The 56,743-nt window shown below is 71.6% G+C and carries 51 protein-coding genes (2 of these 51 cut by a window edge); 29 read left to right on the top strand and 22 right to left on the bottom strand.

Going from position 1 to position 56,743, the window contains the following annotated elements:
• Nucleotides 1-288 carry the 5' end (the start) of an ROK family protein gene (locus ACFWY5_RS30700; RefSeq protein WP_379636109.1) on the bottom strand. The gene continues 903 nt to the left of window position 1, outside the view, so 288 of the gene's 1,191 nt are visible here — the first part of the coding sequence; it begins with the start codon at nt 286-288; its stop codon lies off the left edge, out of view.
• 80 nt (nt 289-368) lie between these two features.
• Between ACFWY5_RS30700 and nagA the strand changes: the two genes are divergently transcribed.
• From nagA to ACFWY5_RS30665, 7 genes are all read left to right on the top strand, one after another.
• Nucleotides 369-1,583, top strand: coding sequence for an N-acetylglucosamine-6-phosphate deacetylase (gene nagA, locus ACFWY5_RS30695; protein ID WP_379636081.1), 1,215 nt, complete (start codon nt 369-371; stop codon nt 1,581-1,583).
• A gap of 269 nt (nt 1,584-1,852) precedes the next feature.
• Nucleotides 1,853-2,722 carry a helix-turn-helix domain-containing protein gene (locus ACFWY5_RS30690; RefSeq protein ID WP_379636079.1) on the top strand — a complete coding sequence of 290 codons (870 nt, stop codon included), beginning with the start codon at nt 1,853-1,855 and terminating at the stop codon, nt 2,720-2,722.
• A gap of 324 nt (nt 2,723-3,046) precedes the next feature.
• Nucleotides 3,047-3,907: a TauD/TfdA dioxygenase family protein gene (locus ACFWY5_RS30685; RefSeq protein ID WP_379636077.1), complete on the top strand. Its 861-nt coding sequence runs from the start codon at nt 3,047-3,049 to the stop codon at nt 3,905-3,907.
• A 139-nt stretch (nt 3,908-4,046) separates the two neighbouring features.
• Nucleotides 4,047-4,853 (top strand): TauD/TfdA dioxygenase family protein, encoded by an 807-nt coding sequence (locus ACFWY5_RS30680; protein WP_379636075.1) that lies wholly within the window; start codon nt 4,047-4,049, stop codon nt 4,851-4,853.
• Between the two features lie 44 nt (nt 4,854-4,897).
• A complete protein-coding gene (locus ACFWY5_RS30675; RefSeq protein WP_379636073.1) occupies nt 4,898-7,075 on the top strand; it encodes a carbamoyltransferase in 2,178 nt (725 codons plus the stop codon).
• Nucleotides 7,072-8,043: an amidohydrolase family protein gene (locus ACFWY5_RS30670; RefSeq protein ID WP_379636071.1), complete on the top strand. Its 972-nt coding sequence runs from the start codon at nt 7,072-7,074 to the stop codon at nt 8,041-8,043. Before ACFWY5_RS30675 ends, ACFWY5_RS30670 begins: the two co-directional genes overlap by 4 nt.
• A gap of 89 nt (nt 8,044-8,132) precedes the next feature.
• On the top strand, nt 8,133-9,365 hold the full coding sequence (locus ACFWY5_RS30665; protein ID WP_379620925.1) for a serine hydrolase domain-containing protein: 1,233 nt from the start codon (nt 8,133-8,135) through the stop codon (nt 9,363-9,365).
• 260 nt (nt 9,366-9,625) lie between these two features.
• Here ACFWY5_RS30665 and ACFWY5_RS30660 read toward each other — a convergent pair whose 3' ends face one another.
• Nucleotides 9,626-10,273 carry a TetR/AcrR family transcriptional regulator gene (locus tag ACFWY5_RS30660; protein WP_379620927.1) on the bottom strand — a complete coding sequence of 216 codons (648 nt, stop codon included), beginning with the start codon at nt 10,271-10,273 and terminating at the stop codon, nt 9,626-9,628.
• An 80-nt stretch (nt 10,274-10,353) separates the two neighbouring features.
• Between ACFWY5_RS30660 and ACFWY5_RS30655 the strand changes: the two genes are divergently transcribed.
• Together ACFWY5_RS30655 and ACFWY5_RS30650 are read left to right on the top strand one after the other, a co-directional pair.
• Nucleotides 10,354-11,304: a zinc-binding dehydrogenase gene (locus ACFWY5_RS30655; RefSeq protein WP_379636069.1), complete on the top strand. Its 951-nt coding sequence runs from the start codon at nt 10,354-10,356 to the stop codon at nt 11,302-11,304.
• Entirely contained in the window at nt 11,301-12,824 is a 1,524-nt protein-coding gene (locus tag ACFWY5_RS30650; RefSeq protein WP_379636067.1) for an MFS transporter, read from the top strand. The genes ACFWY5_RS30655 and ACFWY5_RS30650 overlap by 4 nt, the downstream gene beginning before the upstream one ends.
• On the opposite strand, the gene ACFWY5_RS30645 is transcribed toward ACFWY5_RS30650, so the two are convergent.
• The 3 genes from ACFWY5_RS30645 to ACFWY5_RS30635 form a co-directional block, all read right to left on the bottom strand.
• A complete protein-coding gene (locus tag ACFWY5_RS30645; RefSeq protein WP_379636065.1) occupies nt 12,797-13,159 on the bottom strand; it encodes a barstar family protein in 363 nt (120 codons plus the stop codon). The genes ACFWY5_RS30650 and ACFWY5_RS30645 overlap by 28 nt on opposite strands.
• Nucleotides 13,160-13,167: 8 nt before the next feature.
• Nucleotides 13,168-13,581 (bottom strand): ribonuclease domain-containing protein, encoded by a 414-nt coding sequence (locus tag ACFWY5_RS30640; RefSeq protein ID WP_379636063.1) that lies wholly within the window; start codon nt 13,579-13,581, stop codon nt 13,168-13,170.
• A 105-nt stretch (nt 13,582-13,686) separates the two neighbouring features.
• Nucleotides 13,687-14,637, bottom strand: coding sequence for a TerC/Alx family metal homeostasis membrane protein (locus ACFWY5_RS30635; protein WP_379636061.1), 951 nt, complete (start codon nt 14,635-14,637; stop codon nt 13,687-13,689).
• Between the two features lie 393 nt (nt 14,638-15,030).
• On the opposite strand from ACFWY5_RS30635, the gene sigJ reads away from it, so the two are divergent.
• Together sigJ and ACFWY5_RS30625 are read left to right on the top strand one after the other, a co-directional pair.
• Entirely contained in the window at nt 15,031-15,915 is an 885-nt protein-coding gene (sigJ, locus tag ACFWY5_RS30630) for an RNA polymerase sigma factor SigJ (RefSeq protein WP_379636058.1), read from the top strand.
• Between the two features lie 15 nt (nt 15,916-15,930).
• Nucleotides 15,931-17,127 carry a cytochrome P450 gene (locus ACFWY5_RS30625; protein ID WP_379636056.1) on the top strand — a complete coding sequence of 399 codons (1,197 nt, stop codon included), beginning with the start codon at nt 15,931-15,933 and terminating at the stop codon, nt 17,125-17,127.
• A 5-nt stretch (nt 17,128-17,132) separates the two neighbouring features.
• Here ACFWY5_RS30625 and ACFWY5_RS30620 read toward each other — a convergent pair whose 3' ends face one another.
• From ACFWY5_RS30620 to ACFWY5_RS30610, 3 genes are all read right to left on the bottom strand, one after another.
• The gene (locus ACFWY5_RS30620; protein WP_379636054.1) at nt 17,133-18,254 is read right to left on the bottom strand and encodes a hypothetical protein; all 1,122 of its coding nucleotides are present in this window, start codon (nt 18,252-18,254) and stop codon (nt 17,133-17,135) included.
• The gene (locus ACFWY5_RS30615) at nt 18,251-18,736 is read right to left on the bottom strand and encodes a SigE family RNA polymerase sigma factor (protein ID WP_379636052.1); all 486 of its coding nucleotides are present in this window, start codon (nt 18,734-18,736) and stop codon (nt 18,251-18,253) included. Before ACFWY5_RS30615 ends, ACFWY5_RS30620 begins: the two co-directional genes overlap by 4 nt.
• An 83-nt stretch (nt 18,737-18,819) precedes the next feature.
• On the bottom strand, nt 18,820-19,542 hold the full coding sequence (locus ACFWY5_RS30610; RefSeq protein WP_379636050.1) for a sulfite exporter TauE/SafE family protein: 723 nt from the start codon (nt 19,540-19,542) through the stop codon (nt 18,820-18,822).
• 165 nt (nt 19,543-19,707) lie between these two features.
• Between ACFWY5_RS30610 and ACFWY5_RS30605 the strand changes: the two genes are divergently transcribed.
• A complete protein-coding gene (locus ACFWY5_RS30605; RefSeq protein WP_379636048.1) occupies nt 19,708-20,403 on the top strand; it encodes a thioesterase II family protein in 696 nt (231 codons plus the stop codon).
• Between the two features lie 2 nt (nt 20,404-20,405).
• Here ACFWY5_RS30605 and ACFWY5_RS30600 read toward each other — a convergent pair whose 3' ends face one another.
• The 5 genes from ACFWY5_RS30600 to ACFWY5_RS30580 form a co-directional block, all read right to left on the bottom strand.
• Nucleotides 20,406-25,220, bottom strand: coding sequence for an SDR family NAD(P)-dependent oxidoreductase (locus tag ACFWY5_RS30600; protein WP_379636046.1), 4,815 nt, complete (start codon nt 25,218-25,220; stop codon nt 20,406-20,408).
• Nucleotides 25,198-26,793: a non-ribosomal peptide synthetase gene (locus ACFWY5_RS30595; RefSeq protein WP_379636043.1), complete on the bottom strand. Its 1,596-nt coding sequence runs from the start codon at nt 26,791-26,793 to the stop codon at nt 25,198-25,200. Before ACFWY5_RS30595 ends, ACFWY5_RS30600 begins: the two co-directional genes overlap by 23 nt.
• 22 nt (nt 26,794-26,815) lie before the next feature.
• On the bottom strand, nt 26,816-28,021 hold the full coding sequence (locus ACFWY5_RS30590) for a peptidogalycan biosysnthesis protein (RefSeq protein WP_379636041.1): 1,206 nt from the start codon (nt 28,019-28,021) through the stop codon (nt 26,816-26,818).
• Nucleotides 28,018-28,956 carry a sulfotransferase domain-containing protein gene (locus ACFWY5_RS30585; protein ID WP_379636039.1) on the bottom strand — a complete coding sequence of 313 codons (939 nt, stop codon included), beginning with the start codon at nt 28,954-28,956 and terminating at the stop codon, nt 28,018-28,020. The genes ACFWY5_RS30590 and ACFWY5_RS30585 overlap by 4 nt, the downstream gene beginning before the upstream one ends.
• A gap of 148 nt (nt 28,957-29,104) precedes the next feature.
• A complete protein-coding gene (locus tag ACFWY5_RS30580) occupies nt 29,105-29,692 on the bottom strand; it encodes a helix-turn-helix domain-containing protein (RefSeq protein WP_379636037.1) in 588 nt (195 codons plus the stop codon).
• Between the two features lie 87 nt (nt 29,693-29,779).
• Between ACFWY5_RS30580 and ACFWY5_RS30575 the strand changes: the two genes are divergently transcribed.
• From ACFWY5_RS30575 to ACFWY5_RS30565, 3 genes are all read left to right on the top strand, one after another.
• Nucleotides 29,780-30,409, top strand: coding sequence for a class I SAM-dependent methyltransferase (locus ACFWY5_RS30575; RefSeq protein WP_379636035.1), 630 nt, complete (start codon nt 29,780-29,782; stop codon nt 30,407-30,409).
• A 10-nt stretch (nt 30,410-30,419) separates the two neighbouring features.
• On the top strand, nt 30,420-30,860 hold the full coding sequence (locus ACFWY5_RS30570) for a DinB family protein (RefSeq protein ID WP_379636033.1): 441 nt from the start codon (nt 30,420-30,422) through the stop codon (nt 30,858-30,860).
• Nucleotides 30,861-30,928: 68 nt separating this feature from the next.
• A complete protein-coding gene (locus ACFWY5_RS30565; protein WP_379636031.1) occupies nt 30,929-31,918 on the top strand; it encodes an alpha/beta fold hydrolase in 990 nt (329 codons plus the stop codon).
• Between the two features lie 7 nt (nt 31,919-31,925).
• Here the strand turns inward: ACFWY5_RS30565 and ACFWY5_RS30560 are convergent, their stop codons facing one another.
• Nucleotides 31,926-32,606: a TetR/AcrR family transcriptional regulator gene (locus tag ACFWY5_RS30560; protein ID WP_379636029.1), complete on the bottom strand. Its 681-nt coding sequence runs from the start codon at nt 32,604-32,606 to the stop codon at nt 31,926-31,928.
• A gap of 103 nt (nt 32,607-32,709) precedes the next feature.
• Here ACFWY5_RS30560 and ACFWY5_RS30555 point away from each other — a divergent pair, with 103 nt between their 5' ends.
• Nucleotides 32,710-33,420, top strand: a complete 711-nt coding sequence (locus ACFWY5_RS30555; RefSeq protein ID WP_379620971.1) for an NAD(P)-dependent oxidoreductase — start codon at nt 32,710-32,712, stop codon at nt 33,418-33,420.
• A 25-nt stretch (nt 33,421-33,445) separates the two neighbouring features.
• Here the strand turns inward: ACFWY5_RS30555 and ACFWY5_RS30550 are convergent, their stop codons facing one another.
• Nucleotides 33,446-34,261 (bottom strand): class I SAM-dependent methyltransferase, encoded by an 816-nt coding sequence (locus tag ACFWY5_RS30550; protein ID WP_379636028.1) that lies wholly within the window; start codon nt 34,259-34,261, stop codon nt 33,446-33,448.
• A gap of 193 nt (nt 34,262-34,454) precedes the next feature.
• On the opposite strand from ACFWY5_RS30550, the gene ACFWY5_RS30545 reads away from it, so the two are divergent.
• The 3 genes from ACFWY5_RS30545 to ACFWY5_RS30535 all read left to right on the top strand — a co-directional run bounded on the left by ACFWY5_RS30545 (nt 34,455) and on the right by ACFWY5_RS30535 (nt 37,641).
• A complete protein-coding gene (locus ACFWY5_RS30545) occupies nt 34,455-35,156 on the top strand; it encodes a VOC family protein (protein ID WP_379620975.1) in 702 nt (233 codons plus the stop codon).
• 106 nt (nt 35,157-35,262) lie between these two features.
• Nucleotides 35,263-36,510: an MFS transporter gene (locus ACFWY5_RS30540; RefSeq protein ID WP_379636026.1), complete on the top strand. Its 1,248-nt coding sequence runs from the start codon at nt 35,263-35,265 to the stop codon at nt 36,508-36,510.
• A gap of 6 nt (nt 36,511-36,516) precedes the next feature.
• Entirely contained in the window at nt 36,517-37,641 is a 1,125-nt protein-coding gene (locus tag ACFWY5_RS30535) for a M20/M25/M40 family metallo-hydrolase (protein WP_379636024.1), read from the top strand.
• Nucleotides 37,642-37,653: 12 nt separating this feature from the next.
• On the opposite strand, the gene ACFWY5_RS30530 is transcribed toward ACFWY5_RS30535, so the two are convergent.
• Nucleotides 37,654-38,442, bottom strand: a complete 789-nt coding sequence (locus tag ACFWY5_RS30530; RefSeq protein WP_379620981.1) for an alpha/beta fold hydrolase — start codon at nt 38,440-38,442, stop codon at nt 37,654-37,656.
• Between the two features lie 95 nt (nt 38,443-38,537).
• On the opposite strand from ACFWY5_RS30530, the gene proS reads away from it, so the two are divergent.
• On the top strand, nt 38,538-39,971 hold the full coding sequence (gene proS, locus ACFWY5_RS30525) for a proline--tRNA ligase (protein ID WP_379636022.1): 1,434 nt from the start codon (nt 38,538-38,540) through the stop codon (nt 39,969-39,971).
• Between the two features lie 64 nt (nt 39,972-40,035).
• Nucleotides 40,036-43,284, top strand: a complete 3,249-nt coding sequence (locus ACFWY5_RS30520; protein ID WP_379636020.1) for a BTAD domain-containing putative transcriptional regulator — start codon at nt 40,036-40,038, stop codon at nt 43,282-43,284.
• Here the strand turns inward: ACFWY5_RS30520 and ACFWY5_RS30515 are convergent.
• Nucleotides 43,277-44,491 (bottom strand): serine hydrolase domain-containing protein, encoded by a 1,215-nt coding sequence (locus ACFWY5_RS30515; protein WP_379636018.1) that lies wholly within the window; start codon nt 44,489-44,491, stop codon nt 43,277-43,279. The two genes, ACFWY5_RS30520 and ACFWY5_RS30515, sit on opposite strands and share 8 nt — an antisense overlap.
• A 135-nt stretch (nt 44,492-44,626) precedes the next feature.
• On the opposite strand from ACFWY5_RS30515, the gene ACFWY5_RS30510 reads away from it, so the two are divergent.
• From ACFWY5_RS30510 to ACFWY5_RS30475, 8 genes are all read left to right on the top strand, one after another.
• Nucleotides 44,627-45,643: a hypothetical protein gene (locus ACFWY5_RS30510; protein WP_379636016.1), complete on the top strand. Its 1,017-nt coding sequence runs from the start codon at nt 44,627-44,629 to the stop codon at nt 45,641-45,643.
• 66 nt (nt 45,644-45,709) lie between these two features.
• A complete protein-coding gene (locus ACFWY5_RS30505; RefSeq protein WP_379636014.1) occupies nt 45,710-46,090 on the top strand; it encodes a hypothetical protein in 381 nt (126 codons plus the stop codon).
• Between the two features lie 66 nt (nt 46,091-46,156).
• A complete protein-coding gene (locus ACFWY5_RS30500) occupies nt 46,157-47,401 on the top strand; it encodes an alpha/beta fold hydrolase (protein WP_379636012.1) in 1,245 nt (414 codons plus the stop codon).
• Nucleotides 47,398-47,970 carry an RNA polymerase sigma factor gene (locus ACFWY5_RS30495; RefSeq protein WP_379620995.1) on the top strand — a complete coding sequence of 191 codons (573 nt, stop codon included), beginning with the start codon at nt 47,398-47,400 and terminating at the stop codon, nt 47,968-47,970. Before ACFWY5_RS30500 ends, ACFWY5_RS30495 begins: the two co-directional genes overlap by 4 nt.
• Complete coding sequence (locus ACFWY5_RS30490) at nt 47,967-48,752, top strand: zf-HC2 domain-containing protein (protein ID WP_379620997.1); 786 nt, start codon at nt 47,967-47,969, stop codon at nt 48,750-48,752. The genes ACFWY5_RS30495 and ACFWY5_RS30490 overlap by 4 nt, the downstream gene beginning before the upstream one ends.
• Nucleotides 48,749-49,585 carry an ABC transporter ATP-binding protein gene (locus ACFWY5_RS30485; RefSeq protein WP_379636010.1) on the top strand — a complete coding sequence of 279 codons (837 nt, stop codon included), beginning with the start codon at nt 48,749-48,751 and terminating at the stop codon, nt 49,583-49,585. Before ACFWY5_RS30490 ends, ACFWY5_RS30485 begins: the two co-directional genes overlap by 4 nt.
• Nucleotides 49,582-51,009 carry a hypothetical protein gene (locus tag ACFWY5_RS30480; RefSeq protein ID WP_379636008.1) on the top strand — a complete coding sequence of 476 codons (1,428 nt, stop codon included), beginning with the start codon at nt 49,582-49,584 and terminating at the stop codon, nt 51,007-51,009. Before ACFWY5_RS30485 ends, ACFWY5_RS30480 begins: the two co-directional genes overlap by 4 nt.
• The gene (locus ACFWY5_RS30475) at nt 51,000-51,683 is read left to right on the top strand and encodes a hypothetical protein (RefSeq protein ID WP_379636006.1); all 684 of its coding nucleotides are present in this window, start codon (nt 51,000-51,002) and stop codon (nt 51,681-51,683) included. The genes ACFWY5_RS30480 and ACFWY5_RS30475 overlap by 10 nt, the downstream gene beginning before the upstream one ends.
• A 4-nt stretch (nt 51,684-51,687) precedes the next feature.
• On the opposite strand, the gene ACFWY5_RS30470 is transcribed toward ACFWY5_RS30475, so the two are convergent.
• The 5 genes from ACFWY5_RS30470 to cydB all read right to left on the bottom strand — a co-directional run.
• Nucleotides 51,688-53,346, bottom strand: a complete 1,659-nt coding sequence (locus ACFWY5_RS30470) for an alpha/beta fold hydrolase (RefSeq protein ID WP_379636004.1) — start codon at nt 53,344-53,346, stop codon at nt 51,688-51,690.
• Nucleotides 53,347-53,421: 75 nt separating this feature from the next.
• Nucleotides 53,422-53,979, bottom strand: a complete 558-nt coding sequence (locus ACFWY5_RS30465) for a TetR/AcrR family transcriptional regulator (RefSeq protein WP_379636002.1) — start codon at nt 53,977-53,979, stop codon at nt 53,422-53,424.
• Between the two features lie 37 nt (nt 53,980-54,016).
• Complete coding sequence (locus ACFWY5_RS30460) at nt 54,017-54,445, bottom strand: pyridoxamine 5'-phosphate oxidase family protein (protein ID WP_379636000.1); 429 nt, start codon at nt 54,443-54,445, stop codon at nt 54,017-54,019.
• Nucleotides 54,446-54,562: 117 nt separating this feature from the next.
• Nucleotides 54,563-56,017, bottom strand: a complete 1,455-nt coding sequence (locus tag ACFWY5_RS30455) for an amidase (RefSeq protein ID WP_379635998.1) — start codon at nt 56,015-56,017, stop codon at nt 54,563-54,565.
• A gap of 297 nt (nt 56,018-56,314) precedes the next feature.
• Nucleotides 56,315-56,743, bottom strand: partial view of a cytochrome d ubiquinol oxidase subunit II gene (gene cydB, locus ACFWY5_RS30450; RefSeq protein WP_379635996.1) — the 3' portion only. 570 nt of this gene lie beyond the right edge of the window; the window shows 429 of its 999 coding nt (coding positions 571-999); its start codon lies beyond the right edge, outside the window; it ends in the stop codon at nt 56,315-56,317.

The raw sequence follows: 56,743 nt of genomic DNA, 5'->3' as shown, positions 1-56,743 counted from the left end.
GCCGACCGTTACTCGGTCCGCACTGAGCTGGACGGCGACGGCCACGGGCCCGTCGGGATGCACCTCGACGACAGGAGACGGCCTGCCCCGTCCGGTCGGGGACCCGCGTGGCGGTTCACTGATGCGGACCAGATCCAGCGCGGTCAGGTCCCCCAGGGCGGTCCCCACCGCACTTGCGGCCAGGCCGAGTTCGGCCGTGACCGCGGCGCGGGTCAGCGGGCCACGTCTGTGCAACAGCGTCAGGACGCGTCCTGCCGCCGACCCGCCGTCGCCACCCGGCACACCCATCACAGCCAAGAGTCCTCCGTGTTAGATTATTTTCTCCTTGAGAAAATAATAGGCGATGCGCACACCAGAAAGAGAGCCCGATGGTCATGATCCTCGTCAACGCCCGAGTAGTGACGCCCGACCGGCTGCTGAATTCCGGCTGGATCGCGCTGGACGGTCGCCGGATCTCGGCCGTGGGAGCTGGGGAGCCGCCCCGATCGGCCGACGCCGAGATTCATGATCTCGGGTTGGACTACGTGCTGCCCGGGTTCGTGGATCTGCACATGCACGGCGGCGACGGAGCGCAGGTCACCACGGAGAATCCGCAGGAGATCCTGCGCGCGATCGCGTTCCACCGCCGCCACGGAACCACACGGACGCTGGCAAGCCTCGTCACCTCACCGGTCGAGGAGATGGCGGCCGCGGCCCGCACGGTGGCCGCCCTCATGCGCTCACCCGACCCGCTGCACCGGTCGATCGCCGGAATCCACCTCGAAGGGCCGTTCCTCAACCCGAACCACCGGGGCGCCCATCACAATGACTACGTCCTCGCCCCGGACGTCAAAGCATTGCGGCACCTGCTCGCCAGCGGCGACGGCGCCGTCCGCACCGTCACCCTCGCCCCCGAGCTGGACGGCGGAATGGACCTCGTCCGCGAGGTCGTCGCCTCCGGGGCGGTCGTGGCGGTAGGGCACACCGACGCAAGCTACGACGAAGCACACCAGGCGTTCGAGGCCGGCGCCAGCATGGCCACCCACCTGTTCAACGCCATGCGACCGTTCCACCATCGAGAGCCAGGTCCGGCCGGCGCCGCACTCACCCACGACAATGTCACCTGCGAGCTCATCAACGACGGCGTCCACTTGCACAGCGCGACCACACGTCTCGCGTTCGCCGCCGCCGGCGCGGAACGTATCGCGCTGGTCACCGACGCCACTCCGGCAGCCGGGGTGAACGAGGGGCGGTTCGACCTGGGCCCGTTGCCCGTACTCGCCCGCGACGGCAAGGTCACGCTGCTCGACGGGATCACCAACGCGGGCAGCACCCTCACCATGGACCGCGCGGTACGGCACGCCGTGCAGTGCGTCGGAATCCCCATCACCCAAGCCGCGATCGCCGCCGCCACCACGCCGGCGCGCCTGCTCGGGCTGGGAGAACAAACCGGGAGCATCGCGCCCGGCAAGGACGCCGACCTCGTCGTCCTCACGGACGACCTGCGTGTTCGCACGGTCATCGCGCACGGCACGGTCGTTCACGGAACACTCGCGACGGGCGGCGTGTCGCCTCTGCGTCGCGATCTCGATGTCCGGATCTGACCAGCCACCGGGACTCCACCTCCCAGGCGGCTTACGGGGGCATGGATACCAATCGCCCGATGATGTATGCGAGATGGTTCGGCACTCGAGATGGTGCCGCGGCCGACCGATCGCTCGATGGGGTGAATCCTATGGACTCCCGAACGATTTTCATGTTCTCCTGTTGGGAGCGCACTGAAATGCCCGGCTCGACGCGCTATTTCGCCTAGGCGACGAACCCTCAGAGAGGCAACCAGGTGGTCAGGGAAATAGAAAGCCCGTACGCTTGGATGAGTCCGCGCGACGGTGATCTAATCAAGAGAATCCTCCTCAATTCGGCCGAAAACTCAGCGCGGCGGATGCGCGTTCTAGAATGGGGTTCAGGGCAAAGCACGTTGTCCTACCCCCAAATTCTGGCCGCGCACAACCTGCCATTTCAGTGGCTCGCCCTCGAATACGACCGCGAGTACTTCGACACCTTCCTGGCCCCCGTCCTGCTTTATCGGGCCGACACGGTCCTGCGATATGTCGAGGACGACAGGAGCCTGCACGGACCAGCCGGAGACGGACGTGCGCATATCGAAGCGGTGTGCTGGAATCGCACCGCACTGCGCCCATCAGAGCGTTCGACGGACCGCGATGCAGATCTCGACCACTACGTGTCCTATCCCGCCGCTACTGGCCATGGTTTCGACGCAATCATTGTGGACGGGCGCAAGCGACGCCGCTGCCTCATGGCGGCGGCAGATTTCATGGAACCCAGCACCGTTGTCATGCTGCACGATGCCCGGCACCCGCACTATCATTGCGCGCTGGACAGATACCCGGCCTCCCGGTTCATCGGCGACGACCTATGGGTTGGAGCGCAGAGCACCGCTCGACTCAATGATGTGCTCGCCGAGAGAACCACGATGACCGACTCTCTCGGGTATCGGTGGCATTTGCGTGGCGTGATGGCCGAGCGGGAGATGTTCACGACCACCGAACTGGGGCCGCTGCTGGCCGAGCGGGGTGTCATGTTGTCCCGTGAGCAGGTCCACCGGCTTTTCACCGGCGTTCCGGAACGGCTCAACCCCAACCTCCTGGTGGCGCTGTGCGACATCCTGGACTGCCAGGTCAGCGACCTGATCGAGCCGGCGCGGCAGGCGTATTCACACTGACCGGGATATGCGATTCTGCTTCGCCGTTTGAAGGTCGCGCCACGGATTTCTCGTTCCTCGGCAATGTTGCCGCACGGCACCGAAGCGTGAATCCGCATGAACAGTGCGTGGTGCCCGGCGAGCACAGCGTAGCGTGCGCCCGACCATAAATCCGGTCTCGTCGAACCGGGCGATCCGCGCCGCCCGGATGGCCTGGGAAGCGACGTCGGCGCTCCGGCGACCGTTGACATAGATCCCACAGTAGGCTTCTCTTACTTTTACCAGTGTGCCACGTTAACTGGTCTCGCTACGACATTGGTTCCACCAACGGCGTAAGGAGAGAACGTGTCGCTGGACTTCTCAGCCCTCCATGGAAAATTTGTCGTGGAAGTTACCGGGCGGACCGGTAGATTGCTGGCCGGGCGCGATGGATACGCAATCAAACAGGCACTCACTACTTACTCGGTCGCGGTGATCAGGGGTCTGGAACTGGTCCCGGCAGAGCAGGTGGCGCTAACCCGGTTGCTGGGGAAACCCGAGGTTGTGACGGACCTGCGCAACCACCACCCCGAAAGCAAGGACATCCTGGTCGTCAACAATTCGAGCGCCACCCCCGTGGTCGGAAACCGGTGCTGGCACTCGGATCGATCCTTCCTTCCAGAACCGACGCGTTACACGATGTTGCGAGCGGAAGTTGTTCCGCCGCGCGGCGGGGACACCCTGTTCGCCGACATGGTGGAGGCCTATGCGCAGACCCCGGCATCCTGGAAGGAAGCGCTCTCCGGCGCGGTGGGCGTGCACACCTACGACAGGATTGCCCGCCTGCGCTCCGAGGTACATCGCATGCCCATCGAAGAGGGTTATGAGAAGTTGTATCCTCCGGTGCGCCATCCCGTGGTGCGGGCCCATCCAGAAACCGATACTCCCGCGCTCTATCTGAGCGATCTGTGCCTTGTCGGCATCGAATCGGAGTCCGACGTCTCCGCGCTCATCCAGCTGGACAAGCTCCACGCGCATGCCACCGAGGACAGGTTCGTCTACCGTCATCGCTGGCGCGTAGGGGACGTCGTGATCTGGGACAACGCCAGGGTGATGCACCGGGCCGACATGCTCCACTGGAAGCTGCCGCGCGTCCTGCACCGCACCACCACGGCAAGCCCTCCGCCGCGCCCGGCCGCCCCGTACGTGCCGGACGGAACCGGCTGACCTCCCTTCCGCACGCACGGAACGCCTCTTCGTGAGGCCCGCGCGCATGCCCACCTGCGGTGCCACGCCGCTTTCCGCGCCCACCGGCGTTCAACCGAGAGGATGTCGAATGACGGCCCCATCAGGTGCCCCGGTCTTCGTGGCGGAACTTCCGGCCGATGATGACCGCCGCTACGATCCCGAGGCGCTGCTGGCGTTGTTGCGGACGTTCGCCGTGGTCGTTCTGCGAGGGATGGAGCTGACTCCCGGCCGGCAGGTCGCACTGACGCGCGGCCTTGGTGAGCCCACGCTCGACCCGGATATGGACAACAGACACCCCGATTCCCCCGAGCTCCTCGTCGTGGACAACAGCGGCGACACACCGGTGGTCGGCAACAACATCTGGCACACGGACGGCTCTTTCCTACGCCGGCCCATTCGCTACACCATGCTGAGGGCGGTCGCGCTGCCGTCGTCAGGCGGCGACACCTTGTACGCCGACCTGCAGACCGCATACGAAAACCTGCCCCCGCAGTGGCGAGACGTGCTCGCCGGTGCGATCGGCCTGCACGCCTACGATCGAATCGCGGCCACGCGGGCCGACGCTCACAACAACCCCGCGGCGCTGGCAGGCACGTCAACCTACACACCGGTACGCCATCCGATCATCAGAGCGCACCCCGATACCGGAGCCCCCGTTCTCTTCGTCAACGACCTCTGCCTTTCCCGAATCGAGTCCGGCGACGGAGTCCCCGTCGAACTGACCGTGGCGGAGCTGATCGCCCACGCCACCCAGGACCGGTTCGTGTACCGCCATCAGTGGGCGGCCGGTGACGTGGTGGTCTGGGACAACGCCAGAGCTCTCCACCGAGCGGATTTCGCCGCCGAGCTGCCCCGGGTCATGCATCGCACGACCACTGCCGGCGACATCCCGCGGTCCTTCACCGCTGCCGGCGAGCCCGCCTGACATCCAAGCTCAGTCGTTCACACGAGACACAAGGTGGGAGCCAAGTGATCGTTCTGGGAAGCAAGCCCGGCCAACATGACGCATGCTTCGCCCTGATCCGGGATGGCGAGCCCCTCTTTGTTTACGAGGTAGAACGTTTCAATCGGGTCAAGCGCGCGACGTCCACGGACCTCTCGGTGCTGTTCGAGGGGCTCGCGGAGTACTCGATCTCCCCCTCCGACGTAGACCTTGTAACCAACTGCATGCACCCCGGCGAACTGGCGAAACGCAAGGCGCTGATCTCGGCGTACATCACCCCGGACAAGGTTGGCGGGATCCATCGTTTTCTCGACTGGCATCTTCCGTCGTGGTACTTGCTTCTGCGCGAGGGAGGCTTTCCGGCCAGCCGGATCGTCAACATTCGCCACCATCTTTGTCATGTGTCTGGCGTCTACTATTCGAGCCCAAGTGATGACGCGGCCATCCTCAGCGTCGACGGTGGCGGTGAGGCGGAGACCTCGATGCTCGCGCACGGCCGGAATGGCCGGATCTCCATCCTCGGGACCACTCCACATCCGCACTCGCTCGGACACCTCTACCAAGGGGTCACCATCTGGCTTGGGTGGGGGTACGGCGAGGAAGGCAAGACGATGGCACTCGCGGCCTACGGCGACCCGCGACGTTTCAGACGACAGCTGGAGACGTTCATTCGGATTGATGACCAGGGCCGGTTCTGCTACCTCCCCGCCCTTCGCCGTGGAACGTGCCGGTTCGCATCGACGGAGATCGGGCGCGTCGTCCTGCCACAACTGGTCGGGCCCGGCCGGCGGGACGGCGAGGAAATATCTCAGACGCACAAGGACGTCGCCGCGACCGTCCAAGCGATATGCGAAGAGATCATGCTGAAGCAGGCAAGATTCTTGAAGCGAGAGACCGGCTCCAAGACGCTGCTTCTCGCGGGTGGCGTAGGCCTGAACTCGATTACCAATGGAATACTCGCGGCCGAAAGCGGATTCGACCATGTTGTCGCCTATCCGCAGGCCAGTGATGCGGGGACCGCGCTCGGCGGGGCGCTCTACGCCTATCACAACGTCGGCGCCCCCGATCGGCCCCGCCGGTGGCACATGACGCACGCGTACTGGGGGCAGAACGTCGACCTGGAGAATCTGGACGCGGCGAGCAAGAGCTACCAGGTGAGTGGCCGGCAATCAGCTGACATCGCCGCGGACGCGGCCGAAACGCTGGTCTCCGGCCTTGTCATCGGGTGGGTGCAGGGCAGGTCCGAAATTGGACCGAGAGCGCTGGGGAATCGCTCGATTCTGGCGAACCCCCTCGTGCCCGGTATCAAGGACAAGGTCAACGGCGTCAAGCGCCGGGAGTGGTGGCGCCCCTTCGCGCCGTCGGTCCTTCGAGAGGACGTGAGCACCTACTTCGAGATTGACGGCGACCTCCCGTACATGACCGCGGTCGCCCGCATCAGGGACGAGTGGCGCGAGCCTCTCAGCTCGATCGGGCACGTCGACGGCACGGCGCGCGTCCAAACGGTGACGGCGGAGAGCAATCCCCTCTTCTACCGGTTGATACAGGAGTTCAAGAGCCGGACCGGAATCGGACTGCTCCTGAACACCTCGCTCAACGGCCGGGGCGAACCGCTCGTCCAGACGTGCGAGCAGGCGCTTCGGCTCTATGTGAATTCTGAGCTCGACGCCATCGTCATCGGAGATCAGCTCTTCGCCGACAAGACGAACGCACTCGTCGGGCAGACCCTCATTCCCTATGTGTGGAACATTCGGAAGTTGCCGCGGACGAGACTCCTGGTCGTGCCCGGCGAACTACCGGCAAGCAGGTACGAGCTGCTTCTTCACATCGTGCAGGACAATCCACGGGCGCGCGTTGACATCTCCGGAAACTCGGCGCTGGTGGACGTCATGGCTGCCGCGGGCCAAGAATGTGTCGTATCGGCCCCGGTGCTTGAGCCTGACGACATCGCGGCCGCGTACGATGCGGTGGCTTTCTACGTGCCGTTCCCCGGCGACAAGTGTGTGTTCGAGGAAGAAATCTACTATTCACCGCGCGCCGTGCTGTCGCGACGGATCATGGAGGAAGCCGGCATCCCTGTCTATTGGATCGATTCGAGAGGCGATGTCAATTCCATGCGGGAATCGCTCTATGTCCACCACGAGGAAACTCCGGACCTGGCGATACCGTCCACGTACCAACGGTTCTGGATGCCCATGACGTGACCGAGCCGATTCGGGATCCGGACATACCGATCGTGGACCCGCATCATCACCTGTGGCCTCGGGCGGAGACCGCTACCGGTGGCATGCCGTACTCGGTGGACGATCTGCGGGCCGATGCCCGGTCCGGGCACAACGTCGTGGCCACCGTTTTCGTGGAGTGCCTCACCAGTTACCACACCGAGGGGCCTCGGCATCTCCGGCCCGTGGGCGAGACGGAATGGGTGGCGCGCCAGTCCGTCTCCGGTGGATTGGTCAGCGGCATCGTCGGACACGCGGACCTGAGGTCGCCTGAACTCGCCGAAGCCCTGGACGCGCATCTCGAAGCCGGGGACGGCAGGTTCAAAGGGGTACGCCACACGGTGGCCTGGGATGCGAATCCGGGGGTGTTCGCCAGTCGGAGCAGGCCGCCACCGGGGCTTCTTCTCGACAGTGGCTTCGGGAGAGGGGCGTCCGAACTGGCGCGCCGCGGGCTCGTCTATGAGACCTGGGCGTACTTTCACCAGCTCGCCGACCTGTGCGAGTTCGCACGTTCGCACCCGAGCCTCGTGGTGGTTCTCGACCATCTCGGCGGGCCTGCGGCGACCGGGCCGTATTCGCGACGCAGGGACGAGGTGCTCGGCGAATGGCGTGCCGGCATTGCGGGGCTGGCGCGCGTTCCCAACGTGGTGATGAAGCTCGGCGGGATCGGCATGCCCGCGTTCACCCCTGTCGAGTTCATCGATTCAACGCCGATGACATCCGCCCGGATCGCCGGCTACTGGGGCCCGCACCTTCGCTACTGCATCGACACTCTGGGTCCCGAACGGTGCATGTTCGAAAGCAACTTCCCGGTGGACAGAAGACTGTGTGCCTACGTCACCTTGTGGAACTCGTTCAAGCTGATCGCCGCACCCTACTCGAGCACCGAACGTGAGTCCCTCTTCGCGGGTACCGCGTGCCGAACCTACGGGATCGGCCGAGAGACTTGACCTTGACCTTAGGTCAAGGCCCAGGCTCATCGCGTGGCCGCTCCGGCAGGGGCCGGACACCAACGATCGCGAGACAAGGGATGACGTTCATGATGGGTAAGAGCGACGGCGGCTTCTCCGAGGCGGGGCTGCGCAGGCTGCGTGAGGTGCTGGCTCGGCATGTCGAGTCGGGGAAGATTCCCGGGCTGGTCGCCCTGGTCAGCCGCGGCGGGCATACACATGTCGAAACGATCGGGACGATGCGCCATGACGGTGGCACGCCGATGCGCCGGGACACGATCTTCCGGATGGCCTCCACGTCCAAGCCGGTCACGATGGCGGCGGCGATGATCCTGCTGGACGAGTGCCGGCTGCGGCTGGACGACCCGGTGGATCCGTGGCTGCCCGAGCTCGCCGACCGCCAGGTGCTCAAGCGGCCCGACGGCCCGCTGGACGAGACCGTGCCCGCCCGGCGACCGATCACCGTACGCGACCTGCTGACCTCCACGTTCGGGCTCGGCTTGGATTTCGAGCTGCTGAACTCCCCGATCAGGGCCGCGACCTTCGAGCGGCTCGACTACAGCGTGGCCTCCGGGCCCGCGCCCGGCCCGGATGAGTGGATGCGCCGCCTCGGCGAACTGCCGCTGTCCTACCAGCCCGGCGAGCGCTGGCAGTACGACCTCAGCAACGAAGTGGCCGGTGTCCTGGTCGCCAGGGTCACGGGCAAGCCGTTGGAGACGTTTCTCCGCGAACGCGTCCTCGACCCGCTCGGTATGAAGGACACCGGCTTCCACGTGCCCGCCGACAAGATCGACCGGCTGCCGCCCCTCTACGGGCCGGACCCGATGACCGGGGAGTTCCACGTGTGGGACGAGGCCGCAGGCGGGAGGATCAGCCGGCCTCCTGCGTTCCAGGGCGGCGGCGGTGGACTGGTCTCCACCGTCGACGACTATCACGCCTACTTCCGCATGCTGCTGAACCACGGGACGCACGGCGGCGAACGGATCCTGTCACGGCCCGCCGTACAGCTGATGACCACCAATCGCCTCGCGCCCGCGCAACAGACCGCCCGCGACGCCATGTACGGGACCATCGCCCACCTGTCGTCCGGTCAAGGGCTGCAGGGCGGTTGGGGGTACGGCATGGCCGTCCGCACCCACCGCGCCGGCCACGCACCCGTAGGCCAGTTCGGCTGGGACGGCGGAACCGGCACCACCGCCTACGCCGACCCCGAACACCAGGTCACCGGAGTTCTGCTCACCCAGGTCGGGATGTCCACCCCGGACTCATCGCGCGCCATCCACGACTTCTGGACCACGCTCTACCAGGCGATCGACGACTGACGGCGAGTCAGTTGTCATCATCCACCTCGCCAGTCGGTGTAGTGCCGGCGCGGTTCGCTCATGTTCCCTCACTTTGGCCGCGAAAGGGCGGGCAGGTCAACGAGACCCCGCCCGCCTTGATCACCGATCGGCTGCCGTCCACGGTGCAGACCTCCGGCTGTTCCTCCGGAAGGAAGTCACCGAAGATCAGCGTCCGCGCGCCGGACGAGCAGTTTGACAACGGAATTCGCGGCCTTTTCGCCCGCGCGACTAAATTTCTGCTACATGGACCAGCGCCGCGACAGCAGATCCGCCGCGGGGGGTGGTCCGGCGAGTGGCGGATGGCCCGGACGGAGTCCGTCGAGGGCGATCATGACCGTGCGATGGCGGGCGGCGCGGGCCTCGTCGAGTTCTTCGGTACGGCCCCGCCGGACCAGATGTTCGACGAGCGACGCCTGCCCGAGCTGCTCGATCAGGAGGTCGACGTCGACGCTCGTCACGTCGGCCCGCAGAACCCCCGCCTCGTGCGCCCGCGCGACCAGCGCGTGCCACAGGCGTTCCGAACGCGTGAACGCCTCGGCCATCTCCTCGGACACGGGGACGGTCCCGGCGAGCGAGCCGAGCGAGCCCCCGCCGAACTCCAGCGCCGCGGACACGTAGTGCACGAGCCCGTCCCACGGGTCGTCCATCCGCAGCCCCTCTTCGGCGGCCTCGATCCACTGCTCCAGGGCGAGGACGCACAGGCGCTGGAAGAACTCCTCTTTGGTGCGGTAGCGGCGGTAGACGGTGGCCATCCCGACCCCCGCCCGCGCGGCGATGGCCGCGACAGAGGCGCGTGACCCCTCGGCCTTGAGCACCTGTTTGGCGGCGATCAGGAGCGCCTGGTCGTTGCGTTCGGCCTCCGCGTGCCGAGGTGCCTTGCGAGCCATGCCACCACCCTACCGTTTGCGGATAGGTCCTCTCCGTTATAGTTTAACGGACAGGTGCTATCCGTTTCAGAGGAGTCTTCATGCTGGCGATCATCATGCGCGAGTTCGGCGGCCCGGACGTGCTGCGGGCGGAGGAGACGGCCGAGCCGGTGCCCGGCCCCGGGGAGGTCGTGGTGGGGGTCTCGTTCGCGAGCGTGACCTTCGTCGAGACGCAGGTCCGTTCCGGCTCCGGCCCGTTCGGCAGGCCGCCACTGCCCCGCACGCCGGGCAACGGCGTCGGCGGGCGTATCACCGCGATCGGCGACGGCGTCGACCCCGCGCTGCTCGGCGCCGTCGTGGTCACCACGACCGGCGGGACGGGCGGCTACGCCGAGTCGGCCCTCGCCCGCGCCGCGGATGTCGTGCCGGTGCCTGCCGGGGTCGACCTGCGCGACGCGGTGGCGCTGCTGGCCGATGGCCGTACCGCGCTGCTGCTGACCCGGGACGTGCCGCCGCGGGCGGGCGAGACCGTGCTGGTGGAGGCCGCCGCGGGTGGCGTGGGCAGCCTGCTCGTGCAGCTGGCCGTCGCGGCCGGGGCCCGCGTGATCGGCGCCGCGGGCAGCGCGCGCAAGGGCGAGCTGGTCGCCGGCCTGGGCGCGGAGTTCGTGGACTACACCCGCCCCGGCTGGGCCGGCGGGCTGGGCGAGGTCGACACCGTCTTCGACGGCGTCGGCGGGGCGATCGGGGCGGCGGCCGCGGGCGTCCTGCGCACCGGCGGTCGCATCAGCGTGTACGGCATGGCCGCCGGCACCCCCACCGACCTGCCCGACGACGTGGTCGAGGCCCGCTCCATCCACGTCCACGGCCTGACCGGCGCGCCGAGCCCGGAGGAGAACCGGGCACTCATCCGCCGCGCGCTCGACCTGGCCGCCGATGGCCGATGGCGGCCCGTGGTCGGGCAGGCGTACCCGCTCGCCGAGGCCGCGGCGGCGCACGCCGCGATCGAGTCGCGAGCCACCCTCGGCAAGACGCTCCTGAAGGTCGGCGCGTGACGGTCCGCACTCCCCCGGCGCGGGCCGGGACGCGCGAGTGGATCGCGCTGGCCGTGCTCGGCGTCCCCGCGGTCCTGGTCATGATGAACATGTCCGTGCTCTACCTGGCGCTGCCGACGCTCGCCGCCGATCTTTCTCCCGACGCCGCCGCGCAGCTGTGGATCATGGACATCTATGGGTTCATGGTCGCGGGCTTCCTCATCACCATGGGCGGCCTCGGCGACCGGTACGGCCACCGCCGCCTCCTGCTCGCCGGCGCGGTCGTGTTCACCGCCGGTTCGATCATGGCGGCCTGGGCCGGTGACACCGGTGTGCTGATCGCCGCGCGCGCGATCCAGGGTGTGGGGGCCGCCGCGCTGGCGCCGAGTTCGCTGGCGGTGATCCGCCGGTTGTTCGCCGACCCCGGTCAGCGGCGGTTCGCCATCACCGTGTGGATGCTCGCCTTCATGGCCGGCGGCGCCCTCGGTCCGCTGGTGGGCGGGACGCTCCTGCAGTTCTTCTCCTGGGGATCGGTCTTCCTGGTCGCGGTTCCCGCCATGGTGGTGCTGGTCGCGGCGGCGCCGTACCTGCTGCCCGAGCACCGCGCGCCGGACGCCCGGCGGATCGACGCGGCCGGCGTGGTGCTGTCGTTCCTCATCCCGCTGTCGGTCGTGTACGGCGTCAAGCGGCTCGCGGCCGACGGCTTCACCGCCGTCGCGGCCGGAAGCCTCGCGGCCGGGTTGGTGCTGGGCGTCGTGTTCGTGCGCCGGCAGAATCGGGCGGCGGCGCCGCTGTTCGATCTCTCACTGTTTCGGGTGCCGGCGTTCGCCGTGTCCGTCGGCGGCATGGTCCTGGTCGGGATCGTGCTGTTCGGGACCAGCCTCCAGACCTCGCAGTACCTCCAGATGGTTTTGGGCTACTCGCCGTTGACGGCGGGTCTGTGGCAGCTCCCGACCGCCGTGTCGGGCACGGTCGTGGCGCTGTGGGTGTCCGGTCTCGCCGCCCGCGTGCGTCCGGCCCTGCTGATGAGCGCGGGCGCGGTCCTCGCCCTGGCGGGTCCGGTACTGCTCACGCAGGTGGACCGGGAGCCGTGGTTCCTCGTCGGCGGATCCGTGCTGCTGTTCGCCGGCCTCACGCCGTTCATGGCCCTGGGCACCGGCCTGGTGCTGGGCGCGGCGCCGCCCGAACGAGCCGGGGCCGCCTCGGCGATCTCCGAGACCGGCGCCGAGCTGGGCGGGGCGCTCGGCATCGCCCTGCTCGGCAGCCTCGCCGCGGCCGTCTACGGCCAACGGCTCGGCGACACCCTGCCTGCCGGGCTGCCTCAAGGCGTACCGGGGCGCGGCGACACCCTGGCCGAGACGCTGCAGCACGCGGCCACACTCCCCCAGCCGCTCGGCGGCGCGCTCGCGGAGAGCGCCAGGGACGCCTTCACCCACGGCATCCACGTGCACGCGCTCGTGGTCGCCCCGCTGCTGGTTGTCCTGGCGGCCGTCACAGCACTGGCCCGCAGCAGTCAGGACAGTGCGGCGGTGACCCGCTGACGGAGCGCGGACTCCTGGTCCTGGCCGGTACGCAGCGTCACGGTCAGGCCGGACTCGGCGGCGTCGGAGAAGACGGCCAGCAGCGTCGCGAACCGCCCTGGATCCTCGGCACTGAGCAGGTCCTCGGCGTGCTCCACGACCAGGGCGACCGCTCCGGCGTCACGCAGGCAGTCCGACAGCGCGTCCCAGTTGTGGCCGAAGTAGTCGGGAAAGCGCAGCACCCGCGCCACCTCCTCGAAAAAGGCGGCGCGGGTACGGCAGAGCCGCCCATCCAGCACGGCCGGCGCCGGATCGGCACTCACGGTCAGCCAGCGCGGCAGCGGAGGTGCGGTCATGGAAGTCCCTAGAGCCGGTAGAAGTCGGTGTAGTGGTTGGGCGAGAACCACGTCACGCCGGTGCTGCGGTTGACGACGATCCGGTACGCGTCACGCGCCGCGCCCATCGTCCGGGAGTACACGTCGTACTCATGGTAGGTGGCGCCGCCGGGGAGCTGGCCTTCGCGGTTGTAGAAGCGTCCGCCGGCGAAGTTGTGCCGGCCGTCCGGCCAGGAGTACCAGGTCCTGGAGGTGGGGTAGCCCTTGGAGGCCCAGATCGACTTGGCCGTGCGCGCGTCGGCGCACCGCGACATGGTGCAGGAGTTGTAGACGGCGGCGTGGGCGGGCGCGATGCCGGCCACGCCGATGAGGGAGGCGAGGGTGGCGAGGACGACGGTGAGCCTCACCGGCCAGAAGGGTCCGGGGCGGGGCTGAGTGGGCACGAAGCCTCCTTGCGGGGGATGCGACGGACACTCCCATCGTCACCACTCGAATGAGTCCATAAGGGCTAAAGACCTTCAACGGTTGGTGAACATTCGCGCCACCGGTCAGCGGCGGTTGGCGTACAGGCTGGTGAGGGTGACGACGGCGAGCACGGCGACGATGACGCCGAGCGAGACGAGCGTGGGGATCTGCGGCACCCCCGGCCAGATGCCGTGGGCCCAGTGCAAGATGAGCTTGATCCCGATGAAGGCCAGGATGAGGCTGAGCCCGTGGTTGAGGTGGCACAGTTTCGTGAGCGCGCCCGCCAGCACGAAGTAGAGGGCGCGCAGGCCCAGCAGGGCGAAGGCGTTGGTGGCGAAGACGAGGAACGGGTCCTGGGTCACGCCGTACACCGCGGGGACGGAGTCGACGGCGAAGACGATGTCGACCGCGAAGATGGCGACGGCGGCCAGCGCCAGTGGAGTGAGGGTCCGCGTGCCGTCCTCGCGGACGATCAGCTTCGAGCCGCGGTAGTCGGGCGTGACCGGGACGAAGCGGCGCACCAGCCGGACGGCGGGCAGGGAGCAGACGTCGATCTCCCGGTCGCGTCCGCTCAGCGCGTCCTTCATGACCTTCCCGGCGGTGACCAGGAGGATCGCGCCGAACAGCAGGAACGCCCAGGTGCCGCTGCGCAGTGCCGCGGCGCCGAGCATGATGAACACCACGCGCAGCAGCAGCGCGCCGATGATGCCGTAGAGCAGGACCCGCCTGGCCAGCTCCGCCGGGACCGCGAACGCCGCCAGCACCAGCATGAACACGAACAGGTTGTCGACCGACAGCGACTTCTCCACGACGTAACCGGTGAGGAACTCCACCGCCACGGTGGTGCCGAAGGCGGCCCACAGACCGGCGCAGAAGGCCAGCGGCAGCGCCAGATAGAAGGCCGACCAGGCGAGCGCCTCGCGCATGCCCACCTCGCGCGGCCGCCTGGTCAGGACGAGATCGATCGACAGCAGCAGCACCAGGGCGGCGACGGTGGCCGACCACAGGGGCAGCGAGGCGATCGATGTGGACACGCGGCCTCCTCGAACGTGCTCGGCGTTCGAGGTCTCCTTCACCCGCACCTGCGGGCGGCTGCCCGGGGACGCTGCCAAGGTCCGTCTTGACCGGGTCGGCGCTTGAGAAGTACTCCCCTCGGGACTGCCAGGCTATCAAGCCGTTGACCTGGCGATACTCCCGGGAAGATAGTGGAAGGTGCACGGAGGGGGTGATCCGTATGTCGATCACCACGTTGCTGGAGGTTCTGTTCGGCATCCTGCTGGTGTTGTCAACGATCATCACCATCGGCGTGCTTTGGACACCTCCGCCACGCAAGCACAAACATCGCTGACCTATCGGGGGCCGACCTCACATTTGATCGCGCTGTCCTGTCGGACAAGGAAAGACGCGATCAAAGGAGCCGACGAGCGATGACCCTCCAGCCCGAGCCGATCATGGCCGAGCGGCGCCAGCTGATCAATCTCGCCTACCGGCTCCTCGGTTCCCTGGCCGACGCCGAGGACGTCGTCCAGGAGACCTACGCCCGCTGGTACGCCATGTCCGGCCAGGAGCGGGAGGCCATCGTCGTCCCCGGCGCGTGGCTGACCAAGGTCGTCAGCCGCCTGTGTCTCAACGTGCTCTCCTCGGCGCGGGCCCGGCGCGAGACCTACGTGGGCGAATGGATCCCGGAGCCGCTGCCCGAGCCTTCGGAGCAGGTCGGCGGCATCGCCGTCGACCCGGCCGACCGGGTCACCCTCGACGAGTCGGTCAACATGGCCTTCTTGGTCGTGCTCGACGCGATGACTCCGGCCGAGCGGGTCGCGTTCATCCTGCACGACGTCTTCCGCTACCCCTTCGCCGAGGTGGCCGAGATCGTGGGCCGTACGCCGGCGGCCTGCCGTCAGCTGGCCTCCTCGGCCCGCCGCCGCATCCATGCCGAGCGGGCCCCCGCGACCCCGGCCACCCACCAGGCCCGCATCGTCAGGGACTTCAAGCGGGCCTGGGAAGACAAGAACATCGACGCCCTGGTCAGCCTCCTCGATCCCGGCGCCACGGCGACCGGCGACGGCGGCGGCGTGGTCTCGACCGTTCGCCGCCCGCTGGAGGGCGCCGAGCAGATCGCACGCTGGCTGGTCCAGCTCGAAAACAGATCCCGCGACCTGACGATCGTGGAGCGCACGGTCAACGGGCGGCCCGGCCTGATCGCCCAGCGGGGCGGCGTCACCGTGTCGGTGGTCGCGTTCGACGTGGCCGACGACCGGATCACCCACATCTGGGCGATACGCAACCCCGACAAACTCCGCCCCTGGCTATAGGAAGGTCTCACAGAGATGACCCATGCGACGCAGTTGCCCCCGCACATGCGGCGAAACGGGTTCGACCCGGTCAAGGAGCTGTCCCAGGCGCGCGACGAGCAGGGGGTGATCCGGGTCGACATGCCGTTCGGCGGGCCCGCCGCCTATCTGGTCTGCCGTCACGAGGACGTCCGGCGGGTGCTGTCGGATCCGGCCCGGTTCAGCAGCGCCCTGACGCCGTTCCCGGGTGCCGATCAGGTGGACGCCGAGGAACGCGTCAAGATGCGGGCCGGGCAGCTGATCGGGTTCGACCCGCCGGAGCACACGCGGTTGCGCCGGATGCTCACCCCGGAGTTCACGGTCCAGCGGATGCGCAGGCTGGAGCCGCGCATCACCGAGATCGTCCAGACGGCGCTGGACGACGTGGAGCGGGCCGGCAAACCCGCCGATCTGATGGCGCACTTCGCGTTGCCGGTGCCGTCGCTGGTGATCTGCGAGCTGCTGGGCGTGCCGTACGCCGACCGGGCCTCCTTCCAGGAGCGTTCCGTACGCCTGCTGGATCTGTCGCTGCCGATGGATCGGCGGGTCGCGGCGCAGCGGGAGGACCGCGCCTACATGGCCGAGCTGGTGAAGCGCGCGCAGGCCGACCCGGGCGAGGACATGCTCGGCATGCTGGTACGCGAGCACGGCGACGAGCTCAGCACCGACGAACTGGTCGGCGTCGCCGGACTGCTGCTGCTGGCCGGGCACGAGACGACCTCGAACATGCTCGGCCTGGGCACCCTGGCCCTGCTGCGCGACCCGGACCAGCTCGCGCTGCTGCGTGAGGACCCGGCCCGCGCCGAACCCGCCGTCGAGGAGCTGCTGCGCTGGCTGTCCATCTTGCAGGCACTGCCGCCGCGCACGACCACGACGGAGGTGGAGATCGCCGGACAGACCATCCCGGCGGGCTCGCTCGTGATCTGCTCGATACCCGCCGCCAACCGCGATCCGGCCTTCATCGACGATCCCGACACTCTCGACCTCACCCGGGGGGCCGCCGGCCACGTCGCCTTCGGCCACGGCGTGCACCACTGCCTCGGAGCGCCGCTGGCACGGATGGAGATGCGCATCGCCTTCCCGGCCCTGCTGCGCCGCTTTCCCGGCCTGGCGCTGGCGGAGCCGTACGAGGAAGGGGATTTTCGCGCCTTCAGCATCGTGTACGGCCTGCACACGCTCCGCGTGACCTGGTGACCATATCAGCCCGGACGCAGGGAGTAGGCGCTCACCGCCTCGGGCAGTTCGGCGAGGCGCGACAGCGCGCCGGTGGTGATGTTCCAGCCCAGCAGCCGGTCGCCACTCTCGACGATCACCGTTTCGTGGCCGATCCAGCCGCGCACGGGACAGCCGCCCTTCCCGCAGGAGGGAAGCAGCAGCGTCCTGACCACCCGTCCGGACGCGATGTCGGCCACCACGACCACGTCGGCTCCCTGCGCCAGGCCGGGGCGGGCGAGCGCGGACCTGGCGACGAGGTCGTCACGCTGCCAGCCGTGACTGCCCAGATCGCCCACCGGCATGCTGCCCTCGTGGGTGAGGTTCTGGACGTCCAGCCGCACCTCCCCGGACCCGCGCTCCTGAAGGACCGTCCAGCCGCCCTCCTCGGGCGAGACGATCCTGAGGTCGCGGTAGCCCGCCACACCCGTGAATCCCTTGTACGGCTGCCGCCGGACCTTCCCGGTGGCCAGGTCGAGCAGGTAGTTGGCCTTTTCCTGCTCGACCAGGAGCTGCTCGCCGCGCCAGAGCACGACCTCGTTGAGCCCCGGCACCGGGTAGCGGTGGCTCTGGCCGATCACGAGGTCGACGACGACCACCGCGTCCTTCTGCGGGAAGGCGGCCCGTGTCCCCTCGGGGGCGAGCGCGTTGGGGTTCAGCCGCGTCGCGCCGTTGCCGGAAAGGGCGATCCGGCCACCGGCCTTCATCAGGTAGATGCGCCCGTCGCCGAACTCGGCCAGCGCGAGGACGGGCCCGGGAGCCGCGTCCACGACGGGGAGATCGGCCCACCTCTCCGGCAGCCCGGCCGCCGCAACGGGCAGTGCCACCTGCTCGCGGGCGGCGGGCGCCCGGTCCATCGGGATCGACGACGAGGCCGAGGGCGTGGTGGTGACGGCGGGGGTCTCGGTGGTGCCGCGCTCGACCCGCTGCGGGAACGCGGTGATCCCCACCGCGACGAGCGCGGCCACCGCGAGCAGGGCGGCCACCGTCCACCGGCGGCGGCGGCGGCCTCCGGTGCGCCGCCGCCAGAGTTCGTCCGCGTGCGACGACCCCTCCGGCAGGGTCTCGGCGAGGTCCTGGAAGAGCTCCCGCAGTCTCTGGTCCGTCATATCAGCACCTCTTCCAGTTCGGGAGCGACCTCGCGCAGCCGTTTCAGCGCCGCGTGCGTCTGGCTCTTCACCGTTCCGGACGAGACCCCGAGGACCGCGGCGACCTCCCCTACGGGCAGGTCCTCGTAGAAGCGCAGCACCAGCACCGCCCGCTGCTTCACCGGCAGCCTGGCCAGGGCGCGGGCGAACACCACCTTCAGATCCGACGCCCCCGAGGGGTCGGGGTCGGCGTGGTCGGGCGGCTCCCCGTAGGCGAACTCCCGCCGCCTGCGCCACCGGGACGCCACGTCCCTGTACAAGGTGGTACGCACGTAGCTGACCGGGTCGGTGTGCACCTTCGGCCAGCGGCGCGCCAGCTTGATGAGGGCATCCTGGAGCACGTCCTCGGCCAGATGCCGGTCTCCGCTGATGAGGATGGCCGCACGGAGCAGCCGCGGGTACCAGGCGGCGACGAAGGCCTCGAACGCCTCGGAATCCGTCATATAGAAAAGACGACTGAGAGGGGGTGAACGGTTGAGTCTTCCATGAAATCCGCTGTTTTCCGGGAGTTTGACAGCGGTGCAGGTCAGCCGTTGAGCGCGCTGGAGAGGGTCACCACGGCGCTGACGAGCAGAGCCAGCAGCACCACCTTGCGGAAGCGATCCGGGTCAATGCGACTAAAGATCGCATTTCCTATGAAATACCCCAATTGCACAACCGGCAGACCCACCAGCCCGATCCAGATCGACTGCTGGGTCACCTGCCCGGCCACGGCGAACCCGATCAGGCTGAGCACGCTGGTTCCCGCGAACACCACCGCGAGGGTGGCGCGGAACTTGGCGGGGTCGTAGCCCATGCCCTGGAAGGCGGCGACCATCGGCGGGCCGTTGGTGCCGGTCGAGGTGGACAGGGCGCCGGAGACGAGGCCGACTCCCACCAGGATGGGGATGTTCCCCTTCACCTTCACGCGCCGCCACACCATCAGCGTGCAGCCCAGGACGCCGATCCCGATCAGCACGGTCAGCACCTGCTCAGAGGTGATCGCGTACACCCAGAGACCGAGCGGCATGCCGAGCACGATCCCGGCCATGGCGATCATGCCCACCCGCCACTCGGCGTGCTCCCGCTGGCGCACGGCGACCGTGACGGTCATGGCCAAGGCGGACGCCGTCGTGGCGACCACAGCGGTGTGCGGGTCGACCGTGAGGGCTAGCAACGGGGTCGCGACGAGCGCGTAACCGAAACCGGTCACCGCGTGCACCGTCGAAGCGATAAGGATGATCACGGCGGCGGCAATCAGCGTCGACACCTGTCACACTTTGCCACAGATCTAGGTTAATGAACCAGTGATGGAGGAAAATCAGCCACTGTTGCGATAAATGGAGACCGCCCGGGATCGGCGCTAAGCTTTGGCAAATAGCTGGTAAGGCGTGTCCTCACACTTCGTCAATTGGTGGCAATAGGAGCGAATGACGTGGGTGGTCAGGAGTCTGCGAACTACATCGTCAGCCCGGCACTCGACGGCGGCCCGGCCGTCATCTTCGTCCCCGGCCTGGGCGGCCGGACGAAGTTCGTGGACCAGTGGAACGAACCGGGGCGGTTACCCGTCATCCGCCGGGCCAGCTGGAGCGAGCCGATGAGCGTACCCTCCGTCGAAGAGCGGGGCGCGGCGCTGGCGTCCCTCGTCACGACGTCCGGCGCCACGGACGTGGTGCTGGTGGGCCACAGCATGGGCGGGCTGGTCTGCCTGGAGGCGGCCAGGCACCTGGAAGGGCGGCTTCGCGGCACCGTCGTCCTGTGCCAGTACCCGCCGCACCGCACGCCCCTCTCCCCTCTGGCCGAGCTGCCCGACCGGGCGCTGGCCGAGGAGATCGAGGCGCCGCGGCACATCACGGACACGGCGGCCCTGCCGGAGTACGCACGTCTGTGGCGATCCGAGTACCACCTGCTCAACCGCTATCTGGAGGCGGATCCGCGCCCGATGCTGCACACGCCGATCATCGCGGTCGGCGCCACCGGCGACGCGAGCTCCTGCGACACCGAGTGTCTCAACGACTGGAACCAGTACACGACGGACGAGGTGTCGGTCCAGATGGTCGAGGGCGGCCACCAGATGGTCGAGCGGCTCGATCCCGAGACGCTTCGCGAATGGGTCGGAAAGGTTCGCTGATCTCACCCGGTCAGCCGCCGCAGCTCGGCGACCAGTTCGGTGACCGTCGGGTGGTCGAAGATGGCCGCGATGCCGACGTCCACGCCGAACGCCCGGCGGATCTCCTCCACCAGCTCCACCGCGGTGAAGGAGTCGCCGCCCAGCTCGAAGAAGTCGTCGTCGGGGCCGACCGCGTCCGCGCCGAACGCGGCGCACCACATCCGCGTCAGCCGGACCTCCAGTGACTCCTCCTCCGACGGCGCGCCGCCCGGGTCGCGCCTGGGTGAGCTAGGCCGCTCGACGTCCGGGGCGTCCGGCCTGACCGCGGCGTTCCGCAGGACCGCGTCCTCCCCCGACATGGTGATCGCCACCTGCCGGTGGCCGGGTCCCCGCAGGATGCGCAGCAGCATGCCGACCCCGGTCGCGGGCGTGATCCCGTCGCCGGCGCCTCGCTGCTCGCGCGGGGCCACCATGGACTCGTCGACGCGGCGCATGGTGAAGCCCCTGACCTCGACCGCGACCTCACCGGCGGCCGTCAGCACGTCGATGTCGGCCACGATCGTGTCAGAACCGCTCGGGCGGCGGCGGATGTGGCTGTACGCACGCGCCGGGATCGGCCGGTGCACCACGATCGACTGGTAGGCGAACGGCGCGTGCGGCGGCTCATGGTCGGGATCGCGGGCCAGTGACACCGCCGCGTCCAGGAGGGTGGGGTGCAGCGCGTGCTCACCGAGCTCGTGGCCGAACGCCTCGGGGAAGGTGAGGACGGCCAGCTTCGTGCCCGCGTCCGCCCCGGAGGTCCAGATCTCCTCCTCCGGCCAGTGCGGGCCGATGGTGAACAGCCGGTTCCCGGCGTCGTTGACGGGCACCCGCCGATCGGGCAGCGACGCGCGCAGGCCGTCCAGGTCCACCTCACCGGCGCCGGCGTCCACCAGCCCGATCTCACCCGTCGTGTGGACGCGGTAGTCGCCGGAGGACGGCGGCGCGGTGCGGACGGTGAACCGCCAGGAGTCATCGTGCGGCTCGAAGCCGACCTCCAGGCAGACGGGCTCCGGGGTGGTGATCGGCTGCCGGAAGACCATGTGGCGCAGCTGCGCGGGCTGCCCGTCCGGGTGGCCGATCGCCTCGCGGAAGGCGCGCAGCACGAAGTCGACCTGGGCGGTGCCGGGCAGCACCGGGACGCCGTCCATGCGGTGTTCGTCCAGGATCGGATAGTCCTCGGCCGACAGCGGGGCCGACCACCGCACCTCCGTCGCCGACGCCGCACGCGCGCTCTGGCGGGCGGCCATACCGACCTCGGACCACGACGGCCAGTTGATGGTGGTCGAGGCGACCCCGGCCAAGGGCTGGCGGCGTACCACCGCGTCGAGGAAGGCGTTCGCCGCGGCGTAGTCGGCGCTGCCGACCAGGCCCCGCAGCGCGGCGCGACTGGAGAAGGCCACGAAGAAGTCCAGGCCGGCCCGGCCCCGCAGGACCTCGACCAGCGCCAGCGTTCCGTGAACCTTGGGCGCGAGCGTCGCCGCCATCTGCGCCCGCGTCCGGAACTGGATCATGCCGTCGCCCGCCACGCCCGCGAGGTGGAACACCCCGTTGACGACCCCGAAGGAGTCGAGCACGCGCCGCAGCGCGGCCGTGTCGGTCACGTCGCAGGTCTCGAAGCGGCACTCGGCGCCCAGGGCCCGGATCGCGGCGAGCGCGGCGTCGTGCCCGTCCGTCGCGGTGCGGCCGAGCAGCAGCAGCCGCGGCCGTGTACCGGTCTCCGCCAGGCCGCGCGCCACGGCCAGGCCGAGGCCGCCGAGCCCGCCGGTGATGACGTAGGCGCCTCCGTGCCGCAGGTCGACCGGGCCGGGACCGCCGGGGACGAGTTCGCGCTCGCCGGGGACCCAGCGCCGGTCCCCGCGCAGGGCGACGATCTCCGAGCGACGCGGGCCGCGCAGCTCCGCGAGCAGCCGATCTCCGCTGACGCCGTCCTGGACGTCGACGAGCTTGCACATGGCGCGCGGGTTCTCGAGCATGTAGCTCCGCAGGAGGCCGAGCAGCATGGCGCGTACCGGATGCACGCTTTCGCCGCCCGTCACGTCCGCGGACCGCTCGGCGAGGACCAGGACGTCGCGGGCGCGCGTGTCGGGCGCCCGGCGCGCCGCCTCCCGCAGAAGCTCGACGAGGCGGTGGAATCCGGCGTCGAGCTGGGCGTCGATGCCGCTCAGATCGGGTTCGGCCAGGGCGCCGAGCTGTGTCGCGTCGATGATGAGCTCCGGGTACCGGTGCTCATCTCGCAGCTCGTCCAGCAGCCGGGCGACGTCGGCGGACGCGGTGCCGTACGGCACCCGCGGCACGTCGCCGAGCAGGGCGAGCAGGTCGCCGGCCCGTCGCGCGTCGGCGGGCAGGAACACCAGCGAGGGACCGGGAACGTCAGCACCGTCAGGTGCGGCAGGTGCGGCCTCCACCCACGTGGGAAGCCGGAACACCGCCTGGCGTTCCGTTTCCTCGACTTCCTCGACGACGGGCGCGGCGCGCTGCTCGATCCAGAACCGCTCGCGCTGGTACGGATATCCCGGCAGCGGTACGCGCGCACGCGGCCCCGCCGGCCAGTTCACCTCCGTGCCCAGGGTCCACAGCCGGGCCAGGGCGTGCAGGAAGGAGCTGCGTTCCGTGGCGCCCTTCGACGGCCCGCTCGGGAGGGTCGGGATCGCCAGGTGCCGCTTGGCGCGTACCTGCGGATGCGCGCGGGCCAGGGTGGTGAGCGTCCGCCCCGGGCCCACCTCCAGCAGCACCCGGTCACCGTCCGACAGCACGGCCTCCAGCGCCTGCGAGAACAGGGCGGGCCCGGTGAGCTGCCGGATCCAGAAGTCCACGCTCCGCGTCTCGGCCGGGCCGCCGGTGGAGGCGGAGTAGATCTTCCAGCGGGGTCTGCGCGGCGCGATGCCGTCGAAGGCCTGGCGCAGGCGTTCGGCGGAGCCGCTCGCACGGGCGCTGACCAGCCGTACCGCTTCCGGGAGTGTGAACACCTCGGCGAGCGCGGCGGCCGCGAGCTCTCCGACGCCCTGGCCGAGCAGCGCGCCGGGCTCGACGCCCAGCGTCAGCCACAGCCGTCCCAGCGCGTACTCGACGCTGAACGGCGACGCGTCCCGCCGCCCCTGGGTCGCGAACAGGGCGGAACACTCGTCGAACGCCGCGCGGAACACCGGCTCGGTGCGATGGAGCTCCGCCGCCATACGTTCGTGCCGCGCCTCTTCTCCCGGGAACAGGAACACGGTGCCGCGCTCCGCCCGCTCCTCCGGCGTCACGATCCGCCGCGCGGGATCGAGAACGGCGGCGGCCGCGTCGGCCACGCTCTCCACCACCACGGCTCCCCGGACCGGGTGCGGCGTGCGCCCCTTCTGCAGGGTGAACGCGACGTCGGAGAGCGGCTCCGCGCTGTCCTCGAAGAACCGGGCGAGCCGCTGCGGATACGCCTCGGCCGCGGCCGGGGTCCGTCCCGACCAGACGATCAGCTGCACCGGCTCCGGAGCCGGTTCGGTCACGCGGGACGGCGCCTCTTCGAGGATCGCGTGCGCGTTCGTGCCGCCGATGCCGAAGGAGCTGACCCCGGCCAGGCGCCGCCGGCCATCCTGTCGCGGCCACGGCCGCGACTTGTCGTTGACGACGAACGGCGAGTTCTCGAGGCCGAGCAGCGGGTTGACGTTCTCGACGTTGATGCTCGCCGGAATCTGCTCGTGGCTCAGCGACAGCGCCGCCTTGATCAGCGAGGTGATGCCCGACGCGTGACCCAGGTGGCCCACGTTTCCCTTGATCGATCCGATCGGGACCGCGGGTTGCGACGGGGCCCGGCCGCGGAACGCCTTCTTCAGCGCCGAGATCTCGATGGCATCACCCAGGCGGGTCGCGGTGGCGTGCGCCTCCACGTACCCGATGTCCTCGGGGCCCACGTCGGCGGCCTCCATGGCGCTCAGCACGACCTCCGCCTGCCGGTCGGCGCTGGGCGCGGTGAAGCCGACCTTGGCCGCGCCGTCGTTGTTGACCGCCACGGCGCGGATCACCGCGGAGATCCGGTCCCCGTCGGCCAGGGCGTCGGCCAGCCGCTTGAGCACCACGACGCCGGCGCCGCTGGCGAAGATCGTGCCGGTGGCGGCCGCGTCGAAGGGGCGGCAGTGGCCGTCGCGGCTCAGCGGGCCGTCCTGGGCCCACCAGTACCCGTGACCGACCGGGAACTCGACGTCCGCGCCACCGGCCAGCGCGACGTCGCACTCCTGGAGGCGCAGCGCGTTCACGGCCAGATGCACGGCCACGAGCGAGCTCGAACACGCGGTCTGCACGGTCATGCTCGGCCCGTGCAGGTTCAGCTTGTAGGAGACCAGCGTCGAGGCGCTGTCGGGGTTGTTCCACATGCCGGCGGCCATGCCGGTGGCGCTGCGCAGGGCCTCCAGGCTGCCGAGCACCCGGCCGATGGCATAGCGGTTCGCGGCGACCGACGAGAACACGCCCGTTCTGCCCAGTTTCGCGGGGTCGTAGCCCGCGTTCTCGACGGCGGCGTGCGCGGTCTCCAGATACAGCCGTAGCTGGGGGTCGCAGGTCTCGGCCTCCCGCCGGGTCAGGCCGAAGAACCCGGCGTCGAACAGGTCGAGGCCCGCCGGTTCCGCCACCGCCCTGACGTAGGCCGCGTCCTCCAGCGCCGCGCCCGGCACGCCGCTCGCGCGGAGTTCGGCCTCGGCGGGGAAACGCACCGCTTCCTCGCCGGCCACGAGGTTCTCCCAGAGCCGCCGGGTGTCCGGCGCCGCCGGGAACCGGCCGGCCATCCCGACGATCGCGATCGGCTCAACGAGGTTGCCCATCATCATCCGCCCTCCGAAGATAGCCGGCGAAGCTGTTCAGGCTCGGATACTGGAAGACCAGCAGGGGAGAGATCTCCGTCCCGAGCCGGACCGAGACCTCCGACACGAAGGCCATGAGCGACATCGACGTGAACCCGGCCTCGAAGAAGCCGCCGTCAGGGTCGATCTCGCCGCCGCCGAGAGCCGACCGCGCGCTCTCGCGCAGAACCTCCATCAGCGTCGCCGGGTCGTCGTCGCCTTGGTCGTCGTCCGGCCACGCGTCCCGCACCTCGATGCTCGACGGCATGACCGCGGGGTCCAGGTAGTCGCGCAGCACCGCGCGGACCTCGTCCTCCGTCGTGGTGCCGCCCACGACGGTCAGGCGCACGGACCCGACGCCCCCGCCGTCCTCGACGAACGTCGCCACCGACTCGACGACACCGGCGACCTTGGCCGCCGCGCCCTCGACCTCGTCCAGTTCCACGCGGGCGCCGTTGACCTGGACCTGCCGGTCCGCCCGCCGGACGAAGCACATCGAGCCGTCCGGCAGCCGGCTGACGATGTCACCGGTGTCGTACCAGCCGCGCCCGTCCTGGCCGGGAGACAGCAGAGGCGTTCCGTCGGTGTAGCCGAGCGCGCAGGCGGCTTCTTCAACGTGCAGCCGCCCTTCACCGTCGGCGGGGACGATCCTGGTGACGGCATGGCCGAGGGGGCGTCCGATGGGAACCGGGTCCTCGCTCACGGCCCCCTCTCCGGGCGGCACCCGGTGCATGCACAGCACCTGCGGGGTCTCCGACGCGCCGTAACAGTTGGCGATGGTGGCGTTGGGGGCGAACCGGGCCGTCGCCCGCAGCGTCGCGGCCGTGAGCCGGGCCCCCGCCGAGCAGACCAGCCGCAGGCTGCCGACGGGCGGCGACGAGCCCGCCATGAGCCGCAGCAGGACCGGGGAGCCCTGGAGCACGGTGATGGCGTGCTCCGCCAGCCAGGCCGCCGTCAGCCGGGGATCGGCCGCCGTGCGGCGGCCGGGGATGAACAACGTCGCGCCGGTGAGCCAGGGCGCGATCAGCTCCCGCAGGCTCGGGTCGTGGCCCGGCCTGCTGAGGAAGGCGACCCGATCGGATCCGTCCATGGGCAGTTCGTCGAAGAACGCCGTGCTGGCGGCCTCGAAAGCGGGTCGCCCGACCACGATCCCCTTGGGGCTGCCCGTCGTGCCGGAGGTGAAGAGGATGTGGCTGGCCTCTTGCGGCTGCTCGTCCGCGGTGGTGTCCAGAAGTTCCAGGGCGCCCGACGGTCCGAAGGTCGCCGCGGCGCGGGCGGCCGTCAGCGCGCCGCGTACCCGCTCGGGACCCCAGTCCCCCAGGATCGCCGGTACGGCTCCCGCCGCCCAGACCCCCGCGAGCCGCGCGACGAACTCCGGGCTCCGCTCGGCCGGCACGCCCACCACGCGGCGCTTCAGTAGGTGACTCCCGACATGGTTGCCGACGTCCGCGCCGAGTGCGGCGACGTCGCCGAAGGTGAAGGCACGGCCCTCGTGGACCAGGGCGACGGCGCCCGGGTCCCGAGGCCGTCCGAGAAGCCCCCGTTCGTGGCCTCGGCTCACGCTGTTCTCCCTCGTTGTCACGTCACAACAGCTCATCCCACACCGCGGGGAAGTACGTGGGGTGAGCGCTGCGTAACTGGCGCCAGTGCGTCCTGCGTTCCTCCGCCTGCGCGGTGCCGATCCGCCGGTCCCGGCCGTCCGCCGCCCACGCCAGGTGCACCAGCGGGAGCACGGCCGAACCGCGCCGGGCCTTGCCCAGCTCCGCCCCCGCGCCGGTGACGACCCTCGACAGCCCGGCCGCGTAGGCGTGCTTGACGGGTTCGTAGATCGCCGCGTTGAAGTACACGAACGGGTCGGGCGCCCCGTCTTCGAGGCGCCCGAAATCGGTCACGTACAGCCGGTCATGCCAGCGGCACATGACCCCGGCGCCGACGAGCCGGCTCCCCGCCCGGCACAGCAGGGCCGTGGCCGCGGCGTCCCCGAGCGCGCGGGCATAGGCCGACAGGCGCCGCGTGACCACGTCCACGCTGTACGCCATCCCGTGCTTGGCCCGCACGTTCACGATCATCGGAGCCACGGCCGGGATGGCTTCCCGGAGAGGCACGGTCTCGGCCGAACACTCCTTGGCGAAGACCCCTGTCTCCCTGCGCGCGCTGGTGCGGGTGTTGCGCGGCAGCGTCGCCAGGTAGTCCTCGAAGCCCGCTCCGGGGAGTTCCAGCTCGGTCTGCGCGACGCTCGCCAGCCGGTGGTGATCTCCGTCTGCGGTCACCGGTGCGAGGTCTCTCCACGCGGCGGCGTCGAGAAACAGGAAGAAGGTGTACGGGAGCCCGCGCTCGGCCGCGACGGCGCGGGCGGCGTCCCGGAGCGCGCGCAGGACGGCGGTCCTGGCCGGGCTCGGCAGGGCGCGGTCCACGATGAGCCGCGTGCCGAACCCCGCGCAGGAGCCGGCCAGCAGTCCCAGCCGGCCACCGCGCGAGCTCGCGGCGATGAGGTCGCGAAAGTGCAGTTCGGGCCAGCTCAGGTAGTCGCCGCGGCTGGGGAGTGAGTCGTAGAGGGGCAGGGCGCCGAGGACGCGCGGGTCCCCGGGCCGCCGGGCTATCAGGTACGTGACGGGTGCGTCACCGGACTGCTCCAGGGCCCGCAGCCACGCGTGGCTCTGGTACAGGTCCCGCGGGTCGGCGACGTCATTCCACACACGCTCGGAAATGCCGCCTAACGAGGGGACGCGCTCGACCGTCACAAACTCAAGCGCGTCGGGTGGTTTATCCGGAATTTCCTGATTTATCATCGGTTATCGGGTCTGTGATGGAGCCATTCCAGCAAGCCGGGCTCCGCGAGTTCGGCCATCCGGCGGTCGTAGCGCGCCCGGTCCTCAGTGGTGAGGAACTGCTCCCATTCGCCTGACTTGCCGCTGCGGAAAAAGCGTTCGCGATCACGGATGTAGCCCAGTTGCTCGTCGGGCGCCAGTTCGGTCGCGCGGTCGCGCATCTGCCGGAACGTGGCCGCCTCGACCAGTTCGGGCCACCTGCTCTCGGGGATGTCGATGCCGAGCCGCTCCGCGAGGCGGCGCATCTGCCCGGCGAGGTCGGCGGACAGGTCGGCGTAGTGCAGCAGGATGACGTTCGGCTGCTCGCGGCGCATCCAGGCGCGGCTCTGCGTCCAGATCAGCGCACGCAGCGAGTCGAGGTTGACGAACGGCGAGTCGTCGTTGTCCACCCAGCGTAAGGTGTACGACCGCTCGTCGAGCAGGTCCCGCTCGTCATAGGCGTCCACCGGCGCCTCCGACCCGCCGGGACCGGGGTGGGCGGCCTGGTTGATCAGGCGGCGGATCACGTCGCGCTTGAGGTTCTTGCCGTGGCTGCGCAGGGATATGGCGACGTCGCGGGGGTCACGGCCCACGGTGATGTAGGTGACCTGCGGATCGCTCGGGATTCCGTCGAGCGGGATGTGGGTCTTGATGAAACGGCGGTGCTGCTGCGCGGCCAGGCGGTCCCAGACCTCCTGCTTCGGACGCACGAGCATGTCGATCCACGGGGAGAGGCTGGACAGGGGCGCGGGCAGCCGGGGCGTCTGGAAGATCAGGAGCGCGCAGATCATCTGCGTCCAGGTGGTGCCGCACTTCGCCGGCGAATTGATGACAATGTCGCCAGGCCGGAATTCGAACCCGTCCCACCGGGAGCTGTCCTCCATCGGTGTGAGGTAACGAGCCAGATGCGTCGTCATCGACGTGATTTTAATCACCGATTGGCAATTAAGGAAGGGCGGAAATTGCCGGAACTCTTTCCGTATAGGAAAAGCGTTTGACCATATTCCTGATCTGATGGGAAGGGAATTTGTAAACGCTGGTATAACTCCATATGGAAATACCAGGTCAGCGGCGTTCGTGAGGGTGCGCGCGTACGTGCGCGCGCTCGCCCTGCAGGCCGAACAGGATGAGCAGCTCGACCGCTCCCCCGTCGGCGCTGCCCAGCCAGTGCGGCAGGGACGTGTCGAACTCGGCCGCCTCCCCGGCCGGAAGCGTCAGGTCACGCTCCCCGAGCACCAGCCGCAGCCGCCCGCTGAGCACGTACAGCCACTCGAAGCCGTCGTGGGTCTGCGGGGTCGGCTCGAGCGGCTCCGGCACGGCCGGGATGATCATCTTGAACGCGTGCACCCCGCCCGGCCGCCTGGACAACGGGATGAAGATCATCCCGAAACGTTGCACCGGCTTCAGGTGGATGCGGGGGTCGCCCGTGCGCGGAGCGCCGACCAGGTCGTCCAGCGGCACGTCGTAGGTACGCGCCAGCGGCAGCAACAACTCCAGCGTCGCCCGGCGCTGCCCGCTTTCCAGCCGGGACAGGGTGCTCTCCGACACCCCGGTGGTCGCGGCGAGGTCGGCGAGGGTGAGGCCGCGTTCCCGCCGCAGCGTACGCAGCCGGGTCCCCACGCCGTCGAGCACGTCATCCGTTTCTTGGTCCACGGGGCCATCTTGCCAGAACCGCAAGTTTCCTTGCCGAACCATGGCAAGCCCGGTGAACCTGGGCGCGTCACGACGGAAGGAACCTCGATGAGCACCACCGATGCGGCCACGTTCTGGGACGGCGTCCACACCGCCCGCCCGGCCGCCACCGACCCCCGGCCGAACGACCGCCTCGCCGAGACGGTCGCGGACCTGCCGCCCGGCGCCGCGCTGGACCTCGGCTGCGGCGCCGGCGGGGACGCGCTGTGGCTGGCCCGCCGCGGCTGGCACGTCACCGCCGCCGACATCTCGGCCGTGGCGGTCGAACGGCTCGCCCGCCTGGCCCGTTCCCGCGGCCTGGGCGAGCGGGTCGTCGCCGAGCGGCATGACCTGCGTGAATCCTTCCCGCGAGGCGGGTACGACCTGATCTGCGCCCACTACCTGCACACCCCGTTCGGCCTGGACAGGGCGAGCGTGCTGCGGGTGGCCGCGCACGCGCTGCGCGTGGACGGGCGCCTGCTGGTCGTCGACCACGGCTCGGCCACGCCGTGGTCGTGGAACCAGGATCCCGATGCCCGGTTTCCCGCCCCGCTGGAGGTCGCAGCGGGGATCGATCTGGACCCGGCGACGTGGACGGTCGAACGGGCCGACGCGCCCCGCCGGATCGCGACCGGTCCCGGCGGGCGTACCGCCGAGGTGACCGACCACGTCCTGCTCATCCGCCGCACGGCACCGTAAGGAGATCACGATGACCCGTAGAGACACTCCGCCGCCCCGCACCGGCGGCGGCGAGACCGAGGTCCTGCGCGGCTTCCTCGACTACCTCAGGAACTCGATCGCCGCGAAGGTCGACGGCGCCCCGGAACCCCAGGTCAGAACGGCGGGAGTGCCGTCGGGCACGAACCTGCTCGGCCTGCTCAACCACCTCACGTTCGTCGAGCGCGCGACGTTCCTCGGGGACAAGGTCACCAACTGGCCGTCGACCTTCCGGGCGGCGCCGGCCGACAGCGTCGCCGACGTCGTCACCCGCTACCGGGAGACGGTCGAGCGCGCGAACGAGGTTCTCGACCGGAACACCGACCCGGGCAGTGTCCGCTGGGCGCTCGTCCACATGATCGAGGAGACCGGCCGCCATGCCGGTCACGCGGACATCCTCCGCGAACTGATCGACGGCGCGACCGGCCGCTGACTCCACCCCTTCATCCAGGACAGGAACACATGATCTCCGCACCACGGCCACGCCGTCTTCTGCGCACGATGGCCTCTCTCACGCTCGCCGTCCTGCTCACCGCCGGCGCGGGCGCCTGCGCCGCACCGGCGGCCGGGCCCGCTCCCGCTCCCACCTCCGCTCCCGCCCACACCGCCGCCACGCGGAACGACCCCAAGTTCACGAGCACCTTCCGGCACGAGTTCGCCGACGTGGACGGCGTCCGGATGCACTACGTGGCCGGCGGCAGCGGTCCGCCGGTCGTCCTGCTGCACGGCTGGCCGCAGACCTGGTACGGCTGGTGGCCGATCATGCCCGAGCTGGCCAAGCACCACACCGTCTACGCCGTCGACCTGCCCGGACTGGGCGACAGCACCGGCTCCCCGACCGGCTACGACAAGGCCACCCTCGCCCGCTACGTCCACACCCTGATGGCCGAGCGCCTGGGTGTGCGGGACGCCCGCGTGATCGGGCACGACCTCGGCGCCGCCGTGGCCTTCCAGTACGCCGCCCAGTTCCCGGCCGACACCGCCCGCCTCGGCTACCTGGACCTGCCGCTGCCCGGCCCCGGCATCGACGCGCGCACCTACCGCTCGCTGAGCTGGCACATCGCCTTCCACTCCCAGCCCAAGGTCCCCGAGACGGTAGTGGGGGACGACGTCCGCGACTACCTGGCCCTGTTCTACCCCCAGGTCTCCTTCGGCGGCACCGCGTTCGGCGGCACCTCGACCCGATCCCCGTTCACCGACGCCGAGATCAACGAGTACGCCAGGACCTACAGCCGCCCCGCGGCCCTGTCCGGCGGCTTCGACCTCTACCGCAGCCTGGACAAGGACGTCGGCGACGCCAAAGCGGCCAAGCCGGTCCGCGTCCCGGCCCTGGTCATGAGCGCCCAGGGCCAGATCAAGGCGATCAAGGCCACGGTGGCCCCGCGCCTGACCAACATCGTGCGGGCGGTGGACGTGCCGAAGGCCGGGCACTGGCTCGTGGAGGAGAACCCCCGGTTCGTCACCAAGGAACTGCTGCGCTTCCTGGCCTGACCACCGGCTACCGCCAGCCTTCCCGCCGGCGCTCCAGCCCGTCGAGGATCAGCCCGAGGCCGACGTCGAACTCCTCCTGGTAGGCGTAGTCACCCTTGAGACCCCGCTCGGCGAGCATCTCGCTGAGATGCGGGAACTCCTCGTGCGGCAGCTGCTCCATGATCGAACCCGCCACGTCCTCCAGCCCCTCCGGCGAGGTGAACGGCAGGCTGAGCTCCTGGAGCGTGAACCCGTAGATGTAGCCGTCCAGCACCGAGATCGCGTGCGAGGCGCCGGCGATCGAGAAGCCGCCCGAGCGCAGGCAGCCGATGACCGCGTCGTGGTGGCGCAGGGTGGCGTTGCCGGGGTTGGTGCGCGAGTCCATGAGGCGGATCGCCCACGGGTGGCGGGTGAGGGCCGCGCGCATCGAGGCCGACCGGCGGCGCATCGCCGCCTGCCAGTCCATGCCGGCGGGCGGGAGTTCGATCTCGCCGAAGACCAGGTCGATCATGCCGTCGAGGATCAGGTCCTTGTTGCGGAAGTGGTGGTAGAGCGACATGGCCTCGATGCCGAGGCGGTCACCGAGCCTGCGCATGCTCGGCACGCCGGTGCCCGCCTCGTCGGCCAGCGCGACCGCCGTACGGATCACCACCTCCTTGGTGAGCGAGTTGCGCCGGGGCGCAGGCGTGCCGGCTGTCTCGGCGTCCACGACGTTCTCCTGCCTGTTCTGCTGGGACGGCTTGACAACCTTACACTGCAAGGTTCTACCCTTACGCCGTAAGTGTAGGTGTTGCGGAGCAGAGGAGCGGGCCGTGGAACCGATCGGTTCGGGCAAGAAGGTGTGCGTCGTCGGCGCGTCGGGAAAGCTCGGGCGCTACCTGGTGCGGCACGCGCTGGACCGGGGCTACGAGGTCGTGGGCGTGTGCCGGGAGCAGAGCGTGGCCAAGCTCGCCGACTTCGAGGGGCGCGTCACGGTGATCCCCGGAGCCACCAACACCCCCGCGATCATCGCGCGGGCGGTGCGGGACTGCGACGCCGTCCTCACGGTGCTGGTGCCCTGGGGCAGGAAACGCTATGCCTCCGGTACGGCCCAGGCCGTCCTCGACCACGCGCGCAAGGACGCCCGCCTGGTGTTCTCCTGCGGCTGGCACATCACCCGCGACGGGAAGGACGTCTATCCCCGGGCCTTCAAGCTGTACGCCGCCGTGTTCGGCCGGCTGGCCAAGATCGCCGGGGTCGTCGACGTGGACGACCAGGTGGAGGCGTGCCGGCGGATCTTCGCCAGCGACACCCGCTGGACGGTCGTGCGCGGCAGCGACTTGGAGGAGGGCGAGAGCCAGGGCCTGCCGGTGTGGAGCCGGCACGTGGGCGATCCGATCCTCGCGAGCAACCTGACCCGTCGCGTGGACTACGCCCGTTTCATGGTCGAGGCGGTGGAGGACGACGGCCTCGTCCACGAGGCCCCGGCCATCGTCGGCCGGCTGACCCCCTCGGCCCTCGCGCACACCGGCGATCCGGCCTGAGCGCCCGCCGGCCGGATGGTCGTGATCATCCCTTCGGGCGGGCCGCCCAGACGGTGCGTTCGGTGCGGACCATGAGGTCGTCGCGGCGCAGGATGCTGTGCGGGCCTTCGGTGTCGAGCAGGCGGTCGAGCGCGGCGAGGTCCTCCGGCGCGAGGAGGCCGGCGACGCCCTCGCGGATGCGGCTCAGGCTGGCGAGGGCGTAGCGGCCGACCGCCTCGTTGCCGGAGCCGCCGATGTTGACGGTGAGCGTGCGTTCGCCCTCGATGACGAATCCGGCGGCGGTCAGCTTCGGTCCCCAGTCGGCGCCGCGGTGCGGCACGTGCTCGGCGTGGAAGCGGGCGCTCGCCGCGTGGCAGCGTTCTTCCAGGCCGGGGCGGTCCTGCGGGGCGTACTCGGGCAGGAATCTGGGGAAGCCGGCCAGTTCGACGACGGCGAGCAGCCCGCCGGGCGCGAGGATGTCGCCGACCTCGCGCAGCGCGCGGCCGGGGTCGGCCAGGTGGTGCAGGGAGGCCGAGGCCCACACGAGATCGGGCGTGCCCAGATCGGGCCAGCCGGTGTCGAGGTCGGCCTGGATGGTGACCACCTCGCGGGTACCCGCCTTCTCGCGCAGGCGGTGCAGGTGCTCGGGCGAGGAGTCGACGGCGATGACGTGCGCCTCGGGGAAGCGGGTGAGGAGGGCGAAGGTGCCGGCGCCCGTTCCGCTGCCGAGGTCCACGATCCGGCGAGGGGGCGTGTCGATCGGCAGCCATGCGGTGATGGCGGCGAGGTGGCCGGCGAGGACTTCGGCGTCCAGGTCGAGGATTTCCGCCTGGGCGTGGTGAGAGGCGTCGTGTGGGTGCATATCCCCACGTTAGAGCGGGTATGCGGATGTGGCACGAGGTCTTGCCGGATCCGCAAGACGATGGTCGTGCGGGCTGCCGGACGCGCAAGGCCGCCGGATTAAAGCGTTGGCGGCGCCGTCAGCGGGCCGACTAGCGTTGCGTCGTTCACACGCCTGGTGTGCGTGCCGCACATCACCTGATGGGAGATGCCGGATGACCTCTCAGCTCGCCGCGCTCTGCTTCGACGCCAAAGATCCACTCCGTCTCGCCCGCTTCTGGGGCGAGCTCCTGGGCCGGGAAGTGACCGAGGACCCCCGCGACGGCGTGGTGCTGCTGCCGGGCGCCGACACCGAGTTTCCCCTCCGGTTCCTTCCGAGCCCGGCCGAGAAGCTGGGCCCGAACCAGTGTCACTTCGATCTGACGAGCGAGTCCCCCGAGGGCCAGGAGCGGACCGTGGCGCGGGCCCTCGAACTGGGCGCCGAGCACATCGACGTCGGGCAGTTGCCGGAAGAGGGGCATGTGGTGCTGGCCGACCCCGAGGGCAACGAGTTCTGCGTCATCGAGGCGGGCAACAAGTTCCTGGCCGGCACCGGGTTCATCGGCGCGCTGTCGTCCGACGGCACGCAGGCGGTCGGCTACTTCTGGAGCGAGGCTCTGGGCTGGCCGCTGGTCTGGGACCAGGACGAGGAGACCGCGATCCAGTCGCCGCACGGCGGCTCGAAGATCACGTGGGGCGGTCCGCCCGTGGCGCCCAAACTCGGGAAGAACAGGCTCTACCTCGACCTCTCCGCCTCCGGTCAGGAGGAGGTCGACCGTCTCGTCTCCCTCGGCGCCGCGGTGGCCGGGCAGAGCGAGGACCGGGTGGAGATGACCGACCCCGACGGCAACGAGTTCGTGGTCCTGATCTCCCGATGACGGCCGGCGGGAATCTCTCGGGTCGCTCAACCGTTCGAAGTTAGCTGGTGATCCCCGCTTGGCAGGGTGGCCCGCGTACTGATCCAAGCGCACAGAGGAAGACGACATGACCACGACCACCGGCTGGCGGCGCAACGTCGCCCTTTTCCTGACCGGGCAGACGGTTTCGCTGTTCGGCTCGATGATCGTGCAGTACGTGGTCATGTGGTGGGTGACGCTGCAGACTCAGTCCGGGCTGGCGGTCGCCCTCTACGCGGTGGCCGCGTTCCTGCCGCAGGGCGTGGTGTCGATCTTCGGCGGGGTGCTGGCCGACCGGATGAACCGCCGTGTGCTCGTGATGATCGCCGACGGCGGCATCGCCGCGGCGACGCTGGTGCTGGCGATATTGATGGCCAACGGCGTGACCGACCTGTGGATCGTCCTGCTGGCCGTCGCGGTGCGCTCGGTGGGGGCAGGCGTCCAGACCCCCGCGGTGCAGGCGATGATCCCGCAGATCGTGCCCAGCGAGCACCTGATGCGCGTCAACGGGATCTTCCAGACGATCCACTCGGCGATGGCGCTGCTCGCGCCCGCCGCCGCCGGAGCGATCTTCGCCGCCTTCGGCGTCGTCCCGGTCTTCTTCCTGGACGTGGTCACCGCGGTCATCGGCATCGGGCTGCTCGCCCTGGTCGCCGTCCCGACGCTGGAGCGGGTGGCCGAGTCGACCGCCTCCTACCGGCAGGACCTGGTCGAGGGCATGCGCTACATCAAGAGCCAGCCGGTCGTGCGCTGGCTGCTCGTCGTGTACGCGACGATCTTCCTGCTCACCGTGGCGCCCACGTTCATGACGCCGCTGATGGTCGCCCGCACCTTCGGCCGCGACGAGTGGATGCTGGCCGTCCTGGAGGTCGCCTTCAGCGTCGGCATGCTGCTCGGCGGCGTCCTGATGTCCACGGTGCTGGCCAAGCGCAGCCCGGTGGGGCTGATCCTCATCGCCGTCTACGGTTTCGGGCTCGCCACCGTCGCGCTCGGGCTGAGCACCAACCTCTGGGTCTTCTACGGGTTCATGTTCCTGATCGGGCTGCTGGTGCCGCCGTTCTCGACCCCGTTCATGACCTTGATCCAGGAGACCGTCGAACCCGGCATGCAGGGGCGCGTGTTCAGCTACGTCACGATCGTGATGGCCCTGGCCACGCCCATCGGCACCGTCGTGTTCGGGCCGCTGGCCGACGTGGTCAGCGTGCAGGTCCTGCTGATCGCCGCGGGCGTGGCGGCGGTCGTCGCGATCGCGTTCGCCGCCCGGCTGCCGTCCGGCCGGGCCACCATGGCCGCCGCACGAAAGCTGGCCGAGCCGGTCCCGGAGTCCGTAACCTGATCGTTCATGGAGTCCGGACGCCTTCTGGAGCGGTTGATCGCCCTTGACTCCGTCAACCCGGACCTGGTGCCCGGCGGGGCGGGCGAGAGCGCCGTCGCCGGGTACTGCGGCAAGTGGCTGGCCGGGCGCGGCTTCGAGGTTCACCGGCTGGAAGAACGTCCGGGCCGCCCCTCGCTCGTCGCCGTCGCCCGCGGCATCGGCGGCGGCCGGTCGCTCATGCTCAACGGCCACCTCGACACCGTGGGTACGGCCGGCTACGACGGCGACCCCCTCGGCCCGCGCGTCCACGACGGCAAGATGTTCGGCCGGGGCGCGTTCGACATGAAGAGCGGCATCGCGGCCATGATGATCGCCGCGGCCCGCGCCCGCGACGCCGGGCCGCGCGGTGACGTCATCCTGGCCTGCGTCGCCGACGAGGAGCACGCCAGCTTCGGCACCGAGGAGGTGCTGAGGTCCTTCACCGCCGACGCGGCGATCGTCACCGAGCCGAGCCATCTGGAGGTGACGCTGGCCCACAAGGGCTTCGCCTGGTTCGACGTGGTGATCGAGGGCCGCGCCGCCCATGGCTCGCGGCCCGACCTCGGCGTCGACGCCATCGCCAAGGCCGGCCACTTCCTGGTCGCGCTGGAGCGCCTGGGAGCGCGGCTCGCGCGGAGCCCGTCCCACCCGCTGCTCGGCGCCGGAACCGTGCACGCCTCCGTCATCCGCGGCGGCCGCGAGCCGTCCACCTACCCGGCCGAATGCCGCGTCACGGTGGAGCGCCGCACCGTCCCCGGCGAGGATCCGCGGGCGGAACTGACCGCCCTCCTGGACGACCTGGCCGCCACCGTCCCCGGCTTCCGCTACCGCCTGGAGCCCGGCCTGCGCCGCGACCCGTTCGAGGCGGACCCGCAGGCGGAGGTGGTCCGCGCCGTGACCCGCCACGCACAGGCCGTCCTCGGCCGCCCGCCCACGGTCCGCGGCGAACCCTTCTGGACCGACGCCTCCCTCCTGGACCGCGCCGGCATCCCCTGCCTGCTGTTCGGCGTCGACGGCGGGGGCGCGCACGCGGACGTCGAGTGGGTGGACCTCGCCTCCCTGGACCACCTCACCGACGTCCTCACCCGCGTCATCACCGACTTCTGCGCCTGAGCCGACCGCGCCCTACTCGGGCATCGGGGCGTCCAGGTAGGTCAGCACGACGTCACGCACCACGTCGGTGTGGCCGAGTCCGTTGAAATGGGTCGTGCCGGGGAAGACCGCCAGCTGTGAAGCGGGCACACCGACGAAGTCGCCGTTGACGTCGCCGCCGCGCAGCCGTAGGAACTCCACGGCGTGATCGAGCTTGACGGCGTCGCAGTCGCCCACGGTGATCAGGGTGGGTGCGGCGATGGCGCGGACGTCGTCGTCCGACCAGCCGGCGAAGCCGGGGTCGAAGGCGCCGAGCTTGTCCAGCAGCGTCTGCAGCCGCTCCGGGTGCGGCGACTTGGCGAGGTAGTCCTGCTCCATGGGGGTGCCGGCGATCATGTCGACGGTCATCTCGCCCACGGCGTCGGTGTTCTCAGAACGGTCCCCGCGGGGGTGGAAGGACACCGACGAGATGATCGCCTTGCGCACCAGCTCGGGATGGCGGATCGCCAGGTGCAGCGCGACCGCGCCGCCGACGCTGAAGCCGAACACGTCCGCCCGCGGCACGTTCAGGTGCTTCAGCAGGCCCACGACGTCGGAGGCCAGGTCGGCCACGGTCAGCGGCCGGTCGACGTCGTTGGTGCGCCCATGCCCCTGGAAGTCGGCGGCGATGACCTGGCGGGTCGCGGCCAGGCCCGGGATCAGCGCGCCGAACTGCAGGTCGATGTTGAACAGACCGCCGTGCAGCAGGAGCAGCGGCGTCCCGCCGGAGCCGTGGATCTCGTAGTACATCTGCATGCCGTTCACCGGCGCGTACCCGGTCATGATGTCCTCTCTTCGGGGAAAAGTGACTACCCACCGTACGGCAGCACGCGAGAAAACCAGATGACCCCGGCCCTCCGCCCTCCTAACCTCCCTGCATGGGACGTGACGAACGCGGTGTGACACCTCAGAGCGAGGACTTCTCTGCCTGGTACAACGAGCTGGTGGCCAAGGCCCAGCTCGTCGACCGGGGACCGGCGAAGGGCACCATGGTCATCCGACCGTACGGCTACCGCCTGTGGGAACTCCTCCAGGGAGAGCTGGACCAGCGGATCAAGGACACCGGCCACGAGAACGCGTACTTCCCGCTGCTGATCCCGGAGAGCTACCTGCAACGCGAGGCGCAGCACGTCGAGGGCTTCGCGCCCGAACTCGCGGTCGTCACGCACGCGGGCGGCAAGGAGCTGGAAGAGCCGCTGGTCGTCCGGCCCACCTCGGAGACGATCGTCGGCGAGATGATGGCCACCTGGGTGTCCTCCCACCGCGACCTGCCCTTGCTGCTCAACCAGTGGGCGAACGTCGTGCGCTGGGAGCTGCGGCCCCGGATGTTCCTGCGCACGACGGAGTTCCTGTGGCAGGAGGGTCACACCGCGCACGCCGACGAGGCGGGCGCGATGAGCGAGACGATGCTCGCCCTCGGCCTGTACACCGAGGTCTGCCGCGACATCGCGGCGCTGCCCGTGGTGCCCGGTGAGAAGACCGAAGGGGAGCGGTTCGCGGGCGCGGAACGCACGTTCACCGTCGAGGGCATGATGCGCGACGGCAAGGCGCTTCAGTCCGGCACCTCCCACTACATGGGGACGAACTTCGCCAAAGCCTTTCAGATCCGCTACACCTCGCCCGCCGGGCGGCTCGAATGGTGCCACACCACGTCGTGGGGCATGACCACGCGGATGATCGGCGCCGTCGTCATGACGCATGGCGACGACAAAGGGCTGGTCCTGCCGCCCCGGCTCGCGCCGTACCAGGTCGTGATCGTCCCGATCGGCCGCGGCGAGGAGGTCACGGCCGCCGCCCGCGACCTGGCGGGCCGGCTCAAGGCGGCCGGCGTCCGCGCGCACGTCGACGACCGCGACCATCTCTCACCCGGCTACCGGTTCAACGACTGGGAGCTGCGCGGCGCCCCGGTCCGGCTCGAACTCGGTGCGCGTGAGCTGGAGTCCGGCACCGTGGTCATGGCCAAGCGGCTGGGCGAGGAGGGCAAGCGGACGATCCCGCTCGGCTCCGTCGCCGCGATCATGCCCGGCGTGCTCGCCGACTTCCAGGCCTTCCTCCTGCGCCGGGCCACCGAGTTCCGCGAGGCCCGCACCCGTACCGTCGGCACCTGGGAGGCGTTCGCCGACGCCGTCACCACGGGCTGGGCCTCGGCCCTGCACTGCGGCCGCGCCGTGTGCGAGAACGACATCAAGGCCGAGAGCGCCGCCACGCCGCGGTGCGTCCCGCTGGACGCGCCGCCCGACAGCGGCGCCTGCGTCCGCTGCGGGCAGCCCGCCGCCTACGGCAAGCGCGTGCTGTTCGGCCGCTCCTACTGACCCTCACCCCCGTCGGCCCTCTCCTGGTACGGCGGGCCGCGCGCCCTCTGACACACTTCTGGCCATGGCCAAGGAGACCGAGGCGGGCGCCGGGGCGCGGGTGCGGGTCGGCGTGCTCGGTCCGCTGACGCTGGAGACCGCCTCCGGCCCGACGCCGGTCGGGGGCGCCCGGCTGCGGGTGCTGCTGGCCCGGCTGGCGCTGGAGGCCGGGCATGCCGTACGGCCCGCCGCGCTGGCCGAGGACCTGTGGGACGAGGCGGCGCCGGAGGCTCCCCTGCACGCGCTGCAGACGCTGGTGTCGCGGCTGCGGCGCCTGCTGGGCGACCCGGGGCTGCTGACCTCGGGCCCGGACGGCTACCGGCTGGCCGTCGAGCCGGACGCGGTCGACGCGCTCCGGTTCGAACGGCTGGCCCGCCAGGCACGGCGTTCGCCCGCCGAGGCCCCCGCCGTCCTGCGCGAAGCCCTGAGCCTGTGGCGCGGCCCCGCCCTGGCCGACGTGCGCGCGGCGCCGTTCGCCGCCGCCGAGGCGGAACGGCTGGAGCGCGCCAGGCTGGCCGTCCTGGAGGACCGGATCGAAGCCGACCTGACGCTGGGCGCCGACCCCGACCTGGTCGCCGAACTCGACGCGCTGAGCGCCGCGCACCCGGTGCGCGAACGCCTGCACGCCCAGCTGATCCGGGCCCTGGCGCTGACCGGCCGCGGCGGTGAGGCGCTGGCCGCCTACGAACGTGTCCGCGCCCTGCTCGCGGAGAGTTTCGGCACTGATCCCGGCCCGCACCTGCGCGAGGCCCACCTGGCGGTGTTGCGCGGCGAACGCCGCCGCCCGCCCGGCAACCTGGACCTCCCGCTGACCAGCTTCGTCGGCCGCGACGACGACGTACGCCGCGTGGCCGCGCTGCTCGGCCGGGTCCGGCTGGTCACGCTGACCGGTCCTGGAGGGTCGGGCAAGACGCGGCTGGCCACGACCGTCGGCAGGCGGCTCACGCCGGCCGGCGGGGTGTGGTTCGTCCCCCTGGCCCCGGCCGGCGCCGGCGACGTGCCCCGGGCGGTACTCGACCGGCTGCGGGCCCGCGAGCAGCCCGGCCCGGCGCGGCCGGTCGCCCCGGAGGAGATCGTGGACCGCCTGGCCGGCAACCTCGCCGGCGACGACGTGGTGCTGGTGCTGGACAACTGCGAGCACGTGATCGAGGCCGCCGCCGCGCTCGCCGCGACGCTCCTCGGCCGCTGCCCGGGACTGCGGGTGGTGGCCACCAGCCGCGAACCCCTGCGGATCGACGGCGAGAGCCTGCACCCGGTGCTCCCGCTGGAGCTGCCGGAACCGGGCTCGACGGCCGCGCGGGCGCGCGCCTGCGCCGCGCTCCGGCTGTTTCACGACCGGGCCGCCGCGGTGAAGCCCGGTTTCGCCCTGGAAGGCGGCGCGCTGACGGCCGCGGTCGAGATCTGCCGCCGCCTGGACGGCCTGCCGCTGGCGATCGAGCTGGCCGCGGCCCGGCTGCGCGCCCTGCCGGTCGAGGCGGTCGCGGCCCGGCTCGACGACCGCTTCCGGCTGCTGAGCGGCGGCAGCCGTACGGCGTTGCCGCGCCATCAGACCCTGAGCGCGGCGGTGGCGTGGAGCTGGGACCTGCTCGACGGCGACGAGCGGACCTTGCTGGAACGGCTGGCGGTCGTGCCCGGCACCTTCACCGAGGACGCGGCGGCGGCGATCGGCGGCATGGACGACGCCGGCGAGCTGCTGACGGCTCTGGTCGACAAGTCCCTGCTGCACCCGGCCGAGTCCGCCGACCCGCTGGAGCCGCGCTACCGCATGCTGGAGACCATCCGGGAGTACGGGCTCCAGCGGCAGGAGCGGCCCGGTGCCGTACGCGACCGGCACGCCAGGTTCTTCCTCCGGCTGGCCGAGACCGCCGACCCGCACCTGCGCACCGCCGGGCAACTGCGCTGGCTGGCCCGCCTCGGCGCGGAGCGTGACAACCTGGCGGCCGCGATCCGGTGGGCGGCCGAGTCCGGCGACGCCGATCTCGCGGTACGGCTCGGCGTCGCGCTGAGCTGGTTCTGGTTCCTGCGCGATCACCCGCCGGAGTCGCTCGACCTGCTCGGCCGGGTCCTCGATACCCGCGGCGCGAGCGATCCGCGATCCCGCGCGCTGGTGGTCGCCGCGCACGCGCTGGCCACCACCGAGACCATCAGCGGTCCGGACGAGGGCGCGGCGGCCTTCGCCCGGATCGGGACGGCGCTGGAACAGGCCGCGCCCGGCACGCACCCTCTTCTGGACATGGCCGGGCTCGCGCTGGCCGTGGGCTCGCGGGCCGGCCTGCCGAGCCCTTCGGGCGAGCGGACGGATCTCTGGAGCCGGTCGCTGGCCTTGCTGGTCCGCGGCGTGCTGACCATGAACGGCGGGCACGCCGCCGAGGCGGCGCGGCTGCTGGGGGCGGCGCTGGCCGGGTTCGAGGAGGTCGGCGAGCGGTGGGGCCTCGGAACCACGCTGAGCACCCTGAACACGGCGCTGCGCCGCAGCGGCGACCCGGCCGCCGCGCTGGGGATGGCCGAGCGGGCAGGCCGCTGCTTTCGGGAACTCGGCATGGCCGAGCACACGATGGAGAGCGAGGTGGCCGCCGCGACGCACCTGGCCGAGGCCGGTGACGTGGAGGGCGGGCGGCGGCAGCTCGCGTACCTGCTGGAGAGGGCCGGGTCGGCGGAGTCGCGGGCGCAGGTCCGCCTGGGGCTGGCCCGGCTGGAGTGGCGGGCCGGGCGGCTCGACGCGGCGCGCGAGCATGCCGGCGCGGGGCTGGCGGAGGCGGCGCCCGGCCGGTCGACGCCGCACCTGGCCGCGCTGCTGCTGAGCGTGCTCGCGCACGTGGACGTCGCCGAGGGCCACCCCGAGCGGGCGGTACGCCGGCTCGACCACCCGGCGGTGCACGTGACGCTGACGTGGAACACCCCGGTCGCCGCCGCCATCGCGCTCGCCCTCGCGGCCATCGAGCTGTCCCGCCCGCCCGCGGCCGGTGGTGGCCAAGCTGGGCGGACTGGACAGCGGCACGGGGCCCAGCTTGATGACCGCGAGCAAGCAGGGCAGCGGGTCCGGACACCGTTTGATCATCGTGAGCGGGCGGGGCGGCTGCTCGGGGCCGCTGTCGTGCTGCGCGGCTGGGACGAGCCCGGCGACGCCGACGTGCGGACGATCACGCGGCGGGCGACGGAGGCCCTGGGGGCCGCCGGGTTCGCGGCCGCCCACGCCGCGGGGGCGGCGATGTCGCGGGCCGAGGCCGAGAGCCTGGTGTCCGCGATCATCACCGCGCCCGCGCCGGTCAGCTAGCCCGCGGCTTGCCGAACATCGTGCAGGTCACCGCGCTCTGCAACGCCTGGGCCGCCTTGGCGATCTTCGGGTCGGACTCGAACTCGGCCCAGTACTCCGTCGCGATGACCACGCTCGCCGTGCGGCCGCCGGTGCGGTCGGTGAGGGTGGTGGTCAGGTAGCCGGGCATGCCGCCGTCGTGACCCCAGAACGTGCCGCACGGGGTCGTGCCGGTCTGGACGCCCAGGCCGTAGCCGGGCCCGTCCGGCCGGGCGGGGTCCACCGGCACCGTGGCCCGCATCTGGGCCAGCTGGGCGGCGGGCAGCAACTTGCCGGACATCAGCGCGGTGGAGAACCGGGCCCAGTCCTGGCTGGTGGACACCACCGCGCCGGCCGCCGCGCCCCACCCGGGGTCGTGGCCGGAGACGTCCACGTGACCGTGGCGGCGCGGCCCGGCGAGGTTCCTGAACCCGGCCGGGACGCCCGGCGGCATGTGGGCGGCGTCGCGCTCGTAGCCGCGGGCATGGGAGCCGCGCCAGGTGCCGTCGGCCGGGTAGTAGGTGTGCTTGAGTCCGAGCGGGCGGGCGATCCGGTCGCGGACCAGGCCGGCCAGGCTCTTGCCCGTGGCCCGTTCCAGGACGGCGCCGATGGCCGCGTACCCGGTGTTGCTGTAGGACCACTTCGTGCCCGGCGCGAACAGCGGCGGGTGCTTCACCCCCACCGCGAGCAGCTTGTCCGAAGTCCACCGCCGCCGGTCCTTGCCGAGCATGGCCGGGCGCAGGGCGGCGTCCTGGGTGTAGTCGAACAGGCCGCTGGTGTGGTTCAGCAGCATGCGCAGCGTGATCTGCCTGCCGTTGGGCACCTTGCCGGGCAGCCACTTGTCCACCGGGTCGGTCAGGGCGAGCTTGCCCTCGGCGACCAGTTGCAGCGCGAGGGTGGCCGTCATGACCTTGGTGTTGGACCCCACCCGGAATTCGTCGTCGGCTTTCAGCAGGTGATCCCGCTGGGTCCAGGCGGCCTGCTCGGCGATCTCGACGGGCCTGCCGCGGCCGTCGTCGACCCGCACGATCACACCGGGCGCCCCGGCCTCCACCAGGTCGCGCGCCAGCCGCTGCAGCTGGGCGCGCCGCTCCTCGGCACTCGTGTACGGCGTGGCGGCGGCCGGGACCACCGCCGTCAGACCCACGACCAGCGCGGACGCCACGACAGAAAGGACACGTTGCGACATTGACCGGTTCCTCCGGGTGATAGGTGAAACGAACGACCCCACCCTCCAGCCCCCCACTCACAGACCGCACACAGCACGCTTTCAGCCCCGGGAACGCGCGATAGGCTGACCGCCCCCGAGCGGAGAGGGAGCCGGATGCGGGTGGCGGCCGTCATCGTCCTGCTGGTCGCCTGCCTGTCGGGCGGCGGGCCGCCGAGGCCGGTGTGGGAGCTGACGCTCACCCAGCGGGCCGCCGTCCAGTCGATGGCGGCGACCGCGTCCGGGCAGGCGTGGCTGATCGGCAAGGACGGCGCGCTCCAGCGCTGGGACGGCCGGGCCTGGGCCCCGGCGGGCAAACCACCGCGCTTCTGGAGCGACCACGGCAGCCTGGTGACCTCGCCCGCCGGTGACGACCTGTGGCTGTTCGGCGGGGAGCAGCCTCTGCAGTGGCAGGGCCGGTGGGTGAGCAGGCCCTTCCCGCGCGGGGAGTTCGCCGCCGGGCCGCAGGCGGTGGCCGCTCGCGACCGGGTCTGGGTGGGCGAGCAGGGCGGGCCCGAGGACTGCGTCTGCGTCGGCATCCGCTACTGGGACGGCACGCAGTGGCGCGACGTCGCCACCGGCGGCGACCAGAGCTTCGACACCCAGTTCACGAAGATGGCGCCGCCGTGGCTGGTCAACCACGAGGGGATGCTGCGGTGGGAGAACGGGCGGCGGCGGCAGGTCCCGCCGCCGGTGACCTCGTTCGGGTGCCGTTCGTGGGAGGGCTATGCGATCGAGCGCCTGACCTCCGGCCCCGGTGGGGCGTGGGCGGTGGCCCGGGTCGCCAGGCCGGAGGCGTCCTGGTGCCTGGGTCATCACGCGGAGCTGCGGGTACTGCTGCGCTGGGACGGCGCCGCCTGGCGGCAGGTCGAGCTTTCCCTGGACGGGACCGGGGTGGCGGGGCTGGCCGTGGACGCGGGCGGCGGGTTGTGGCTGGCGGCCAATCCGGGCGGCCGGCCGTACGTGCTGCGCTGGGAGAAGGGCAGGTGGCGCAGGGCGGTGCTGCCGCGCGGGACCGGGATCGCCCGGATCGCCCCCGAACCCGGCACGGGCCGCCTGTGGGTGCAGGCACAGGACGGCCCGGACACGCTGATCTACCGCCTCACCGCAACCACCCCCGTTCACGGCGGCTGACCCGCGGACATCGGCCACGATCGGGCACCATCCGCCCCCAAGGTCATCACCGGGTAAAATGCGGCAATGGTGCGAGCGTTGGCGGTCGTGGGCGTCCTCATCCTCGGGGGCGTCATGGTGGTGGCCCTGGTGGCCTTCCGCGGCACCGGCGACCCCCGGCTCAGCGCCGCGTCCGCCGAGATGGAGGCGGTCGCCCGCACCATGCGGGACGGCGAGCGGCTCGGCCCCAGGACCGTCGGCGGGATGGCGTTCGAGGAGGTCCGCCGCGAGCAGGGCGTGGTCGTCTTCCAGGAGGGCGAGAACCTGGCCAGCCCGTACGGCTACGCCTGGAGCCCCCAGGGTGATCCGGCCCGGCGCCTTCAGGACGTGGTGTGGTCGGACGACCACGTCGATCACTCCTTCGAGCACCTGCGCGACGGCTTCTACTCCTGGCAGGGACGGCGCTGACGGGCCCAGCCTGTCGCGGAGGATCCGGGCGAGAGCGGTCAGGCGGGCTCCAGCACACTGGAGCGCATGAACCACACCAAGGTGCTCTTCCCCGGCTCCGGTGGGGAACCGCTGGCCGGCCGCCTGGAGCTGCCCGCCGGGCCGGTGGCGGCGACGGCTCTGTTCGCCCACTGCTTCACCTGCGGCAAGGACTCCGTCGCCGCCTCACGGATCTCCCGTGAGCTGGCGGCGCGCGGCGTGGCCGTGCTGCGTTTCGACTTCACCGGTCTGGGCCAGTCGGGCGGCGACTTCGCCAACACCACGTTCACCTCCAACGTCGGTGACCTGGTGTGCGCGGCCGGCCATCTGCGCGAGACGATCGGGGCGCCGGGCATCCTCATCGGCCATTCCCTGGGCGGCGCCGCCGTCCTGGCGGCGGCGGACCTGATCCCCGAGGCCAGGGCGATCGTCACCATCGGCGCGCCGGCCGACACCACGCACGTGGAGCACCTGCTCGGCTCCTCGAAGGCCGAGATCGAGGCGAGCGGGGCGGCGGAGGTGGTGCTGGCGGGCCGGCCGTTCCGGATCAGCAAGGAGTTCCTGACCGACATCAGGCAGCAGGACCAGCACGAGCGCATCGCCGGGCTGCGCCGCGCGCTGCTGGTCATGCACGCGCCGCAGGACGAGCTGGTGGGTGTGGAGAACGCCCGGCTCATCTACGACGCGGCCCGCCACCCCAAGTCCTTCGTCTCCCTCGACGGCGCCGACCACCTGCTCACCGACCGCCGGGACGCCGCCTACGTGGCCGACGTCCTGGCCGCGTGGGCCGGCCGCTACATCGACGCCGCACGGGACGCCGACGCCACGGCGGACGCCGACGGCGAGCCGGGGGTGGACGGCGAGCCGGGGGTGGTCACGGTGGCCGAGACCCGCACGGGCAGGTACCGGCAGTCGGTCACGCTGGGCCGCCACCGCCTCATCGCCGGCGAGCCCCGCTCCTTCGGTGGCGACGACTCCGGGCCGGGCCCCTTCGACCTGCTCCTGGCCGCGCTCGGCGCCTGCACGTCGATCACCGTCCGCATGTACGCCGACGCCAAGCAGATCCCGCTCGACCACGTCGCGGTGTCGCTGCGCAGGAAGGGCAAGGACATCATCGTCAAGGACCTCGCCCTCACCGGCGACCTGAGCGCGAAGCAGCGGGACAAGCTGTACGAGATCGCCGACAAATGCCCGGTGCACCGCGCCCTGACCAGCCCGCTGACCATCGAACGAGCCACGCGCGCGCACCTGTCAGAACCGCCGGGCATGGACGGTGCGATAGACCCAGCGTGAGACCGTTCCCCTTCCGCCGGCGCACGGCGCCCGACGTCGGCGCCGACAGCACCGACGCCGAGCTCGTCGCCGCCGTCGCCGCGGGCGCCACCGCCGCCCTGCGCCTGCTGCACCAGCGGCACGCCCCCTGGCTGCGCGCCCGGCTGGCCCGCCGCTGCGCCGACCCGGACGCCGTGGACGACGCGCTGCAGGAGACGTTCCTGGCGGTGTGGCGCTCGGCGGCCCGCTTCCGCGGCGACAACGCGGCCGGCTGGCTGTGGACGATCGCGATCCGGCGGCTCATCTCGGCGCTGCGCGGCAGCGGCGGGCGCTGGATCGGCTCGGGCGTCGAGCCGGACGACGCCTCGCCGGTCGCCTCGGCCGAGGACGTGGTGCTGCTCAACGTGGAGCACGGCGACCTCGGCAGCGCCCTGACCAGGCTCTCGCCCGAGCTGCGGGCCGTCATCGAGGCCACCGTCCTGGACGGTCTGACCACCAAGGAGGCCGCCGGTCTCCTGGGCATTGCGGAAGGCACGGTCAAGACCCGCGCGATGCGGGCCAGGGCCCGGTTGCGCGAGGAGCTGTCATGAGCTGGCACATCCCCGATGACCTGCGCGCGCGCTATCTCGACGGGGCGCTGGAACCGGCCCTGGCCATGTCCGTGGACGCGCATCTGGGGCGGTGCGCGGCCTGCCGGGCGGCGGTGCCGTACGAGCGGGACTGGCTCGAAGGGTCCTGGGCCCGGCTGGAAGCCGAGCTGGTCACGGCGCGCCCGCGGCTGACGGAGAGAGTGCTGCGGCACGGCGGGGTGCCGGACCATCTGGCCAGGCTGCTGTCGGCGACGCCGACGCTGAGCCGGGCGTGGCTGGTCGCGGTGGTGGCGGTGCTGGGGTTCGCGGTGCTGGCGGCGCGCGAGCAGGCCGAGCTGCTGCCGGCGTTCCTGATCGTCGCGCCGGTGCTGCCGCTGGCGGGCATCGCGCTCGCCTACGGGCCGCGCGTCGATCCCGCCCACGAACTGGTGGCGGCGACGCCGATGTGGGGGCCGCGGTTGCTGCTGGCCCGGGCCACGGCGGTGCTGGCGGTGTCGGTGGTGCTGGCCGGGCTGGCCTCGCCGCTGCTGCCGGCGCCGCCCGGGCTGAGCGCCGCGTGGCTGCTGCCCGCGCTGGCCGCCGCCGCGGGCTGCCTGGCCCTGTCCAACCGGCTGCCCGTGCCGATCGCCGCCCTCGCCGTCGGCGGGGCGTGGCTGGCCATCGTCGGCGCGGGCGGCCTGCTCGGCGGCTGGATCGCCGTCTTCGGCCCGGCCCCGCAGATCGGGTACGGCGCCGCCGTCCTCCTGCTGACCTACCGCTTCTACCGAGTGAGCACCCGATGATCCAGATCAACGGCCTGACCAAGACCTACGGCGCCAGACGGGCGCTGGACGACCTGCACCTGACGCTCGGCACCGGCGTGACCGGCCTGCTCGGTCCCAACGGCGCCGGCAAGACCACCCTGCTGCGCTGCCTGGCCACCACGCTGGCCCCCGACGCCGGCACGGTCGAGGCGTTCGGCCTGGACCCCGCCGAGCGCGCCCAGCGCACCGCCCTTCGCCGCAGGCTCGGCTACCTGCCGCAGAACCCCGGCGCCTACCCGCACTTCACCGCCTTCGACCTCGTCGACTACGTGGCGATCCTCAAGGAACTGACCGACCGCGCGCACCGCCACGCCGAGGTACGCCGGGTGCTGGCCGAGGTGAACCTCACCGATCAGGCCGGAACGAAGGTCCGCAAGCTGTCGGGCGGCATGCGCCAGCGGCTCGCGCTGGCCCAGGCGCTGCTGGGCGAGCCGGACCTGCTCATCCTGGACGAACCGACCGTGGGCCTGGACCCGGAGCAGCGGATGACGTTCCGCGCGCTGGTCTCGCGGCTGGGCGAGAGCCGTACCGTGGTGCTGTCCACGCACCAGACCGAGGACGTCGCCGCGTTGTGCGAGCGGGTGGTGGTCATGCGCGAGGGCCGGGCGGTCTTCGACGGCACGCCCGGCAAGCTCGCCGCGGTCGCCGAGGGCCGGGTGTGGCTGTCGCCGGCGCCGCCCGACGGGGCGCGGCTGTTCTGGAAGACGGCCGACGGCCGCTACCGCACACTCGGCGCGCCCCCGCCGGCCGCGGACGCGGCGCCGCCCGGCGTCGAGGACGGCTACCTCATGCTGCTCGGGGAGGCGGCGTGACGCGGCGGCTGCTGTGGTTCGAGGCGCGCAGGCTGATCAGGCATCCGCTGGTGTGGGGGGCGAGCGTGCTGGTGGTGGCGCTGCAGACGTACCTGAGCCGCGACGGCCAGCCCGACCTCACGATGGATCCGGTCAACGCCACGGGGCTGTTCACCTGCCTGGGCGCGGCGGTGCTGGTCGTGGCGAGCCTGGCCGCCTCGCGCGAGGGCCGGCACGGCATGCCCGAGAGCCTGGCCGGGCTGCCCGGCCGGGCCGAGCACCGCACGCGCGCCCTGCTGCTGGCCGTCCCGCTGGTCGCGGGGCTCGCGGCGACGCTGGCGATGGGCGGCTACCTGGCGATCCGGCTGCTGAGCGGCCCGGCCGGGGGCCGGCTGGACGTGGCCGAGCCGCTGACGGCGGTGGCCGCCGCGGTCCTGGCCGCCACCGCGGGGGTGGCGGTCGGCCGCTGGGCGCGGTGGCTGATCGCCGGGCCGATCGTGGTGGCCGTGCTCGGCTTCCTCATCTTCACCAACCCCTCCAACGGCCAGGCGGGCTGGCTGCTGCCGGTGATGCAGGTCCACCGCCCGGACTGGCCCGACCGCCCGTCGCTGGTCCACCTGGTGTACGTGCTCGCCGCCGCGGCCCTGTTCGCGGCGATCGCACTGCTCAAGCATCGGGTACGGCCGGCGCCCGCCGTGGCCGCGGTGCTGGCCCTGGCCGTCGCGGTGCCCGCGGGGGCCACCGCGGCGTCCACCCCGGCACCGGCCCCGTTTCCCACGACCGTGGACCATGTCGATTCCCGCGTCCGTGAGCGTTACTTCGGCCCCGCCGCCCACCGATGCGACGTGCGCCGGGGGCTGACCTACTGCGCCTTCCCCGGCTACGAGCCCTGGATCCCGCTGTGGGAGCGGGTGGTCGGCCCGGTGATGGCGGCTCTGCCCGCCGCGCGCCGCGCCCAGGCGCCCGCGGTCCGGCAGGTGAGCCCCACCTGGAACTTCGTCACGCGGCCGGCCGCGATCGGGGCGCCGATGAGCTGGGGCCACCCCGACCAGCGCAGGTTGCTGGCCGAGGATGCCGCGTTCTGGGCCACCGGGCTGAACGACTCGGCCGCCGCCCACCACGACCCCCGCCTGCGCAGGCTGTGCGACGTGCGGGGCCAGGCGCGCACGGTGGTGGCGCACTGGCTCATCGGCCAGGCAGCCCCGCCCGAGGCCCGCAGGGAGCTGTACGTCGAGCGCGATCTGGGGCGGCGGTCGGGCCTGGACTGGGGTCCGGCCGAGACCGGCTACGCCACGCTCCTGCTCGCCGTCCCGGGCGCCCGCGAGAAGGTCGCGGCCCATTGGGACACGCTGATGAAGCCAGCCACCACGATCGACCAGGCCTTGCCGCTGCTCGGGCTGGAACGCCGGTTCACCGCGCCGATGGGAGCAACACCGTGCTTGTGACCGCCCGCCCCGAGGCCGCCACGTTCAAGGCCTCCCTACCGTCTCGCTTCCGGGTGGCGCTGCTGCTGGTGCGTCCCCTCGCCCGTGCGATCGACTGGGCGCCGCTGGCCGTGGTCGCCGTCTTCACCGCGGCGCTGGTGAGCCTGGTGGGCTTCGGTCAGGTGCTGCCCGGCGGGGACGCGCTCGTGCTCATGCGCGTCTGCGGCACACTGCTGGGCGCGGCGGCGGCGTTCGGGCTGGTCGACGCCATGTCCGCCGATCTCGGGGCGGCCGCGGTCCCCCGGTGGGTGACTCAGGCGTTGCGCTGCCTGCTGCCGGGCGGCGTGGCGATCGCGATCTGGCTGGTCGCCTTCGCCTATGTCCTGACCCGCCTGCCGGACGGCGCGTTGTTCCCGGTCGGCGACCTGCTCATCGAGGTGGGCGTCTGTCTCGGCATCGCGCTGGCGGCGGCGGCGAGCGCGGTGCGGTTCGCGCCGGGGCGGCAGGCGGCCATGGCGGCGGTGGTGGTGCAGATGGCGCTGGTGCTGGGGACCGTCCTGCTGCCCGAGCAGGTCCGGCTCTGGCCGCCGACGTGCGGGTTCGGATACTGGGACCAGGCGCACCTGTTCTGGCTGGCGATGCTGCCGCTGCCGTACCTGTGGCTGATCCTCGCCGGGCGCGACCTGCGACGCTGACGCTTCAGTGCACGGCCCGCGCCACCTCGATCGGATGGGTGAGCTGCGGATAGTGACCGGCGCCGGGGATCTCGGTCACCGGATGCCCGGCCGTCACGGTGAGCGGGTCGGCCGCGCCCGTCACAATCCGGACCGGGACGCCCGCCCGTTCCAGCAGGGCCCGGGAGCTCTCGCGCTCGGCGAAGGCGGTGCGCAGGGCCGCGACCACCCGGCGGGCCACTCCGGGCCGGTGCAGATCCGCCGCGGCGCTCGCCACCTCCGGCCCCTCCGCAACCCCGAGCGTCCCGGCCAGCTCGGCGGGCGACATACGACGCAGCTTCGGTACGGCCAGCCGCGACCGGGTGATCCGGGCGCCGGGAGCCTGCAGGAAGGCCGGGGCGAGGAGGACGAGAGCGCCGACGCGCTCCGGATGCCCGGCGGCGTAGCGCAGGGCGGGACCGCAGGCCAGCGAGTGCGCGACCAGCACGGGACGGGTGCCCACCGGGCCCATCAGCCCCTCCATCCAGGCGCCCGTCGACGCGGCGGGCGCCGAACGGCCCAGGCCGGGCAGGTCGGGCGCCAGGACCGGGCCGTCGAGGTGCGCGGCGAGCGGCGCCCACAGGTCGGCGTTCATCGGCAGCCCGTGCAGCAGGACGTACGCGGGCCGGTGCCGTTCCCCGGCGATCCACGTGCGGCTGCCCGCGACGTCGTGGAACCCGTACGGGCGCAGCGCGGGCGTCGCGGCGCCGAAGCGGGTGCCCACCAGGTCGTCGGCCCACGCCCGCAGCACGTCGCCGACCGGCGGCGTCTCCAGGCCCGCACGCGCGGCGAACGCGCGGGCCGAGGCCGTCGGATAGCGCTCGGCCGACAGGAACGACAGCGTCTCGGGGTCGGCCCCGGTCAGCGCGCGCGGCAGGCGCCGCAGCAGCCCGGCCGGGATGGAGCGACGGGGCGCCCGCACCCCGAGGTGGGCGGCGATCAGGCCGATCAGCTCGGGCAGCGGCGGGGTGTCGTCGTCGAGCACCCAGTAGTGCTCGCCCGCCGGACCGCCCGGGATCTCCGCCAGGAACCGGGCGAAGTAGCCGGCCGCGACGACCGGGACGAAGGTGGCGGGGCCGCCGGGCAGCGCGGGCAGCCTGCCGTTCCACAGGTCCCGTACGAGGGTGGCCGGGCCGATGTACTGGCCTGGCCCGATCACGGCGCTGGGGTTGGCGATGGTCAGCGGCACCCCGCGCCCCGCGGCCCTGGCGCGCACCGCGAGGTCGCCCTCGATCTTCGAGGCCTCGTACGCGCCGAGCGCCGCGTAGTCCGGCGGCCCGCTCGCCGCGCTCACCCGGTACCCGCTGACGTGCACGAGGCGGCGCAGGTCCGGCAGCGTGGCGGCCCATTCGAGCACGTGGAGCGCCCCGGCCACGTTGGCCGCTCTGGCCGCCTGCCTGGTGAGGCCGAAGGCGTAGCGCCCGGCGGTGTTGTAGACGTCGCGCGCGCCGGGCAGCCCGGCCAGGGGCCGCGTGATATCGGCGGTGACGACGCTCAGCCCGCCCGTGCCGACGCCCCGGGCGTCCAGCCACGCGGTGAGGGTGTCCTCGCGTACGGCCGCCGCCACCCGCTGCCCCCGTGCCAGCAGTTCGGCGACCAGGTGGCGGCCGATGAAGCCGCTCGCGCCGAAGACGATCGCGTCCACAGAACTCCTTAAATAGATCGATCTACATATTTTCTGGCCGGAAAAAGAGCCCGCCGGTTGCGCGGCGGGCGGGGATCAGCGCAGCAGGGCGGCGATCTGGCGGGAGACGCGGTTCAGCGGCTCCCTGTCGCGATGCGTCCTGGCCAGCAGGAGCGCGCCCTCGACGAGCGCGAGGATGGTGAGCGCCAGGTCGTCGGCGTCCGGGCGGCCCCGCAGCCGGGCGCGCAGGGCGTCCTCCCACGAGCGGTAGACCTGCGAGCACACCTGCTGCAGCGGGTCGCTGCCGGCGGCCGTCTCCAGCGCGACGGTGGCCACCGGGCAGCCCTTGCTCCAGCCCGACTCCTCCAGCCGATCGCCCAGGAGGCGCAGCATGCCCTCGGCGAACGCGGCCACCGTGGGAGCGGTGGCGGCCAGGGCGTCCATGGCCTCGCCGATGCGCCGGCCGGCCCGCCGTACCGACTCGGCGACGAGCTGGTCCTTGCCGCCGGGGAAGTGGAAGTAGAGCGAGCCGCGGGGGGCGCCGCTGAGCGCGATGACCTGGTTGAGCCCGGCGCCGGCGTATCCGGCGGCCTCGACCAGGTCTTGTGTCGCGTCCAGCAGGCGCTCGCGCGTCTCGGCTCCCTTGTGTCCCATGCCGGACAAACTAGACCGGTCTACATATTTCGTCAATTCAGCCGGTGAACTCCTTGCCCCAGTCGTAGGTGAGCCAGCGCTCGGGACGTACCCGGACGGTCTGCATCGAGCGGATGTATCCCTCGGCCGAGGTGAAGAACCGCTCCCCCACCTCGGGCCCCAGATACCGGATCGACCAGCGGCGGTACTCCTGCAGGTCGACCGGCTCGTAGCCGAGCACCGGCCCCTCGATCGTGACGTACTTGTAGGGCATCTCCTCCTGCTGCACCGTGAACGTCACCCGTCCCGCGGCCCGGATCTGGGCCATCTTGCGGCTGTCCGGGCTGGTGGCGAAGGTGAGCTCGCCGCCGGGCTCGTAGCCGTACCAGATGGGCACCGCCATCGGGCCCGCGCCGCCGTCGTCGGCCACGCTCAGCACCCCGATGTGCGTACCGGCCAGGAAGCTCTCCCGCTCGTCCGTCGTCATGCGCGTCGACATCATCGGCTCCTCATCGTTGGTGGATCGACACCCGTCATCCTTCTGGGCGCCGCGCACGATCGGCTGCGGACTCGCTGGGGGTATGCCGTCGGCTGAACCGGCGCCTCAACCGCGCGGGTGGAAGAGCAGCGCCTCGTCACCCGGGCGGCAGATCAGCTGCAGGCCGACGGGCAGGCCGGCCGCCGTACCCGCCGGGAGGGACAGGGCGGGCAGGCCCAGCACGTTCCAGGGGCTGGTGAGTGCCAGCAGGGTGGCGCGGACGGCGGCGGGACGGCCGTCGATCGCGATCTCGCGCTGTCCGATGAGCGGGGCGGTGATGGGCACCGTTGGCAGGGCCAGCACGTCGTGCTGCTCGAACAGCGCCTCGGCGGCCGCGGCCAGGCCCGCGCGCGCGTCCATCGCCTGGACGTAGCGCCAGCCGGGCATCTCCATGGCGGCGTGCAGGCGTTCGAGGGTCTCCGGTTCGTACAGTTCGGGCGCGGCGGCCAGGCGGCCGGCGTGCACCGCGGCCGCCTCGCAGCTGTGCATGGCGGCGTAGGTCTCGCGCAGGGCGGGGGCGAGGCCTTCTGGCCAGCCGATCTCCTGCGGAGTGCCGGCCGCGGCGCGGGCGAGCCGTACCACCTGGGGGTCGAGCGCGGACAGCTCGGCGGGGTCGAGCCAGGCCACGCGCGGCACCCTGGCCCGTCCGCCGTCATCCGCCCGCCCGCCCTTATCCTCCCGTCCGCCGTCATCCGCCCGCCCGCCCTTATCCTCCCGTCCGCCGTCATCCGCCCGCCCGCCCTTATCCTCCCGTGCGCTCTCATCGGCCCGTCCGCCGTCGTCTGCTCGTCCGCTCTCATCGGCCTGGCGGCCGTCGTCGCCGGTCAGGCAGCGGTAGGCGAGCAGGCAGTCGCGCGCCGAGCCGGCCAGGACGCCCACGTGGTCGAAGGAGCGGGCCAGCGGGAAGACGCCGTCGGCCGGGATCGCGCCGTAGGCGGGCTTGAACCCCGCCACCCCGCACAACGCGGCCGGGATGCGGACCGATCCGCCCGTGTCGGTGCCGAGCGCGAGCGGCACCAGGCCCGCCGCCACCGCGGCCGCGCTGCCGGCGCTGGAGCCGCCGCTCATCCGCGCCGGGTCGCGGGGGTTGCGCACCGGGCCGGTGGCCGACAGGTCGCCCGTGGGACCGTAGGCGAACTCGTGGGTCGTGGTCGTGCCCACGATGACCGCCCCGGCCGCGCGCAGCCGCCGCACGCAGGCGGCGTCGGCGGGCGCGAGGTTGGCGGCGAAGTGCCGCGATCCCATGGTGAGCGGCAGCCCGGCGACGCCGATGAGGTCCTTCACCGCGACGGGCACGCCGTGCAGCGGCCCGCGGTCGGTTCCGGCGGCCCGTTCGTCGTCGGCCCGCCGCGCCGCCGCGCGGGCGCCGCCCGCGTCGACGGTGACGAACGCGTTGAGCTTGGCGCCGGGCCCGGCGATCGCGTCCAGGGCCAGCTCGGTGAGCTCGGCCGACGTGGTGCGCGCCTGGCGCAGGTCCTGGGCGAGGCCGTCGATGGTACGGCCGGCGAAGGGGCCGGTCATGGGGACCTTTCCGCAACAGTGGGATCTTCGTGCAGATCCCACTGAATACCACCCGGCCCCCGGCAGGCGCGAGCCCCCTCCCCTCGGGCAGGCAGGCACCAGCACGTTCCCCCTCGCCGCCTGCGCCTTCGGACCCCTCGGCGCCCGGCTGACCCGCCCCAGCGCGTCTCCTCCCCTCGCCACGTGCGGCTTCGCACCCGTCGGCGCCCGGCCGACCCGCGCCAGCACGCGCTCTCCCCTCGCCGGCAACGGCTTCGGGCCTTTGCCGGCGCCGGGCCGTCCCCGCCGCGCGTGCGGTCAGAAGTAGTCGGGCCGGGCGACGCGGCCGCGGAAGGCCCACCACAGGAAGGCCTGGTAGCCGAGGATGACCGGGACGATCACGACGCCGAAGCCGGTCAGGACCTGCAGCGTCGCGCCGTCGGCCGCCGACTCGGCCAGCGTCAGCCCGGCGCCCGGCGTGACGGAGGAGACCAGCAGGTACGGGTAGTTGGCCAGGCCCGTGGCCACGACCGGGAGCCCGGCGGCGGCCGCGGTGGCGGCGAAGGCGAGGCCGGGACGGGAGGCGGCCAGGGCGGCGCGGGCGCCCGCCAGCAGCGCCGGAAGGGCGAGGGCCGCCACGATGGCCGGCGCCGCGTTGACCGGCCGGACACCGAGCGCCGTCCCGGCGACGGCCGTCGCCACCGCCGCGATCATCGCCCACCCCGCCGCCCGCCGTGCGAAGGCGGC

This window comes from Nonomuraea sp. NPDC059007 (assembly GCF_042740555.1).
In the GTDB taxonomy this organism is placed as follows: domain Bacteria; phylum Actinomycetota; class Actinomycetes; order Streptosporangiales; family Streptosporangiaceae; genus Nonomuraea.
Note: the sequence above shows the minus strand (reverse complement) of the source record. Positions and strands in the feature narration are given on the sequence as shown.

What these genes read in the sequence shown, in the direction of transcription:
- ACFWY5_RS30585 (WP_379636039.1), bottom strand. Translation starts at nt 28,956, where the DNA reads ATGACGACGCATCTGGCTCGTTACCTCACACCGATGGAGGACAGCTCC.
- ACFWY5_RS30490 (WP_379620997.1), top strand. Translation starts at nt 47,967, where the DNA reads ATGAGCTGGCACATCCCCGATGACCTGCGCGCGCGCTATCTCGACGGG.
- ACFWY5_RS30570 (WP_379636033.1), top strand. Translation starts at nt 30,420, where the DNA reads ATGACCCGTAGAGACACTCCGCCGCCCCGCACCGGCGGCGGCGAGACC.
- proS (WP_379636022.1), top strand. Translation starts at nt 38,538, where the DNA reads ATGGGACGTGACGAACGCGGTGTGACACCTCAGAGCGAGGACTTCTCT.
- ACFWY5_RS30455 (WP_379635998.1), bottom strand. Translation starts at nt 56,017, where the DNA reads ATGACCGGCCCCTTCGCCGGCCGTACCATCGACGGCCTCGCCCAGGAC.
- ACFWY5_RS30590 (WP_379636041.1), bottom strand. Translation starts at nt 28,021, where the DNA reads ATGATAAATCAGGAAATTCCGGATAAACCACCCGACGCGCTTGAGTTT.
- ACFWY5_RS30545 (WP_379620975.1), top strand. Translation starts at nt 34,455, where the DNA reads ATGACCTCTCAGCTCGCCGCGCTCTGCTTCGACGCCAAAGATCCACTC.
- ACFWY5_RS30615 (WP_379636052.1), bottom strand. Translation starts at nt 18,736, where the DNA reads ATGACGGATTCCGAGGCGTTCGAGGCCTTCGTCGCCGCCTGGTACCCG.
- ACFWY5_RS30535 (WP_379636024.1), top strand. Translation starts at nt 36,517, where the DNA reads ATGGAGTCCGGACGCCTTCTGGAGCGGTTGATCGCCCTTGACTCCGTC.
- ACFWY5_RS30625 (WP_379636056.1), top strand. Translation starts at nt 15,931, where the DNA reads ATGACCCATGCGACGCAGTTGCCCCCGCACATGCGGCGAAACGGGTTC.
- ACFWY5_RS30660 (WP_379620927.1), bottom strand. Translation starts at nt 10,273, where the DNA reads ATGGCTCGCAAGGCACCTCGGCACGCGGAGGCCGAACGCAACGACCAG.
- ACFWY5_RS30575 (WP_379636035.1), top strand. Translation starts at nt 29,780, where the DNA reads ATGAGCACCACCGATGCGGCCACGTTCTGGGACGGCGTCCACACCGCC.
- ACFWY5_RS30620 (WP_379636054.1), bottom strand. Translation starts at nt 18,254, where the DNA reads ATGACGGACCAGAGACTGCGGGAGCTCTTCCAGGACCTCGCCGAGACC.
- ACFWY5_RS30520 (WP_379636020.1), top strand. Translation starts at nt 40,036, where the DNA reads ATGGCCAAGGAGACCGAGGCGGGCGCCGGGGCGCGGGTGCGGGTCGGC.
- ACFWY5_RS30510 (WP_379636016.1), top strand. Translation starts at nt 44,627, where the DNA reads ATGCGGGTGGCGGCCGTCATCGTCCTGCTGGTCGCCTGCCTGTCGGGC.
- ACFWY5_RS30565 (WP_379636031.1), top strand. Translation starts at nt 30,929, where the DNA reads ATGGCCTCTCTCACGCTCGCCGTCCTGCTCACCGCCGGCGCGGGCGCC.
- ACFWY5_RS30485 (WP_379636010.1), top strand. Translation starts at nt 48,749, where the DNA reads ATGATCCAGATCAACGGCCTGACCAAGACCTACGGCGCCAGACGGGCG.
- ACFWY5_RS30460 (WP_379636000.1), bottom strand. Translation starts at nt 54,445, where the DNA reads ATGACGACGGACGAGCGGGAGAGCTTCCTGGCCGGTACGCACATCGGG.
- ACFWY5_RS30515 (WP_379636018.1), bottom strand. Translation starts at nt 44,491, where the DNA reads ATGTCGCAACGTGTCCTTTCTGTCGTGGCGTCCGCGCTGGTCGTGGGT.
- ACFWY5_RS30500 (WP_379636012.1), top strand. Translation starts at nt 46,157, where the DNA reads ATGAACCACACCAAGGTGCTCTTCCCCGGCTCCGGTGGGGAACCGCTG.
- nagA (WP_379636081.1), top strand. Translation starts at nt 369, where the DNA reads ATGGTCATGATCCTCGTCAACGCCCGAGTAGTGACGCCCGACCGGCTG.
- ACFWY5_RS30665 (WP_379620925.1), top strand. Translation starts at nt 8,133, where the DNA reads ATGATGGGTAAGAGCGACGGCGGCTTCTCCGAGGCGGGGCTGCGCAGG.
- ACFWY5_RS30465 (WP_379636002.1), bottom strand. Translation starts at nt 53,979, where the DNA reads ATGGGACACAAGGGAGCCGAGACGCGCGAGCGCCTGCTGGACGCGACA.
- sigJ (WP_379636058.1), top strand. Translation starts at nt 15,031, where the DNA reads ATGACCCTCCAGCCCGAGCCGATCATGGCCGAGCGGCGCCAGCTGATC.
- ACFWY5_RS30540 (WP_379636026.1), top strand. Translation starts at nt 35,263, where the DNA reads ATGACCACGACCACCGGCTGGCGGCGCAACGTCGCCCTTTTCCTGACC.
- ACFWY5_RS30600 (WP_379636046.1), bottom strand. Translation starts at nt 25,220, where the DNA reads ATGATGATGGGCAACCTCGTTGAGCCGATCGCGATCGTCGGGATGGCC.
- ACFWY5_RS30550 (WP_379636028.1), bottom strand. Translation starts at nt 34,261, where the DNA reads ATGCACCCACACGACGCCTCTCACCACGCCCAGGCGGAAATCCTCGAC.
- ACFWY5_RS30690 (WP_379636079.1), top strand. Translation starts at nt 1,853, where the DNA reads ATGAGTCCGCGCGACGGTGATCTAATCAAGAGAATCCTCCTCAATTCG.
- ACFWY5_RS30505 (WP_379636014.1), top strand. Translation starts at nt 45,710, where the DNA reads ATGGTGCGAGCGTTGGCGGTCGTGGGCGTCCTCATCCTCGGGGGCGTC.
- ACFWY5_RS30530 (WP_379620981.1), bottom strand. Translation starts at nt 38,442, where the DNA reads ATGACCGGGTACGCGCCGGTGAACGGCATGCAGATGTACTACGAGATC.
- ACFWY5_RS30645 (WP_379636065.1), bottom strand. Translation starts at nt 13,159, where the DNA reads ATGACCGCACCTCCGCTGCCGCGCTGGCTGACCGTGAGTGCCGATCCG.
- ACFWY5_RS30655 (WP_379636069.1), top strand. Translation starts at nt 10,354, where the DNA reads ATGCTGGCGATCATCATGCGCGAGTTCGGCGGCCCGGACGTGCTGCGG.